Annotated in this window: 53 protein-coding genes and 2 tRNA genes (1 of these 55 running past the window's edge); 18 read left to right on the top strand and 37 right to left on the bottom strand. The window is 46.5% G+C overall.

What is annotated here, in order from left to right; all coding sequences use genetic code 11:
• From murB to AZ602_RS06940, 8 genes are all read left to right on the top strand, one after another.
• Positions 1-101, top strand: the end of a protein-coding gene (murB, locus tag AZ602_RS06975) for a UDP-N-acetylmuramate dehydrogenase (RefSeq protein ID WP_103034316.1). It extends 943 nt beyond the left edge of the window; only the last 101 of its 1,044 coding nucleotides appear in the window; its start codon lies off the left edge, out of view; its stop codon occupies positions 99-101.
• Positions 85-840, top strand: coding sequence for a YdcF family protein (locus AZ602_RS06970; RefSeq protein WP_103034315.1), 756 nt, complete (start codon positions 85-87; stop codon positions 838-840). Before murB ends, AZ602_RS06970 begins: the two co-directional genes overlap by 17 nt.
• Before the next feature lie 105 nt (positions 841-945).
• Positions 946-1,036 (top strand) — tRNA-Ser (locus AZ602_RS06965).
• Between the two features lie 40 nt (positions 1,037-1,076).
• Positions 1,077-1,167: transfer RNA gene (locus tag AZ602_RS06960), tRNA-Ser, on the top strand.
• 113 nt (positions 1,168-1,280) lie between these two features.
• Positions 1,281-1,925, top strand: a complete 645-nt coding sequence (locus tag AZ602_RS06955; protein WP_103034314.1) for a LysE/ArgO family amino acid transporter — start codon at positions 1,281-1,283, stop codon at positions 1,923-1,925.
• Positions 1,926-2,059: 134 nt separating this feature from the next.
• On the top strand, positions 2,060-3,787 hold the full coding sequence (argS, locus tag AZ602_RS06950) for an arginine--tRNA ligase (protein WP_103034313.1): 1,728 nt from the start codon (positions 2,060-2,062) through the stop codon (positions 3,785-3,787).
• A gap of 95 nt (positions 3,788-3,882) precedes the next feature.
• Positions 3,883-5,604, top strand: a complete 1,722-nt coding sequence (locus tag AZ602_RS06945; protein ID WP_103034312.1) for a DUF262 domain-containing protein — start codon at positions 3,883-3,885, stop codon at positions 5,602-5,604.
• Position 5,605: 1 nt separating this feature from the next.
• Positions 5,606-7,828: a DUF262 domain-containing protein gene (locus tag AZ602_RS06940; RefSeq protein ID WP_103034311.1), complete on the top strand. Its 2,223-nt coding sequence runs from the start codon at positions 5,606-5,608 to the stop codon at positions 7,826-7,828.
• A gap of 43 nt (positions 7,829-7,871) precedes the next feature.
• On the opposite strand, the gene AZ602_RS06935 is transcribed toward AZ602_RS06940, so the two are convergent.
• Complete coding sequence (locus AZ602_RS06935; RefSeq protein ID WP_103034310.1) at positions 7,872-8,765, bottom strand: hypothetical protein; 894 nt, start codon at positions 8,763-8,765, stop codon at positions 7,872-7,874.
• Between the two features lie 256 nt (positions 8,766-9,021).
• Between AZ602_RS06935 and AZ602_RS06930 the strand changes: the two genes are divergently transcribed.
• From AZ602_RS06930 to AZ602_RS06920, 3 genes are all read left to right on the top strand, one after another.
• On the top strand, positions 9,022-9,720 hold the full coding sequence (locus AZ602_RS06930; protein WP_103034309.1) for a VIT family protein: 699 nt from the start codon (positions 9,022-9,024) through the stop codon (positions 9,718-9,720).
• 179 nt (positions 9,721-9,899) lie between these two features.
• Positions 9,900-10,592, top strand: a complete 693-nt coding sequence (locus tag AZ602_RS06925; RefSeq protein WP_103034308.1) for an AzlC family ABC transporter permease — start codon at positions 9,900-9,902, stop codon at positions 10,590-10,592.
• Between the two features lie 9 nt (positions 10,593-10,601).
• A complete protein-coding gene (locus AZ602_RS06920) occupies positions 10,602-10,958 on the top strand; it encodes an AzlD domain-containing protein (RefSeq protein WP_103034307.1) in 357 nt (118 codons plus the stop codon).
• Between the two features lie 191 nt (positions 10,959-11,149).
• On the opposite strand, the gene AZ602_RS06915 is transcribed toward AZ602_RS06920, so the two are convergent.
• From AZ602_RS06915 to glmM, 21 genes are all read right to left on the bottom strand, one after another.
• Positions 11,150-11,782, bottom strand: coding sequence for a nicotinamidase (locus AZ602_RS06915; protein WP_103034306.1), 633 nt, complete (start codon positions 11,780-11,782; stop codon positions 11,150-11,152).
• An 11-nt stretch (positions 11,783-11,793) separates the two neighbouring features.
• Positions 11,794-12,597 carry a ferredoxin--NADP reductase gene (locus AZ602_RS06910; protein WP_103034305.1) on the bottom strand — a complete coding sequence of 268 codons (804 nt, stop codon included), beginning with the start codon at positions 12,595-12,597 and terminating at the stop codon, positions 11,794-11,796.
• 96 nt (positions 12,598-12,693) lie between these two features.
• Entirely contained in the window at positions 12,694-14,172 is a 1,479-nt protein-coding gene (locus tag AZ602_RS06905; protein ID WP_103034304.1) for an NADH-quinone oxidoreductase subunit N, read from the bottom strand.
• A gap of 2 nt (positions 14,173-14,174) precedes the next feature.
• Entirely contained in the window at positions 14,175-15,890 is a 1,716-nt protein-coding gene (gene nuoM / locus AZ602_RS06900) for an NADH-quinone oxidoreductase subunit M (RefSeq protein WP_103034303.1), read from the bottom strand.
• Position 15,891: 1 nt separating this feature from the next.
• The gene (gene nuoL / locus AZ602_RS06895) at positions 15,892-17,763 is read right to left on the bottom strand and encodes an NADH-quinone oxidoreductase subunit L (protein ID WP_078317632.1); all 1,872 of its coding nucleotides are present in this window, start codon (positions 17,761-17,763) and stop codon (positions 15,892-15,894) included.
• A 3-nt stretch (positions 17,764-17,766) separates the two neighbouring features.
• Positions 17,767-18,105: an NADH-quinone oxidoreductase subunit NuoK gene (gene nuoK, locus AZ602_RS06890; protein ID WP_369803883.1), complete on the bottom strand. Its 339-nt coding sequence runs from the start codon at positions 18,103-18,105 to the stop codon at positions 17,767-17,769.
• Between the two features lie 32 nt (positions 18,106-18,137).
• Positions 18,138-18,779 carry an NADH-quinone oxidoreductase subunit J gene (gene nuoJ / locus AZ602_RS06885; protein ID WP_103034301.1) on the bottom strand — a complete coding sequence of 214 codons (642 nt, stop codon included), beginning with the start codon at positions 18,777-18,779 and terminating at the stop codon, positions 18,138-18,140.
• The gene (nuoI, locus tag AZ602_RS06880) at positions 18,776-19,324 is read right to left on the bottom strand and encodes an NADH-quinone oxidoreductase subunit NuoI (RefSeq protein ID WP_103034300.1); all 549 of its coding nucleotides are present in this window, start codon (positions 19,322-19,324) and stop codon (positions 18,776-18,778) included. The genes nuoJ and nuoI overlap by 4 nt, the downstream gene beginning before the upstream one ends.
• Positions 19,325-19,337: 13 nt before the next feature.
• Entirely contained in the window at positions 19,338-20,369 is a 1,032-nt protein-coding gene (nuoH, locus tag AZ602_RS06875; protein WP_103034299.1) for an NADH-quinone oxidoreductase subunit NuoH, read from the bottom strand.
• A complete protein-coding gene (nuoG, locus tag AZ602_RS06870; RefSeq protein ID WP_103034298.1) occupies positions 20,369-23,422 on the bottom strand; it encodes an NADH-quinone oxidoreductase subunit NuoG in 3,054 nt (1,017 codons plus the stop codon). The genes nuoH and nuoG overlap by 1 nt, the downstream gene beginning before the upstream one ends.
• Complete coding sequence (locus AZ602_RS06865; RefSeq protein WP_103034297.1) at positions 23,422-24,846, bottom strand: NADH-quinone oxidoreductase subunit F; 1,425 nt, start codon at positions 24,844-24,846, stop codon at positions 23,422-23,424. Before AZ602_RS06865 ends, nuoG begins: the two co-directional genes overlap by 1 nt.
• Positions 24,843-25,352: an NADH-quinone oxidoreductase subunit NuoE gene (nuoE, locus tag AZ602_RS06860; RefSeq protein WP_103034296.1), complete on the bottom strand. Its 510-nt coding sequence runs from the start codon at positions 25,350-25,352 to the stop codon at positions 24,843-24,845. Before nuoE ends, AZ602_RS06865 begins: the two co-directional genes overlap by 4 nt.
• 144 nt (positions 25,353-25,496) lie before the next feature.
• Entirely contained in the window at positions 25,497-25,892 is a 396-nt protein-coding gene (locus AZ602_RS06855) for a GFA family protein (protein ID WP_103034295.1), read from the bottom strand.
• A gap of 10 nt (positions 25,893-25,902) precedes the next feature.
• Positions 25,903-27,657: an NADH-quinone oxidoreductase subunit C/D gene (gene nuoC, locus AZ602_RS06850; protein WP_103034294.1), complete on the bottom strand. Its 1,755-nt coding sequence runs from the start codon at positions 27,655-27,657 to the stop codon at positions 25,903-25,905.
• 81 nt (positions 27,658-27,738) lie between these two features.
• On the bottom strand, positions 27,739-28,410 hold the full coding sequence (locus AZ602_RS06845; protein ID WP_078317622.1) for an NADH-quinone oxidoreductase subunit B family protein: 672 nt from the start codon (positions 28,408-28,410) through the stop codon (positions 27,739-27,741).
• A gap of 143 nt (positions 28,411-28,553) precedes the next feature.
• The gene (gene ndhC, locus AZ602_RS06840; protein WP_078317621.1) at positions 28,554-29,153 is read right to left on the bottom strand and encodes an NADH-quinone oxidoreductase subunit A; all 600 of its coding nucleotides are present in this window, start codon (positions 29,151-29,153) and stop codon (positions 28,554-28,556) included.
• Between the two features lie 174 nt (positions 29,154-29,327).
• The gene (locus tag AZ602_RS06835) at positions 29,328-29,546 is read right to left on the bottom strand and encodes a heavy-metal-associated domain-containing protein (protein ID WP_078317620.1); all 219 of its coding nucleotides are present in this window, start codon (positions 29,544-29,546) and stop codon (positions 29,328-29,330) included.
• Between the two features lie 239 nt (positions 29,547-29,785).
• Positions 29,786-30,562: a DUF305 domain-containing protein gene (locus AZ602_RS06830; RefSeq protein WP_103034293.1), complete on the bottom strand. Its 777-nt coding sequence runs from the start codon at positions 30,560-30,562 to the stop codon at positions 29,786-29,788.
• Between the two features lie 80 nt (positions 30,563-30,642).
• Complete coding sequence (lolA, locus tag AZ602_RS06825; protein WP_078317618.1) at positions 30,643-31,311, bottom strand: outer membrane lipoprotein chaperone LolA; 669 nt, start codon at positions 31,309-31,311, stop codon at positions 30,643-30,645.
• Between the two features lie 350 nt (positions 31,312-31,661).
• A complete protein-coding gene (gene pdxH / locus AZ602_RS06820) occupies positions 31,662-32,297 on the bottom strand; it encodes a pyridoxamine 5'-phosphate oxidase (protein WP_103034292.1) in 636 nt (211 codons plus the stop codon).
• A 162-nt stretch (positions 32,298-32,459) separates the two neighbouring features.
• A complete protein-coding gene (glmM, locus tag AZ602_RS06815; RefSeq protein ID WP_103034291.1) occupies positions 32,460-33,818 on the bottom strand; it encodes a phosphoglucosamine mutase in 1,359 nt (452 codons plus the stop codon).
• Positions 33,819-34,115: 297 nt separating this feature from the next.
• On the opposite strand from glmM, the gene AZ602_RS06810 reads away from it, so the two are divergent.
• Both AZ602_RS06810 and AZ602_RS06805 read left to right on the top strand, forming a co-directional pair.
• Positions 34,116-35,030 (top strand): alpha/beta fold hydrolase, encoded by a 915-nt coding sequence (locus AZ602_RS06810; protein WP_103034330.1) that lies wholly within the window; start codon positions 34,116-34,118, stop codon positions 35,028-35,030.
• Complete coding sequence (locus AZ602_RS06805) at positions 35,030-35,791, top strand: CPBP family intramembrane glutamic endopeptidase (RefSeq protein WP_103034290.1); 762 nt, start codon at positions 35,030-35,032, stop codon at positions 35,789-35,791. Before AZ602_RS06810 ends, AZ602_RS06805 begins: the two co-directional genes overlap by 1 nt.
• Here the strand turns inward: AZ602_RS06805 and dusA are convergent.
• From dusA to AZ602_RS06790, 3 genes are read right to left on the bottom strand one after another with little or no spacing between them, the layout of a single operon-like run.
• Complete coding sequence (gene dusA / locus AZ602_RS06800; protein ID WP_199174104.1) at positions 35,768-36,733, bottom strand: tRNA dihydrouridine(20/20a) synthase DusA; 966 nt, start codon at positions 36,731-36,733, stop codon at positions 35,768-35,770. The genes AZ602_RS06805 and dusA overlap by 24 nt on opposite strands.
• Before the next feature lies 1 nt (position 36,734).
• Positions 36,735-37,541 (bottom strand): TatD family hydrolase, encoded by an 807-nt coding sequence (locus AZ602_RS06795; RefSeq protein ID WP_103034289.1) that lies wholly within the window; start codon positions 37,539-37,541, stop codon positions 36,735-36,737.
• Positions 37,542-37,575: 34 nt separating this feature from the next.
• Positions 37,576-39,210, bottom strand: a complete 1,635-nt coding sequence (locus AZ602_RS06790) for a mechanosensitive ion channel family protein (protein WP_103034328.1) — start codon at positions 39,208-39,210, stop codon at positions 37,576-37,578.
• A 281-nt stretch (positions 39,211-39,491) separates the two neighbouring features.
• Between AZ602_RS06790 and AZ602_RS06785 the strand changes: the two genes are divergently transcribed.
• Together AZ602_RS06785 and ahcY are read left to right on the top strand one after the other, a co-directional pair.
• Positions 39,492-41,450, top strand: a complete 1,959-nt coding sequence (locus AZ602_RS06785; protein WP_103034288.1) for a TonB-dependent siderophore receptor — start codon at positions 39,492-39,494, stop codon at positions 41,448-41,450.
• A gap of 255 nt (positions 41,451-41,705) precedes the next feature.
• The gene (ahcY, locus tag AZ602_RS06780) at positions 41,706-43,070 is read left to right on the top strand and encodes an adenosylhomocysteinase (protein WP_369803882.1); all 1,365 of its coding nucleotides are present in this window, start codon (positions 41,706-41,708) and stop codon (positions 43,068-43,070) included.
• Positions 43,071-43,254: 184 nt separating this feature from the next.
• On the opposite strand, the gene AZ602_RS06775 is transcribed toward ahcY, so the two are convergent.
• The 7 genes from AZ602_RS06775 to rsmG all read right to left on the bottom strand — a co-directional run bounded on the left by AZ602_RS06775 (position 43,255) and on the right by rsmG (position 49,407).
• Entirely contained in the window at positions 43,255-44,277 is a 1,023-nt protein-coding gene (locus AZ602_RS06775) for a DNA polymerase III subunit delta' (RefSeq protein WP_103034286.1), read from the bottom strand.
• Position 44,278: 1 nt separating this feature from the next.
• On the bottom strand, positions 44,279-45,049 hold the full coding sequence (gene kdsB / locus AZ602_RS06770) for a 3-deoxy-manno-octulosonate cytidylyltransferase (protein WP_078317610.1): 771 nt from the start codon (positions 45,047-45,049) through the stop codon (positions 44,279-44,281).
• A gap of 19 nt (positions 45,050-45,068) precedes the next feature.
• A complete protein-coding gene (gene lpxK / locus AZ602_RS06765) occupies positions 45,069-46,112 on the bottom strand; it encodes a tetraacyldisaccharide 4'-kinase (protein ID WP_103034285.1) in 1,044 nt (347 codons plus the stop codon).
• Between the two features lie 10 nt (positions 46,113-46,122).
• Positions 46,123-47,226: a ParB/RepB/Spo0J family partition protein gene (locus AZ602_RS06760; RefSeq protein WP_103034284.1), complete on the bottom strand. Its 1,104-nt coding sequence runs from the start codon at positions 47,224-47,226 to the stop codon at positions 46,123-46,125.
• 62 nt (positions 47,227-47,288) lie between these two features.
• A complete protein-coding gene (locus tag AZ602_RS06755) occupies positions 47,289-47,897 on the bottom strand; it encodes a hypothetical protein (protein WP_103034283.1) in 609 nt (202 codons plus the stop codon).
• A gap of 5 nt (positions 47,898-47,902) precedes the next feature.
• Positions 47,903-48,694: a ParA family protein gene (locus tag AZ602_RS06750; RefSeq protein ID WP_078317606.1), complete on the bottom strand. Its 792-nt coding sequence runs from the start codon at positions 48,692-48,694 to the stop codon at positions 47,903-47,905.
• Positions 48,695-48,720: 26 nt separating this feature from the next.
• Entirely contained in the window at positions 48,721-49,407 is a 687-nt protein-coding gene (gene rsmG / locus AZ602_RS06745) for a 16S rRNA (guanine(527)-N(7))-methyltransferase RsmG (protein WP_103034282.1), read from the bottom strand.
• Positions 49,408-49,723: 316 nt separating this feature from the next.
• On the opposite strand from rsmG, the gene AZ602_RS06740 reads away from it, so the two are divergent.
• Together AZ602_RS06740 and nth are read left to right on the top strand one after the other, a co-directional pair.
• The gene (locus tag AZ602_RS06740) at positions 49,724-52,102 is read left to right on the top strand and encodes a Lon protease family protein (RefSeq protein ID WP_103034281.1); all 2,379 of its coding nucleotides are present in this window, start codon (positions 49,724-49,726) and stop codon (positions 52,100-52,102) included.
• A 118-nt stretch (positions 52,103-52,220) separates the two neighbouring features.
• Positions 52,221-52,868, top strand: a complete 648-nt coding sequence (gene nth / locus AZ602_RS06735; RefSeq protein WP_103034327.1) for an endonuclease III — start codon at positions 52,221-52,223, stop codon at positions 52,866-52,868.
• A gap of 92 nt (positions 52,869-52,960) precedes the next feature.
• Here the strand turns inward: nth and AZ602_RS06730 are convergent, their stop codons facing one another.
• Positions 52,961-54,250 carry an adenylosuccinate synthase gene (locus tag AZ602_RS06730; protein WP_103034280.1) on the bottom strand — a complete coding sequence of 430 codons (1,290 nt, stop codon included), beginning with the start codon at positions 54,248-54,250 and terminating at the stop codon, positions 52,961-52,963.
• A 51-nt stretch (positions 54,251-54,301) separates the two neighbouring features.
• The gene (locus tag AZ602_RS06725; protein ID WP_227525194.1) at positions 54,302-55,588 is read right to left on the bottom strand and encodes an ATP phosphoribosyltransferase regulatory subunit; all 1,287 of its coding nucleotides are present in this window, start codon (positions 55,586-55,588) and stop codon (positions 54,302-54,304) included.
• 444 nt (positions 55,589-56,032) lie between these two features.
• Here AZ602_RS06725 and AZ602_RS06720 point away from each other — a divergent pair, with 444 nt between their 5' ends.
• The gene (locus AZ602_RS06720; RefSeq protein WP_103034279.1) at positions 56,033-56,443 is read left to right on the top strand and encodes a hypothetical protein; all 411 of its coding nucleotides are present in this window, start codon (positions 56,033-56,035) and stop codon (positions 56,441-56,443) included.
• A 129-nt stretch (positions 56,444-56,572) separates the two neighbouring features.
• Here AZ602_RS06720 and AZ602_RS06715 read toward each other — a convergent pair whose 3' ends face one another.
• The 3 genes from AZ602_RS06715 to AZ602_RS10400 form a co-directional block, all read right to left on the bottom strand.
• A complete protein-coding gene (locus AZ602_RS06715) occupies positions 56,573-56,947 on the bottom strand; it encodes a hypothetical protein (protein WP_103034278.1) in 375 nt (124 codons plus the stop codon).
• A gap of 9 nt (positions 56,948-56,956) precedes the next feature.
• On the bottom strand, positions 56,957-57,277 hold the full coding sequence (locus AZ602_RS06710) for a polymorphic toxin-type HINT domain-containing protein (protein ID WP_103034277.1): 321 nt from the start codon (positions 57,275-57,277) through the stop codon (positions 56,957-56,959).
• Between the two features lie 163 nt (positions 57,278-57,440).
• The gene (locus tag AZ602_RS10400; protein WP_227525193.1) at positions 57,441-57,536 is read right to left on the bottom strand and encodes an immunity 8 family protein; all 96 of its coding nucleotides are present in this window, start codon (positions 57,534-57,536) and stop codon (positions 57,441-57,443) included.
• Between the last annotated feature and the right edge of the window lie 135 nt (positions 57,537-57,671).

Below are 57,671 nucleotides of genomic sequence, written 5' to 3'. Positions count from 1 at the left end.
CCGCTACAGCCAAGCACATTATCGATGCTGTGGCGGCCAAATTTGGCATTCGCTTGGTGCGCGAACCTGTATGGATTGATTGCGATGGCAGCCATCACTGACGCATCTAAGCCATCTGTCATCAGTCGCATGCTACGAAGCACCATTAGGCTATTGATCGGCGTTGCATTGTTGACAGGCGTGGTCACTGCAAGCGTGTTCACCCCGTTATTTGCCGATGCTGGTGTGGCTTTGTTGTCTGCCTATTCTAAGCTAACACTGCCCAGTATTGATCAGCCTGCCAGCAGCATCGTGATCTTAGGCGGCGGACTGACGCGTGATCAACAAGGCGACATTGTTTTAAATCACTACAGCCAAAGCCGCGCCGATAAAGCCATCGCCCTGCACCGTGATTCACCGTTAAATATCATCACCAGTGGCGCTGAGTCGCCGTGGCTACGCGATTATCTGAATTTACATCTTGATCGCTCACGCGTTGTCATCATCAACGAAAATGCCAGCATGAATACTTGTGAAAATGCCGCATTCACCGCCAAGCTGCTTGCCCATCATGAGTTGCCGACCACTGCTTATCTGGTGACTGATCGCTATCACATGGCGCGCGCCCGTCGTCAATTTGCGCGTGCTGGCATTGATACCATCGCTGCGCCTGCTAGGCTGCACATCCGCCCCAGTTGGACACAGCCAAGCAATAATCTCGTTCACAGCCGTCGTACACTGTATGAGATTGCAGCTTTGGCGCGCGACATCATCGCACCGCAGCCAAATTGCCGCAGTAGTGATGAGATCAGCATCGAAGAGATCAGCACGCCAAGACGCAAGCCAAAGTTATTTTTATGATGTTATCAAGCTTGGCTCACCGTTTTCGCTGATTTGTCATAAAAATTCACCCATCTAAAAAAAATCCTTGCATTTATAAAAATTTAGGCTATAATACGACGCATTGGAAGCTTGGCAGAGCGGTTGAATGCACCGGTCTTGAAAACCGGCGTGGGTTTATAGCCCACCGAGAGTTCGAATCTCTCAGCTTCCGCCATTATTCTGATTTTATCATCCTTGTGATGAATACCGCTTACGGAAGCTTGGCAGAGCGGTTGAATGCACCGGTCTTGAAAACCGGCGTGGGTTTATAGCCCACCGAGAGTTCGAATCTCTCAGCTTCCGCCATTATTGATCGCCCAAGTCCGCATTGGATTTGGGCGATTTTATATCTGTTTGTGCAGCATCTGTGACTGGCGCACGGTAATTTGGCTTAGATTGTTTTTTGATTTGGTGGCATCATGTCCTACAGCGTATTAAACCCAGTGTTTGTGCAAGGCTTTTTGGTCTCTGGCGGCTTGATCGTAGCCATCGGCGCCCAAAATGCTTATGTACTAAAACAAGGCTTGCTAAAGAACCATGTGTTTTGGGTGGTGCTCACCTGCTTTTTGTGCGATTTCATACTCATCAGCATCGGCGTACTCGGCATGGGATCTTTGATCGCGCAAAGTGTGATGGCCACCATCGCCTTGGCATTGGTTGGCGCGCTGTTTTTGACCGTATATGGCTTTCGTGCTTTGATGAGTGCCTTTCGTGGCGATAGCGCACTGTCTATCGACGCCAGCCCAAAAGCCACCACCCTAGCCTCCACCATCGGCACCACGCTGGCATTGACGCTATTAAATCCGCATGTCTATCTTGACACTGTGGTCATCATCGGCGGGGTTGCCAGCACACTGAGCCAAGATGGGCGCTGGCTATTTTTGGCAGGCGCGCTGCTGGCTTCTGCCAGTTGGTTTTTTGGCTTGGGTTATGGCGCACGCCTACTCATTCCATTATTCAAAAAGCCCATCACTTGGCGGATCTTGGATGCCTTGATCGCATCAGTCATGTGGCTCATCGCCGCCAATCTGGCGATTTATGCTCATCGACTGTATTTTGGTTAATACAGCTAATTTATCCCAAATCATGCTCAATCGCCTAAGATTTTTTGTGGAAAATTTGCTAAAATACTGCGGTTTAAATTTCACCAATTGTCATCCAATATCGTCCAATTTTCTTTATGGATAAGCATAAAATTATGAATATTCAACAACTTTTAAATGACAAAATCACACAAGCCATGATCAGTGCAGGTGCAGACAGCGATGCCCAAGCACTCGTGCGTCAGTCTGGCAAGCCACAGTTTGGCGATTATCAAGCCAATGGCATCATGGGTGCCGCCAAAAAACTGGGCAAAAATCCTCGTGAGTTCGCCCAAAGCGTCATCGATGTGCTAGATATCAGCGATATCGCCACAAAAGTTGAAATCGCTGGTGCAGGTTTTATCAATATTTTCTTAAATAATCAATGGATAGAAAATAGCACTACGGCCGCCAATAGTGATGCTAAACTGGGTGTAAATGCCAACCAACATCAGCGCGTGGTCGTGGACTATTCATCACCAAATGTCGCCAAAGAAATGCACGTCGGTCATCTACGCTCCACCATCATCGGTGATAGCGTCGTGCGTACGCTTGAATTTCTAGGCAATACCGTAATTCGTGCCAACCATGTCGGTGACTGGGGTACGCAGTTTGGTATGTTGATTGCTTATCTTGAAAAGATGCAAAACGAAAACGCCACCGATATGGATTTGTCCGATATCGAAGAGTTTTATCGTCAAGCTAAGCTAAATTATGATAATGATGAATCCTTTGCCGAGAAATCTCGTAACTATGTCGTCAAACTCCAAAGCGGTGATGAGTACTGCCTAAGTATGTGGCGTAAGCTTGTCGATATCACCATGACGCAGTGCCAAGCCACTTATGAGCGTATGAATGTCACTTTGACACCTGATGATGTCATGGGTGAAAGCCTATACAATCCGATGCTGCCTGTCGTGGTGCAAGCACTCAAAGACAAAGGCCTTGCGGTCGAAGATGATGGTGCTGTCGTGGTATTTTTGGATGAATTTAAAAACAAAGACGGTGAGCCAATGGGCGTCATCATCCAGAAAAAAGACGGCGGCTATCTATATACCACCACCGACATCGCCGCTGCCAAATACCGTTATGAGACCCTACAGGGTGATCGTGCGTTGGTCTTCACCGATGCGCGTCAAGCACAGCACATGGCACAGGCATGGCTCATCACTCGCAAGGCAGGCTTTGTGCCTGAGTCATTCAGCCTTGAGCATTTTACCTTTGGGATGATGCTTGGCAAAGATGGTAAGCCGTTCAAAACTCGTACCGGTGGCACGGTCAAATTAAACGATCTACTAGATGAAGCCATCGAGCGTGCCACCGTCTTGATCAATGACAAAAACACCGAACTTACTGATACCGAAAAGCAAGCGGTCATCGATGCTGTCGCCATCGGTGCGGTCAAATATGCCGATTTGTCAAAAAATCGCAATACCGACTATGTGTTTGATTGGGATAATATGCTGTCGTTCGAGGGTAACACCGCGCCGTATATGCAGTACGCTTATACTCGTATTCGCTCGATTTTTGCCAAAGCGGGTGTGGATGGCGATACCCTAACAGGTCAAATCAGCATCTCTAATGATAAAGAGCGTGCTTTGGCGGTGAAATTACTGCAGTTCGAAGAAGTGCTGCTCGCCGTCGCCAAAGATGGACTACCACATCTGCTCTGCCAATATCTGTTTGAGCTGGCAGGTGCGTTCTCAGGCTTTTATGAAGCGTGTCCAATCCTAACAGCCGATGAGCCAACCAAAACCAGCCGCCTACTGCTTGCCAATCTCACCGCCAAGACGCTTAAGCAAGGCCTTGATTTACTTGGTATCAAGACCGTTGAGAAGATGTAAATCAGTTAAATTCAGATGATTATCCCCAGTTTAAGCTGGGGATAGTTTTGCCCCACCTATCTCACGCTCTAAGATCGCTATCAAGGAAGACGCTTATGACAATACCAGACAATATCATCAGCTTTAAAACCATCGAATCTCTGAATGAATACAGCTTTCACATTCCATCATATCAGCGTGGCTATCGATGGACAAAGCAGGAGGTTGAGGATTTACTAAATGATATCAACAGCTTTCAAGGCTCATGGTATTGCCTGCAACCGCTCATTATCAAACAAATCAAATGTGCAGATAATAGCTATGAAGTCATAGACGGACAGCAACGACTGACGACCATTTATCTTATTCTTAAATGTTTGGAATGGAGTAAATCATTTCAATTAAGCTACGAACATAAAGATTTAAAAGATGTCTTTGAGAAGCTACACCCAAATTTAGACAAATCCTTTGATGATGACATTGATGCATACTTTATTAGTAATGCTTATCTGACTATCAAACAATGGTTTGATGCAAACAAAAATAGCCCTAATTTTACAGATAATCTACTAAATAAAACCAAAGTCATCTGGTATGAAGTCAGGGATACTGACGATCCCAGAGAGATTTTTACACGGATTAATAGCGGCAAAATTACACTGACTGATGCTGAATTGATTAAAGCTCTATTTCTAAAACAATCCAATTTTCAAAAAACGACTCAGCCCAGCCAATTGACCATTGCGAGTCAATGGGATACCATTCAACATAAACTGCATGATGATCGGTTTTGGTATTTTTTGACCAATGATGATAAAAATCCAGATGCTTCACGCATGGCACTGATATTAAGCTTGGCACTGAATAAGGACGAATCAGAGCCAAAGAATCACAATTTTGATTTATTTGATCGCTACTACAAGAACGCCGATCCAATCAAGCAGTGGCAAGCCGTGCAAGACACCTTTGATATCCTAACAGAATGGTATGATGACACCAAACTATATCATCGGGTCGGCTATTTAACGACTAACTCAAGCGAAAAACTCAGTGCTTTACTTAATAAATATAAGATATGCAAGACAAAAAGCGAATTTCAAAACTATCTCGACAATGAAATAAAAAATGATCTCAGGCTCTCGAAAGAAGACTTGGATACGTTGGAATACCATGTGAATGATACCAAGATTCGCAAAGTCTTATTGTTACACAATGTAGAAACTTTGGCGCAATCGGGCGATCCGACTATACGCTTTGCTTTTGATCGCTATAAAAAAGAGCGTTGGGACATTGAGCACATTCATGCCATCGCCGATGTTGGCGAGCGCAGTATCAAAAAATCTGATCGCAAGCGATGGTATGATGATAATAAGTCGTTTGCACCAGCTGAATATACAGACGAATTCATAGCGTTTTGCAATAAATTAGGCCAGCAATTTGATGGGCAATTACTTGATCCAACCAATGAGCAGTTTCTCAATCTAAGCGATAAGCAGTTTGCCGAACTGAAAGATGAGCAGTTTGCCGAATTAATGTCGTTCGTGCTGGGCAAAACTGACAATCATCTTAGAAATCTTTGTCTATTAGATCAAGGCACTAACCGATCTTACAAAAATGACAGTTTCGGTGCCAAACGCCAAAAACTAATTGAGCGAGAATCAGGCAATGATCAAGTAGCGAACGGCAACAATCGCCAATTTATCTTGTATGCGACACGCAATATTTTTATGAAATATTATTCAAAGACCGCCACAAACCTGTCACAATGGGAATCACAGGACCGTGCCGATTATTTAGAAGAAATCAAGCAAAGAATTAAACTTTATTTAGAGAACTAGAATGGATAATGACGGTAAACTGATTAGTTTTTGGGATCTGATTAATAAAAACCAAGTGGTAGTTCCAATCATTCAGCGTGACTACGCTCAAGGCCGTACCGATCCCAAAAGCACGGCAATTCGTGAATTATTTTTAGAAAAAATAAAAGATACGCTCACCAATAATAGGTCTGAACTTAAGCTTGATTTTATTTATGGTCAAGTCACCGATGGCGTATTTGAACCGCTTGATGGGCAACAACGCCTAACGACACTGTTTTTATTACATTGGTATTTGGCAGTCAAAGATGGCCTAACTGATGAGCGTCAAAAGCTGTCAAATTTTAGTTATCATACGCGTGAAAGCGCCCGCTTATTTTGTGAGCGATTGGTTAGGTCTTATAACCCATCGGATGATCGCCATGTGCCATCAGAACAAATCATAAATCAAACTTGGTTTGTCCATGCTTGGCTACAAGATCCGACCGTCTGCGGCATGCTCATCATGATTGATGCCATCCACGAGACCTTTAAAGGCACCAACGCCGCATTTAAAGATCTACATCGTATCAAGTTTTATAAGCTTGATATGCGAAACTACGGCGCAACTGATGATCTGTATATCAAAATGAATGCGCGCGGCAAGCCATTGACCAACTTTGAAAATCTCAAAGCAAGTCTTAGTCAGTTTTTGTACAGTAATAATGAATTTAAATTGGCTGAAGAGTTAATGGAAAACATCGATAACAAGTGGTCAAAAGAGCTGTTTTGGAAGTATAAACATGATGATATGACCTTCGATGATTTTGCCTACAATTTATTTCGTCTGATTTTTATCTGTGAAGCCCTACTAAAATTATATTCAAAAAATGACGATACTGCCAAAACTGCCAAAACAATCATTGATGCTTATCTATATACAGATATGCTTAAGCAAAAGATGATTACAGTGGACGCCATCAGAGTATTACAAAATGCCATCAATGGGTTGTCAAACACATCCATATTGCAGATTTTGGCTAATGATGTCATCCGTCATTTTTATGGTCATTCAAGTGATTTTAAAGATTTAGTGAATCAAACTAAAATCAGTTATGCCCAGCTACTGAGATTTTTTGCCATTTATAAAATAGCGACACACAATGACGACCAAGAATTAATGCATCAAAAACTGCGTATCACCCGCAATCTCATCAACGATATCGCAGAATACAATTTAAACGATGCTAGCGATCTGATTAAAGCATTGTGCAGTTTAAATAAATTTATTAATGAATGTAATTCGCTGAATTCTGATAATACGTTATCAATGTTCGATCAAAGCCCTTTTCAAGACATTGTATTAGATAAAGAAAAGCTAAAATTATCACTGATATTGAAGGATAAAAACTGGAAAAACCCGATCTACGAAGCAGAAAACCACCCTTATTTTAAAGGGCAAATTGGGATGATTTTAGAATTGGCACACAATGACAATACTGATGAGATCAAAGCATTTGAACACTATTATAAAATTTTGGCTATGATGTTTAATGAAGATGGTCTCAACCAAAAGATCACAGGTCAAGAATTTTTGATCGAAAGAGCATTGCTCGCCTTTGGCAAGAATGGCGATATTGATGAACAATATTTATTGCCAGAAGGCCATAATCACAGCTTCTTAGAAGCCAACGGCCGTGATAACAGCTGGAAGCGATTGATGCGGGGTGATAGAAAAAAACAGTATCAACTGTTCATCGACTTTATTAACTGTAATTTTGGTTATGGTAAGTTTAAGCCAAGTATTGACAATCCAAAAAAAGAGCTTAATAAGCAGATCGATGAGTTCTTAGCAGATCAGCATAATCTGCAGGATTGGCGATATTATATGATCAAATTTCCAGACATAATCGCAAGATGCAAAAAACGATACATTCGCTGGATCGATTCACATCATATCCTGCTACTTGGTGCACGCCAAACCAATGGTTATCACGATGAATATTATTCTTACGCACAATATCTGACATGGAAAGAAAGCGATCCAACATACCATCCATCATACCATTGTAGCAACTCTATCGATGACTGGAAATATATCGAGATCAATGGGTATAACATTGCCTATGACCATGACATTGGCAAATTTGTAAAAATTCCCGACCCAGAGAAGAAAAAAATTGAACAATTTGACTGCAACGAATACAAAACCTTTCTATCACATGGCTTTATTCGGACACCACCTAAGCCTAAAGCCGAACCTTAACACTGTCTGTGCAGTCAATCCCCAGTTTAAGCTGGGGATAATTTTATTCAAACAATGATGTCAGTATAGAAGGCTCAAAACTCATCGCAATGGCGATTTGATTATCCGGCAAAGCAAGCTGATATTCATAACTTGGTGCAAAATCATGCCAAAATGACTTGTGCGGATGATGAATAATCAAACCCACGCTGGTATCAAACATCAACGCATCTTTTTTGGCGATCGCTGATGGCTTGAGTGTCGCCACGAGCATATAGACATCCGACCCGATACCATAAATATCGCCTTGATTGATGATGGCAAGCTGTTTGATGTCGTCTTGATTGATTCCCCAATCTGCAACATAGACTGGGTGCTGTATGGATTCAGGTGGCGGGATGCGAGTGATGCTTTTGAGCGTATAGCCGTCTGTTGGGACATACTCAGACAGCACGAACTGTAAGTTTTGATGCGTGGATAATAGCAGTGGATCAGGCAAGCTAAGCACAAACTCATCACCATCGATTGGCACATACAAGCTCAATGTACCATATACTTTCGAAAAAGATTCATCCACGATAGAAAGATGTGCACTGCCTCGATCTGATTTTAGTGCTTGCTGGGTGGCTTTTTCTTGGCGTATGGCTGCTTGAGGGGTGACTTTGATGAATGCTGACAAAAATCCCAATTCATTCACACCCAACTCAGAGCTGATAATATCCTGCTGAGTAAATACTGGCTCTTTGGCAAAATAATGCTCATCTACCATCACCTGACCGCCCCCTGTTTGCCAAGTAAGCATCCGCTTTTGGTAGTGCGATCGATCTACCTGTGCCACATCCTCCATCTGCCACGCTACAGGTGCCAAATCAAATATTGCCTTTGATAGCAAAATGTCATTGGCTGATGCACATAAGGGCAAGATGGTCAGCATCCATGCCATGAATTTTTTAAACATATCAAACTTCCACCAATCCAATTATCATAATTAAAGACTGTATTATTTCATAAAAAATAATACTTTGGCAACATCTGCCACCATGGCTTGATATACGCTACATATTTACTAAGCAACGCCAAGCAACCGATTTGAGCCACCTATACACACAGACCTGTTGCCTCATGACTTTTTGATGCAGATAAACTGCTTTATATGCACTTAACACAGTGATATGCTATACTAAGATAATATAAAATCAAACACGGATCATCACATGAGAAGCATCCATCCCGAACCTCATTTTAGCAATCGCAACAACTGGCTGCGCGCCACAGTGTTGGGCGCCAATGATGGGCTGATCAGCACCGCAAGCCTACTGATGGGTGTTGCCGCTGCAGGCAGCAGTGAACAGACGCTGATCTTGACTGGTGTGGCATCACTCATCGCTGGTGCCATCAGTATGGCAGCTGGTGAATATGTCTCCGTGTCATCGCAGGCAGACACCGAAAAGGCCGATCTTGCCAAAGAAGCATATGAGCTGATGCACAACCCTGACAATGAGCTAAAAGAACTGACCCAAATTTATCAGTCCAGAGGTCTGGATGCCGATCTTGCCGCCAAAGTCGCTGAAGCCCTGACCAAACACGATGCACTACAAGCGCATGCACGCGATGAGATCGGACTAAATGAGGATCTGTCTGCCAATCCCCTTCAAGCCGCACTGGCATCAGCTGCATCATTTGTGATGGGTGCGATCTTGCCACTGTTGTGCGTTTATGTGACACCTCAGCCGATGCGCATCACGGCCTTATGGATCGCGACATTGGTAGGACTGGCGCTGCTAGGCATGCTCTCAGCTCATCTGGGCGGTGCCAATAAGATGCTTGCGATGGCTCGCGTGGTGATTTGGGGTGTTGTTGCTCTGGCTGCGACCAGTTTGATTGGGCATTTTTTTGGCATTCAGACTGCTTAGTCAAAGGCAGCAGCTTGAGACTGGGCGCCTATTTATCATGATAACACCAAACCGCCCAGCGTAATTTCTTCATACTTTCAGCTAATGTCGATGGCCATCCCACAACCGCCATCACCTTTGATAAATATTGCTAATTTATTAAACTTGGTTATAATAGTGATTTTTATCGATTTACCATTATGAGCCAGTCCAATCAACAAGCACTACGCCAAGGCTGTCAAGCCGCCCTACCCATCGCGCTAGGCTATATCCCTGTGGCGATCGCTTTTGGTATGGCGACGACGGCGGCAGGATTTCCCACTTGGGTGATTGTGGCGATGAGTTTGTTTATTTATGCAGGGGCTAGTCAGTTTTTGTTATTCGCCTCCATCATGAGCGGTGCGAGCGTGACGGCAGTGGTCGGACTGTGCGCCCTGCTCGACTCTCGGCATCTGTTATATGCCCCACTGATGAAACGCCATCTCAAATCCAGTGATGGCATGATTTGGATTGCGCCACTGATTACCGATGAGGTCTTTGCCACAGCGATGGCAAAGCTCAAAGACATCGACAACCAAAAGCCATGGCTGATCGGGCTTGCCCTCGTCTCATGGGTCTCATGGTGGGGCGGGACAATTGCTGGGATTTATGGCGGCAAACTGCTGGCTGATTATCCGACGATGAGTGCGGTGATGAATTTTGCGTTTGTGGCGTTATTCGTCTCGCTCTCGACGCACGCTTTTATCAGTGAGCCGCGCTTTCGTATTGCATTGATTGTCTCAGCGGTGATTACCATCCTCTACACACAGTATGGTCATGGTGAAATTGCGCTACTGGTGGCGGGCTTTTCAGGTGTGCTTGTGCAATTAGCCATCAATCGCATCAGACGATAAGAGGTAGCCATGTTTAGCCAAGCTAATTTTTCGACTTTGGTAATTGCTGTGGTGGCGATGGCGTTTTTGACCGCCTTGTCTCGTGCGTTGCCGTTTTTATTACCTGATAATTCGCCCATCATTCGTTTTTTTACCGCCGAAAATTCGCCCTTAGCACCTCTTGGCGGTGCGATCATCGTTGCGATGACGATGGTACTGATGTTGCCGTTTTTTGAGGCGCCGACTGAGTATAGCCCGATGATTGCCACCATCTGCGGTATCATCGCCACCATCCTTGCCACCGCTCGCGGCATCAACACTGGCATGAGTGTGATTATCGGAATGATGGGGTTTTTGGTTGGTGGGATGATTCACGGTTTGCTGTAGGCTATTTGCCATAAGATTAATCAGCCGATGACCAATGCTTAAGCTATAGTACAGACGATCAAAGAGCCATCAACATCAATCCATCACAAAAAACAACCGACAGCTTGCTTGATTTTATTTTTTTCATTTTTATTAATATCTAATTAATCAAATATCGATTAAGCCTTCTATTTGATCGCCTTATAGAGCGCTTAATCTTGTGCAAATTTACTAAAATCCAGCACCACATCCATCGCTTGCATATCATCGATGGCAGCTTGTAGTGAGCCATCTTGGTCAATGGCAGCGGTCGCATCCATCAGTACCGTGCAGTGATAGCCAAGATTGGCGGCATCCATCGCTGTCCACGCCACACAAAAATCGGTGGCAATCCCCACCACATAGACCGTATCGATGCCACGCTGTTTTAGATAGCCATCCAGCCCTGTCATGGTGCCATCAGCTTCCATAAAACCCGAATAGCTATCCACTTGCCAATGATGACCCTTACGGATGATCAACTGTGCGTGTGGAATGTCCAAATCGGGATGAAAATTGGCATCATCCGTACCTTGAATACAGTGGTCAGGCCACAGAATCTGCTCGCCATACTTGAGCACGATGGTGTCAAATGGCTGCTTATCAGCATGATTAGAAGCAAATGAGATATGATTGGCAGGGTGATAATCTTGAGTCATCACCACGTGCTCAAATTGTTTGGCAAGCTGATTAATGATCGGCACGACGCGTTCGGCATTGTTTACCGCAAGATTGCCTGTGATAAAGCCATTTTGGACATCGACCACAATCAGTGCTGTGGTGGCTTGATTAATATTTTTCATCATTTTTCATCCATTTACCAATAATTCTCAACAGCGATATTGCCCACGCCGCGTCGATTCATCGTCAAGCCCTTGGCTTTGAGTGCTTCTTTGGTGTCATCAACCATTGCAGGATTGCCGCAAAGCATCACATGGCTATCAGCGTCCAATGCTATGCCTGCCGCTCGTTCAAGCCCCCCTTGTTCAATCAGCGTCGGAATACGAGCCTGCAAACAGCCATCAACCGCTTCACGAGTCACAATGGGAATATACCTAAAATTCACCGTCTGCTCGCTCATCGCACCGAAAGTCTCACCAAGTTCTCGGATTTTATCTTGGTAAGCCAATTCATGGCTTGTGCGAGCACTATACACCAAGATGATGTTTTGGTAATTTTCCCAAGTATATAAATCCTGCAACATAGATAGAAACGGAGCAAGCCCCGTCCCAGTGGATAATAGCCACAGTGTCTTGGGTGCTGGTTCTTGATAGCGAGATAAAGTCAAAAAGCCAAACGGCGTGGGATTGAGCCATAGCGTGTCATTGGCTTGTAGATGCTGAAGCTGTGAAGTAAACGCCCCGTCTGGCACGACCACCGAGAAAAATTCAAGCACCTCATCATACGGCGATGATGCGACCGAATATGCCCGAAAAATCCGCTCATCAGGCACACTTTTGCCTTGATTGGCACTAAGCTCGCTTGGATTTATGCCCAGTCGCACAAACTGCCCTGCCTCAAAGCGAAAACCCTCAGGGCGTGTCGTGGTAAAGCTAAATAAAGTATCCGACCAAACGGTCTTTGAAAGCACGGTCAGTGCGATGGCTTTTTCGTCGCTCATAGGCTGTCATTCATTATTTAAAAAAATACAATATACCAAAGCCATCCAAACAAAACAAGCACCAATCACGGTGCTTGTTTCAAATCAGATTGGCGATTAGCGAATCACCGCAAGTCCTGCCAATTGCATCATGCCCTCTGGCAAGACACCAAAGATCAAGACCAAAGCAGTCACAATCATCACCATCACACCACCTGCTTTGACACCCCAATGCTGGTGTGCATCAAATTCAAGGTTGGTTTTTGGTTTTTGGTATAGATTGACCAATACTCGCAGATAGTAGTACAAGCCGATGGCACTGCCAAGGATGATCATCCCAGCCGCCCAAAAACGCATTCCCTGCACAGCAGCAAAGAAGATGGTGAATTTGGTGATAAAGCCTGCGGTCAATGGGATACCCGCCAATGACAATAGCATCACGGTCAAGACTGCAGTCAAGACAGGACGACGCCAGAACAGACCTTGATAAAATCTCAGCTCGTCCGCCTCGCCACTGATTGATGTATGACCACGCTCACGATATGGACTAGACATCAAAGCAATTACACCAAAGGCGCCAATCGATGTCAGTGCGTACACTGCCATGTACAGACTCACCAAACCTGTGCCACCACCTTGCACCGCAAGCAATGCAATCAGTGCATAGCCGATATGGGCAATCGATGAATATGCCAACATGCGCTTAAGATTGTCTTGACGAATGGCAAGTAAGTTACCAATCACGATGGATGCTACGATGATCACTGTTAAGATCATCTCGGATAATGGCGTAATGACCACATGGCTGCCGATTAAGAATCTGAGCGCCAATGCCATCATGGCAACTTTACTAACACTTGCCAAGAATGCCGCCACTGGTGATGGTGCGCCCTCATAGACATCAGACACCCACGCATGAAACGGTGCTGCCGACAGCTTAAAGGCAATCGATACCACCATCATCACCGCACCAACAGCGAATAAGCTGCTCACTTCACTGCTAAGCATTGCTCTTGCCAAGTCATCAAAATACAGCGTACCAGTATCAGCAAAAATCAGTGCCATACCCATCAATAGCGTCGCTGATGCTGCTGCCGATAGTACCAGGTATTTTAGACCAGCTTCAAGCGAACGAGCACGCAAGAACGTATAGGCAAGCATCCCATACATCGGCACAGACAACAGCTCAAGACTCATAAAGAATGCCGCCAAATGCTCGGCACCTGTCATCAACATCGCACCCAAAGTTGAAATCAGCATCAACAGATACAGCTCATCTTTATTATCTTTGAGTGTCTCAAAATAACCATAAGACAGCGTACAGCACGCCAATGACGCAATCAAAATCACGCCCATATTAAATTTGGCAAAGCCATCAAACATGAACAACTCACCCAGTGTACCGCCTGATGGTATCAGACCCATCGCCTGTGCCAATAAAGCAAGTAAAGCAATGTTCAGACCAACGACACTGATGGTCGCCGTCCAAAAATGTGAGCGTTTCATAGCGATGGCGAACATTACCACCAAGGCTGTCAGCGCCACCACAACCATCGGCAGTAATGACGAAACAGATGCGAAAATCATATGATCCATAATTACTCTCCGTGTGTGTGGTTGTGACCATGATGACCATGGTGTCCGTGTTCATGCTTGGCATCATGTCCGACACCATGCAGATGATTGGCGTGCTCTTGCATAAAGTCACCCATATTACCATCAATCAGGCGTACACCATGCTCGGTATCACCCGCTTTGACATCATAGGTATAAGCTTGTGAGATCCACTGCATTGAGCTTTGTGATTTATCCAGTACTGGCTGTGGATATAGACCAAGCCATACTAGACCAGCACCCAAAGTCACGAGCAGTAGCAGTTCTCGCTTGCCAAGGTCTTTGAGCTTACCGCCATTTTGTTTGACCAGTGCAGCGGTGGTATTTTTGCCAAAGAACGCTTGATAAATCATAATCAGCGAGTACAGACCTGCTAGCACAAGGCTCACAGTCGCCAAGATGGTGGCAATCGGATGCAATTCAAATGCACCAAGCAAAATCAAAATCTCACCGATAAAGTTACCCGTACCCGGAATACCCAGCAAGGCTGCACTAAAGAACATCAATAGTGGTGCAAAGTAGCGGAACTGACCCCACATACCGCCCATCAAGGTCAAATCACGCGTATGCAGACGCTCATACAGCTGACCTGCCATGATAAATAGTGCTGCACTTGACAGACCATGTGCGATCATCTGCACCATCAAGCCTTGTAGTGATACCAAAGTACCAGCATAGATCGCCAGCACCACAAAGCCCATGTGTGAGATACTGGTATAGGCAAGCAGTCGTTTGACATCGCTTTGGGCAAATGCCAAGAACGCACCATAGAATACGCCAATCATACCAAGTACAATCGCAATCGGTGCAAATTCAGCAGATGCCGTTGGGAATAATGGCAAGACAAAGCGTAATAAACCAAATGCCGCTGTCTTAATCAAGATACCTGCCAAGTCCACAGAACCTGCGGTCGGTGCTTGGGCGTGTGCTTCAGGTAGCCAGCCGTGCAGTGGGAAAATTGGCAACTTCACCGCAAAGCCGATAAAGAAGCACAGCATGATGATGTATTCCCAACCGCCAAGATTTAGACCCAAAAGATCGTGATAATCAAAGCTTAGCACCCCAGTTTGGCTAAAATGAATGATGACCAGTAGCAAGATACCAATCAGCATAATCAGGCCAGATGCTTGGGTATAAATAAAGAACTTGGTGGCAGCGTATTCTTTGGTGCGACCGCCTGTGGCATTATGACCCCACAACGCAATCAAAAAATAAATTGGCAATAGCATCAATTCCCAAAAGAAGAAGAATAAGAATAAGTCAATTGCCAAAAAGACACCAATGACGCCACCCAAGCTCCATAGTAGATTTAGGTGGAAAAAGCCCACACGGCGCTGAATTTCGCCCCATGAACAACCAACTGCCATGATGCCCAAAAATGCCGTCAAAGCAATCATCAATAGCGATAGGCCATCCATCGCCAAGTGGAATTTGATGCCAAAGGTTGGAATCCACGGTAGGATAAACTGCGCTGCCCAAGGTAGGTTATTTTTATCGACCGCCCCTTCGGTTGCAAGCAAGGTATTCATACCGCCTTGCTGCCATAGCACCAAAGTCAGGCCAAAGGTAATCACCATGCCAATCAGTGCAATCCACCGTGGCAAGCGATCATCCACTTTCTCAATCAGCCAGCACAATAAACCTGCAATAAACGGAATTGCAATCAATGCTGGCAGTATCCAATTTTGTTCTAATGCCATCTTACACCACCATCATCATTGCCAAGATTAGAAGAATGACCAAGCCAAAACCAAAGCTAATCGCGTGTGTACGCAATAGACCAGTTTGGGTTTTTGCGGTCAATTTGTTGCCCACTGATGCCAATGCAGGGAAAACATTGATCAGCTTATCCACTGGGTCATTGCGTAGTGCTTTGGCGATTGCCAAGAATGGCTTGACAAAGACGATGTCATACAACGCATCAAAGCCCAAGCCATGATAGCACCAATGATACATCGCACCACCGATGGCAGTCTTTTTAAAGCATTCAAGCAGGCGACCTTTGTTAAATACATACAAAATCACAGCCAGTAGCAATCCTGCCGCCATAAAACCAACAGCGATATATTCAGCCGTATGCTTGGCATGAGCATCACCTGCTTGCTCAAGTAGTGCACCAGGGCCAAGTGGTAGTACGCCTGTCAATGGTGGTACAAGCAGTGCGCCCACACCCGTTGATAGCACAAGTAGTACCGTCAAAGGCAGCCAGTATGAGATGCCTGATAGCTTATGTGCATGGGTTTTTTCTTCACCAAAGAAGGTAATCCAAATCAAGCGGAAAGTATAAACCGATGTCAAGAATGCACCGACGACACCTGCCCAGAAAAGGGTTTGATAACCGCCTGCATACGCTTCCCAAAGAATCGCTTCTTTTGAGTAGAAACCGACAGTCACCCAAGGCAACGCCACCAAGGCACCACCACCGACGACAAAGCAAGCAAAGACCAGTGGGATTTTCTTATACAAACCACCCATCTTAAAGATGTTTTGTTCGTGATGCACTGACAAAATCACCGCACCTGATGCCAAGAATAGCAATGCCTTAAAGAATGCGTGCGTCATCAAGTGGAAAATCGCCGCTTGCCATGCGCCCACACCGAGCGCGATGAACATATAGCCAAGCTGACTCATGGTTGAGTATGCTAAGATACGCTTGATGTCTGTCTGCGCCAAGGCACAAAAACCTGCAACCAGCATTGAGATTGCACCAACGCCACCTACCCAGTATAGTAGCACTTCAGGCGTTAGGACAAATAGTGGATGCATACGAGCGATCAGATACACGCCAGCCGTCACCATTGTCGCCGCGTGAATCAACGCTGAGACAGGCGTCGGGCCTGCCATCGCATCAGCAAGCCATGTGTGTAGTGGAATCTGTGCTGACTTACCCCAAGCACCGCCCACCAGCATCATGGTCGTCAAAATCATCGTAGGATTATTGACACTAAATACTTCAGGCGCTTTGGTGATGATCTCAGAGATGGTCAAGGTGCCAAACTCACGGAACAATAGGAATAAACCAATCGCCAAAAACACATCGCCCACACGGGTCACGGTGAATGCCTTGATCGCCGCACGGCCATTGGCACGCTCAGAATAATAAAAACCAATCAATAGGTATGAGCAGATACCAACACCTTCCCAGCCTAGGTATAGTAACAAAAGGTTATCGCCCTGCACTAGTAGTAGCATACTGGCGACGAATAGGTTTAGGTAGCTAAAAAAGCGTGCAAAACCATCTTCACCCTTCATATACCATGAAGCAAATAGGTGAATCAAAAAGCCCACGCCAGTAATGATGGCGGTCATGGTCAAAGTCAGACCATCAAACTGCAAGCCAAAAGCTGGGGCAAACTCGCCCACTTTTAGCCAAGTCCATAGCGGTACATTCACCGCTTGTCCATTATAATTTTGGAAATAATCCAGTGATGTCATCAAGGCAAAGATTGCCGATAATGCCATACTACCCACACCAACAATGGTAGCCATTGTTTCAGATAGGCGATCACGCAAGCTTGCTAAGATCAAAAAACCAATCAGTGGGCAAATAAAAGTCCACGCTAGCATACTCATGTCTTACCCCTTTAATCGACTGGCTTGATTCACATCAAGATTGCGGAATCGATGGTAGAACTGAAGCAAAATCGCCAAACCAATCGCCGCTTCTGCTGCTGCCAATGTCAGCACAAAAATAAACATGATTTGACCATCTGGGCTGCCCCACATATTGCCTGCAACCACAAATGCCAATGCAGTCGAGTTCATCATAATCTCAAGGCTCATCAGCATAAAAAGCACATTGCGGCGTGCCATCACACCCACCAAACCAATGGCAAATAAAATCGCTGCCAAAATCAGTGCGTGTGATGATGGGATGCCCAAATTTGCCACTTGTTGCCCCGCTTGCACTGCCATGTCAGTGACCGCTGTCTGCAAATTTGTCGCCATTACAGACCTCCTTGGCGTTTGTTATGATCAGTAAAGACCGGGCCATCAGGCTGATGGTTTGGTGCATTTGCTGCATCTTCTGTATCTTGGTAATGGCTAAAGTTCTCATCGTCAAGTGCTTTTTTGCCCAGATGATAAGCCGCTACCAAAGTACCCAATAGCAAAAATGCCGCCACTTCGACCAGTAGCACATATTGGGTAAATAAGCTTGTGCCGACCGCTTTGGCGTCGATGGTTTGGTCATTAAGCATTTGATTGGTATCAGATGATGCTAGAATCAGACCCACAAGCACAGTTGCGATAATCAGCATCAAGCACACAGGCGTCGCCCAAGCACTTGAAGTCAGCCATGATTTTTCTTCACTGACATCCGTGCCTAGATTTAGCATCATGATCACAAAGACAAATAACACCAAAATTGCACCAGCGTAGACAATCACCTCAAGCACACCTGCAAATGGCGCACCCAAGATAAAGAAAATCCCTGCTACTGCCAACAATGATACAATCATCGATAAAATGGCGTGCACTGGATTGGCGTGCGTCACCACTCGAAAACTAGCAAACACTGCCACAGCTGCCAAGGCATAAAAGCCGACCAAATTGGCATTACTTAAAATATCGGATAAAATCGTCATCATGGTAATAAACTCCGCACATCAATCGGTGCAGCTTCGTTTTGGTGCGAACCTTTTGGTTGATTTTCGGTCGCCATGCCAGTCACACGATAGTAGTTATAATCAGGATATTTACCTGGCCCTGAGATGAGCAGATGCTCTTTTTCATAGACTAGGTTTTGGCGGTTGTATTCACCGATTTCAAAATCTGGTGTCAGCTGAATGGCTGTCGTCGGACACGCTTCTTCACACATACCGCAGAACACACAGCGAGAGAAGTTGATACGGAAAAATTCAGGATACCAACGACCATCATCTCGTTCAGCTTTTTGTAGACTAATACAGCCCACAGGACACGCCACCGCACAAAGGTTACACGCCACACAACGCTCATCGCCATCAGGGTCACGGGTCAGGACAATGCGACCACGAAAACGTGGTGGCACTGGCACAGGCTGCTCTGGGTACAAAATGGTGTCACGGGGACGCAAGGCATGGCTATTGACCATCCACATTGAGCGGACGATACTTGCGATACCAACTGCTGTATTTTTTAGAGTTGTTAGCATAATTTCATCATCCTTATTGTGCCAGTAGAATGACTGCAGCAGTCACCAATAAGTTAATCAAGGTCACCGGCAGGCAGACTTTCCAACCAAAGTTCATCACCTGATCATAACGCGGACGCATCAGCGAGCCACGCGCTAGGACAAACAAGGTCATAAAGAACAAAGTCTTTAGCATAAACCACACCACAGGTGGAATGAATGGAATGTCGATGCCAAACGGTGGCAACCAGCCGCCAAAGAACAAGCAGGTCATGAGCGCTGAAATCAGCACGACATTGACATATTCACCGATGAAGAACATACCAAATTTCATGCCCGAATATTCCACATGATAACCTTCGGCAAGTTCTTGTTCGGCTTCTGGTTGGTCAAATGGATGGCGGTGCGTCACAGCCACGCCTGCCACAACAAAGGTCAAAAAGCCAAAGAACTGTGGTACGACATTCCATACAGTCGTTTGGGCTTCGACGATGTCACGCAGATTAAAAGAACCTGCCATTGCCACCACACCCATCAATGATAGACCTAGGAATACTTCATAGCTAATGGTTTGAGCTGATGAACGCAGACCACCCAAGAGCGAGAATTTGTTCGCCGATGCCCAGCCACCAAACATCACCGCATACACAGCAAGGCCTGCCATCGCAAAGAAGAATAATAAGCCAATGTTCCAATCTGCCGCACCCAAAGTTGGGCTAAGTGGAATGATGGCAAAGCTTGCCAATGCAGTAAACATTGCAATCGCAGGTGCTAGTGTGAAGATTTTTTTGTCGGCAAATTCTGGCGTCCAGTCTTCTTTGAAGAAGATTTTTAGCATATCTGCCACAAGCTGTAGCGAGCCTTGCCAACCCACACGGTTCGGGCCGTAGCGGTCTTGCCATAGTGCCAGCATACGGCGTTCATAAACAATCATCAAGGCAGCAACAATCACAAGCCCTAAGAAAATTACCAAAGCTTGCACCACCAAGAATAGCACCGACCAAGCATCAAAGCTCATCATATTTGCCAAAAATGTCGGCATTTGGGGAATAATACGCGTACTCATTACACAGCCTCCACAGATGGTGCGACTTTGATTGGTGTATCACTCACCTTAAACAGCGGATTACGATGATGGCTTGGCAAATGATCCAAACTCACCGCATAAGCAGGACGATAAACTGGATCGACCGTATCAGCACGCTTGATGGTGGTTGGGACTTTTGGCGACAGTGGTACTTGACCTGCTGCATAGCCGATGCAGCCATCAGGGATAAATTCGGCAAATTTTACCGGTAGGACAATCTCACCTTGGACGCTTTGAATGGATAGCAAATCCCCTTCACGCACTTGCCAATGATCAGCATCTTCTTGGGTCATGTACCAGCCGATGTCTTGGTTTTGGCTTGCCACCACTGGACTTCTTGATGCCATTGGGCTTGAGCCAAACAAGTTATGCACAGGCACTAAGCGTACCACACCATTGAATACGCTGGTACTGGCAGGGTCTTGTACCATGCTGCGATTTGACGCATAAACCACATCCAATCGTGGTAGGCTGTCAAATAGACGCACACCGACATCACCACCTTTGAGCTTGCCACCAACTTTGTCTTGGTATTTGTTCCAAGCTTGTGGTGAGTTCCAACCTGCCGCCCAGGCAAATGGAATGCTGGCAGGATTGGTTTGGTTACCGACATAGCCTTCCATTGAGAAAGTCAGTGCCGTATCTACATCTTTTGGCTGCATTGGTTCATGGATAGACAGCGGTGCACGCATCGCAGTACGACCTGAATAACGGCGTGGTTCACGAGCGATTTTTAGGCCAGTGATACGATAGTCCGCTTCAGGGGCAGCATCTTTGATACCAGTCAGCTGTGGATAATCCGCCACGATATCAGCAATCACTTCATCTAGGTGTGCTGCAGATGCCACTTGTCCTGCATCATGAGCTAATGCATATAGCCAACGCCATGCATCTTTGATGTCACTGGTTGGGTCGTAGTATTTTTTGTCATAAGCTTGGAAGAAACGCTGTGCACGACCTTCTGACGACACAAGCGTACCATCGCTTTCAGCAAAGCTTGATGCTGACAGCACCAAATCCGCCTTATCATGCCAAGCATAGTACTGATGATCGATAACAATCACAGTTTTGCCATTAATCTTATCCAGCACATTGATACTGCTTAGCTGGCTTAGGTCGTTTTCTAGCACCACTACCGCATCAAAGTCGTTTGCCAAGATTTCTTCGATTGACTGACCGCCCAATAGGCTTAGGCCAGCACTGTTCGCCGATGGTAGGCATAGATAGATACCTGCCATGGTGGCAAATTTAGCATCGAGTGCTTTTGGCTTGGGTGTACGCACAAGCTGAGCTTGCACTTCTTTATCCGTACCTGTGCCGTCATGTTCAGGCTTAGCAGCCAACTGTGGATCATGCTCAGGCACTGTTTGCGCCGCTTCTTCGAGCGCTTGATAAGCAGCGACTTCAGCATCATTGACAGACTTGATGGCACGGCGTTTATTGCTCAATGCTTGAGCGATATAGCCTGCCGCTTCGATGATTTGAGCAGATGCCAGTGATGTGCCTGATACCACAAGTGGCTGATTGGCACTGACCAAATCCACAGCGATTTGATAGGCCAAATCCAGCATATCAGCATCGGCATTGAGTGCAGGCTTAGCCAGATTCTCAAGATGTGTATCAAAACTTTCGATCACTTCACCGACCAGATAACCAAGTCGGGCGATCTCTTCGATGCTTGCCACCGCTGAGACTTTGGCGATGTCATCAAGCTTGGTATCGACCACATCCACCACATAAATTGGGCTATAAGCTGATTGGCCGATACGCTTGACAGGCTCAGCCAACCAATGATCGGTGCGTAATGCAGTCGCCATTTTTTTGGCTTCATTTTTGGCAGCTTGGCGGACTGACAGTGCGACACGAGCTGCTGTCTGAGTGATATCCTCACCTAGGACGAACACCGCATCAGCTTGTTCAATTTGTGCCAATGAGACATTATATACGCTGTCATTACGCAGGATTTCAACCGATTTATCCACCAAGGCTTTGGTTGCCATCGATTGACCTGTACTATAATTATCCGCACCGACCAGTTTTTTGAGCGCATAGTTGTTTTCTAGGCTGGTCGCATCAGTACCGATACCGATGGTTTTTTTGCCTTTTAAAAGCGCAATTGCACTATCTAATGCCTGGTTGGCATCCATCATCTCTTTGCCTGATACGCCATTGGCATACGGACGTACTGGACGGTCGGCACGATTGACATAGCCATAACCAAAGCGACCGCGGTCACATAGGAAATAGCCATTGACATCATGGTTGTAGCGGTTTTCGATACGGCGGATTTCACCATAACGCTCGCCTGCTGAGATGTTACAGCCACTTGAACAGCCATGACAGATGCTCGGTGCGTATTGCATATCCCACTTACGGTTGTAGCGGTCTGAGTGGGTCGCATCAGTAAATACACCCGTTGGGCAGACTTCGGTTAGGTTGCCACTAAATTCGCTCTCAAACTGACCATCTGCTTCACGACCGAAATACACACGGTTATTTGACGCATAAACGCCCATATCTTCGCCACCAGCATAATCTTTATAAAAACGCACACAGCGGTAGCAAGCGATACAGCGGTTCATCTCATGATTGATGAACGGGCCCAAATCTTGGTTGTGGTGCGTACGCTTGGTGAAGCGATAGCGTCTTTGGCGATGCCCTGACATATAAGTCATGTCTTGTAGATGGCAATGACCACCTTCTTCACAGGTTGGGCAATCGTGCGGATGGTTGGTCATGATATACTCAACGATACGCTTACGAAAGCCCTTCGCTTCTTCGTCATCGACCGAGATATACATATCATTGGTCGGTGCGACCATGCAGCTCATCACTAGGCGACCACGACCTGCTTCATAGTCTTCGGCATTGTTGTACTGCTTGACCGCACACTGACGGCATGAACCCACTGAGCCAAGCGCAGGATGATAACAAAAATACGGAATATCAATACCAAGCGACAAGCAGGCTTGCAATAGGTTATCGGCGCTATCGACTTCTACCGTCTTGCCATCAATATGAATGACTGCCATCACGCACCCCCTTGTTGAGTGGCATCGCTTGCAGCGGTGTCGCTGTTTTGGATTTTATTGTCAAATTCATGGCGGAAATACTTGAGTGCACTCATCAGCGGCTCCATCGCCCCCGGTGCGTGCGCACAAAATGTCTTACCAATCCATAAATCACGGGTTAATTCAGACAGTTTTTCGATGTCTTCAGGCTTACCTTGTCCATTGTCAATCGCATCAAGCATCTTGACACCCCAAGGTAGACCATCACGGCATGGCGTACACCAGCCACAGCTTTCTCGTTGGAAAAATTGTTGTAAGTTCTTGGATAGACTCACTATATCTTGGGTTTCATCCACGACCATCATCAAGCAAGTCCCCAGACGGCTACCTGCTTTCATAATCGGGTCAAAGTCCATCACCAAATCCAGATGCTCATCGCTTGCGGTCAAAAAGTCGGTACTTGCACCACCTGGCAGCCAAGCTTTTAGCTTAAGTCCGTCCTGCATACCACCAGCCAGCTCAATCAGCTCACGAGCGGTATAACCAAATGGCACTTCCCACAGACCTGCATCCTTGACACGACCTGAGCAGCCCATGATTTTGGTACCAGGCGTTTCTGATTTGCCTTTTTTCTTAGGTAAATCTAGATACCACTCAACGCCATTTAGCATAATGGCTGACATATTGTTCAATGTCTCAACATTGTTCACCACAGTCGGACGACCCCATGCGCCTGAGACTTGTGGGAATGGTGGCTTGGTGCGTGGATTGGCACGGCGACCTTCTAGACAGTTAATTAATGCCGTCTCTTCACCACAGATATAGCGACCTGCACCAGTATGTACGTGCAAATCAAAGTTGAACGCCGTACCCAAGATGCCATCACCCATCAGCCCTGCTTCGTGCAGCTCTTTGATGGCAGCTTCTAGACGCTCGGCAGCCAAAATGTATTCACCACGAATAAAGATATAACCGACACTTGCACCGATGGCATAAGCAGTAATCAGCATCCCTTCAATCAACTGGAATGGCAGGCGCTCCATCAATAGGCGGTCTTTGAATGTACCCGGTTCCATCTCGTCGGCATTACAAATCAGGTAACGCACGCCCCCATCCGGTGGTGTCATAAAGGTCCATTTTAGACCTGCGTTAAAGCCTGCGCCCCCACGACCACGCACATTGGCGGTCTTAATCATCTCGCCGACTTCTTTTGGAGTTTTTGATAAAGCAATTTTTAGCCCTTCAAAGCCTTTGAGTGCCAAATAATCAGCAAGCTTTAGTACAGCATCTTGGTGAAACAGTCGCCAAGTCAAAGGATGAGTAAGGCTTGTTGGCGCTTCGCCTTCTGCCAAGCCAACACCATAAATCGGCACACGCTGATTATTGAGCTGGCTTGGTGCTAGTCCATTTTGGCGAGCTTGTATTTGTTCTGCTACGGTTTTCATGCGTATTGCTCCAGCAACATCGATACTTCACTTGGCAGCACAGGGCCATAAGTATCTTCATCGATTAGCACGCTTGGGCCTTTGTCACAGTTACCCAAACAGCAAATTGGCAATAGTGTAAAGCGACCATCCGCTGTCGTCTGACCAAATTCAATGCCAAGCTCACGCTTGAATGCGTCCGCCAAAGCTTCATAACCTGTCAAATAACACGCAATCGAATCACAAATCAAAATCACATGGCGACCCACAGGACTGCGATAAATGCGGTTAAAAAATGTCGCCACACCTTCCACATCCGTGGTGGCAATGTCTAGCATATTGGCAATGGCAGCGACTTGGGCATCATTAACCCAGCCGTTTCGCTTTTGAACCAATTTTAGGGCATCAAGCACCGCAGCACGAGCTTGTGGGTAGTGATGAATATATTCATCAATGCCTGCAATCTCTTCACTGGTCAAAATGGATGCCACATCCACTTTGGGGGTTTTATCAGTTACAATTTTCATAGAAACCCTTGTTGTTATTATCAATCAATCTATCGTCCACAGTCATTCATGTCAATTGCTTGAAACTACTGATATTAGACATCGTGAACAATAATGATACTTCATTCATGCCAACCCTTTTAAAGAATTTGGCAATTAACCAAATTAACTATTTGCCACCATCTCCAAGAATTCGGCTTCAGTCAATTTGGGTGTGTCATTAGCAAGTTCGTAATAACACGCTTTTTTATCAATAAAAATTTGTGAAGTCAGTTTAAAATTCACATCATCAAACAGCCCTGCTGACAAATAATAATTATCCGTGCCTAGCTGATGAAAATACAAATGCGTACCACAGATTTTACAAAAATTGCGAGTACCCCAATCTGATGATTGATAAGTACCAATTTCTTGGGCATTATCGGTGGTTATACCTTGTGCTTGCACAGTAAATCCTGCCGAACCACCCCATTTACGGCAGTGATTGCAATGACAAGCATGAAGCTCATCATTGCTTGCCACTTCTATAGTTACCGCCTGACACAAACATTGACCTTTCATTCTCAGCTCCTTAGCGATCACAGTCAGCCATGACGATGTCAATACTTGCCAAATAAATAATCGCATCCGATACCAACGAGCCATTAATCACGCTTGGCATCTGCTGCAAGTGTGCAAAAGTCGGTGTACGGATACGCGTGCGATAGCTCATGGTTGAGTTATCTGATGTCACATAGTAGCTGTTTAGACCCTTGACACCTTCGACCATCGCACAGCTTTCGCCTGCTGGCATCACAGGACCCCATGACACAGAGACGAAGTGGTTAATCAAGGTTTCGATGTCTTGGAGCGTGCGGTCTTTTGGTGGCGGTACAGCCAATGGATGTTCGGCCTTGTAAGCACCGCTTGGCATATTGTTCAAGCACTGCTCGATGATGCGTAGTGATTGGCGGATTTCTTCGATTTTCACCAAGCATCTGTCATAAGCATCGCCGTTGTAGAATACCGGCACTTCAAAGTCGAAATTCTCATAGCCCATATACGGACGAGCCTTACGCAGGTCAAAGTCGATACCTGTTGCACGCAGACCTGCACCTGTCACACCCCACGCCAATGCCTGCTTGGCATCATATTGGGCGACAGCTTGGGTACGGCCTTTGAGTACGGTGTTGGTCATCGTGGCTTTGACATATTCATCGATACGCTTTGGCATCCAGTCAAGAAAATCTCGCACCAGTTTTTGCCAACCATTTGGCAAATCGTGCGCCGTACCACCGATACGGAACCATGCAGGGTGCATACGGTAACCTGTCACCGCTTCGATGACATCGTAGGCTTTTTGACGGTCGGCAAACATATAAAATACTGGTGTCATACCGCCTGCGTCTTGGATGAATGTACCCCAATATAGTAGGTTATTGGTGATACGGAAAAATTCGCTCATCATCACACGGATGGTCTGCGCGCGCTCAGGCACGGTGATGCCTGCCAATTTTTCGACTGCCATGATATACGGCAACTCATTCATCACACCGCCCAGATAGTCGATACGGTCGGTATAAGGAATGAATGAATGCCAAGTCTGACGCTCTGCCATCTTCTCCGCACCACGATGGTGATAGCCGATGTCAGGGATACAGTCCACAATCTCTTCACCATCCAGCTGTAGCACTAGGCGGAATGCACCGTGTGCTGATGGATGGTTCGGGCCGATGTTTAGGAACATAAAGTCTTCATCACGGCCACTACGCTTCATACCCCACTCTTCAGGCACAAAACGCAAGTTTTCTTGCTCAAATTGTTGCTTAGCGGTGTTTAGAAAATAAGGCGTAAACTCGGTCGCGCGAGCGTGATATTCTTTACGCAGCGGATGACCTTCCCAGTATTTTGGTAGTAGGATACGAGTCAAGTGCGGATGACCATCAAAGATGATGCCAAACATATCATAGACTTCACGCTCATACCAGTTGGCATTTGGGTAAATCTTGGTGGCGCTTGGGGTGCTTTGACCTTCTTTTAGAGCGACCTTGACGCGAATATCACTATTACGCTCAAGACTCATCAGATGATAAAACACCGTAAAATCACTGGCAGGCAAGCCATGGCGATGTGTACGCAAACGCTCATCAATGGCAGATAAATCCACCAGCATCACATAGGGCTTTGGCAAAGTACGTAGGGTCAATAGCACATCCAGCACATTCTCGGTGCTAACCCAAATCGTTGGGATGCCATCAGCGGTGGTCTGTACCGTGTATTGACCTTGATGCTTGGCATTTAATTCATCAAAAACCGCATGGGTTGATGCGTTGTCAATGATGCTCATTGTTATTTTCCTTATTCGCTCATATCATTATGCGATATGATTCAAATTTAATTTTAAAAATTCTAATATTTTTAAATAAGATTACCAAGCATCATCTTGGCTACGCAAATTGACCGTCGCAATACGATCAGCATTTTTGCGGTCACGCTCTGGTGTCATTACAGGCTGGATAATACCCTGCTCATCCAAGTGAATACCAAGCGGACGGCGTTCATGCGTGATGGAGTTTTGAAGTAGCATCAACGCTTGGATGACCGCTTCTGGGCGTGGTGGACAGCCTGGGATATAGACATCGACAGGTAGGATTTTATCCACACCTTGTACGACTGAATAGATATCATACATACCGCCTGAGTTGGCACAAGCCCCCATGGAGATGACCCATTTTGGTTCTAGCATCTGCTCATACAGACGCAAGATCACTGGCGCCATCTTGACAAAACAAGTCCCTGCCACGATCATCACATCCGCCTGACGAGGTGATGCACGGATGACTTCAGCACCAAAGCGTGATAAGTCATGCACACCTGTCAAAGTGGTGGCATATTCGACATAGCAGCAGCTGGTACCAAAGTTGAACGGCCAAAGTGAGTTTTTGCGACCCCAGTTGGCAGCAGCGTGCGTCAGATCTGATAATTTTGCCATAAAGACATTCTTATCAATCTCAGCTTGAGTGATGTCATCAATCAACTCTCGTGATTGTTTTGGGTATTGATCTGCCGATTGATTGGCACGGGTTAGTGTGTATTTCATAGCGGTACACTTATTTTGTTCGTTTGGAATTTACGAATTGCTGGATTAAATCTGGCTTAAGCGTTTTGCATTCCTTTGCAGTGCGATGATGCTTTTGCATAAGGTAAAAAAACGCCACAGCCTAAGCCGTAACGTTTTTGTATTTAGTCATCTTGACGAAAATCGCGTGTGGTGACTCGTCCTGTCGTGTTGATATGGTCAATGTTCGCCATATGTGCACGGTTTTTTTCGATGTCGTTAGAGACATTGATTCGACCAGATGACTGTGCTGGCACCTTGCCTGTTGGGTCAGTGTGCAGCTCATCAATGCCATTAAATGCCGTGATGGCAGCCAAGTCAAAGTTCTCAGGGCGAGATAGAATGCGAGGCTTTTTCTTGCGTTTATCCGCTGGTGCCCAGTTCATCGCACCCAGACGCATTTCATAGACCAGACCAACAAATAAAATAGCAATGAAGATGGCAGCTGCGGTAAAACCAAGCCAGTTGACTTCACGCACGCTCACTGCATATGCGTATAAGAATAATGCTTCTAAATCGAAAATAACAAAGAAAATTGCAACCAAATAGAACTTGGCAGATAGACGGATGCGCGCTGAACCTGCTGACACCACGCCTGCTTCGAATATTTCTTGTTTTTGAGAACCTGAAGATCGACCGCCTAATAGTCGTGGCACGACCAACATAAACACCACAAGCCCTGCGGCGGCTAGCAAAAATGCAATCGCTGACCAATTGGCTAACATAATCACCTCTTGTGATTGGTATAATCTTATAAAATGGCGGTATTATAGCATACTTTACAAAAATACATCATTTTGGCAAAGAATTTCTGCCCACAAATTATTTCAAATTGTTATGGCATCATTTTTATAAATGCTGTAAAGCCATCAAGCATCAGCTAAAGCGGCGCAAACAGCTTAAAGTGATGTCAGCGTCGCATCAAAGCCTGCCGCTTCAATGGCATCCAATAACTGCTGCTGATTCACCAATGCCTCATCATAGCCGACGCTGGCCACGCCATCTTCTAGACTTATCGAGATGCTGCTGACACCTGTTTGTGCTTGTAGGGCTTTTTGGACGCTGGCTGTGCAGCCTGTGCAAGTCATGCCATCGATTTGAATGTGAGCGTTTTGCATATCTTATTCCTTGAACTTATTTTAGATCATGGCGATGGGAGTCTTAACCAAGAATCGCCATCGCATCAAATTACTATATAGTTGATATCGCTATTTGATATCATCATCAGCTCTCATTATAGCACGCCATCATCACCAGTTTTAATAAAATAAAAACCCGAGCGTCACTTTTTGCTCAGGTTTGGTTATCTATTATCAGCCATTGCCCAGACGATGGTTGATTGGCGATGCTTAATTGGTTAATGTTGATGCTTATTTAACCAAGCCTCCATCTGCTGAATCTGCGCGCTTTGGGTATCATAAATATCCTCTGCCAAAGCCTGAACCTCAGCATCCAATGCCAACACATCAGCCTGCTTGATCATCGCCAGCATTTGGCTTTGATGCAGCTGCATGAGCAGTATGAACGCTTGATCAGGCGAGCTTTGTTGGGCGGCTTTGGTCATACTTTGAAAATGCTGGCTGCTTGGTTTGGATAGTACAAATTGATCGGCGCTCTGCACGCTGTCTTTGGGCACATAAAAGGACAGCCATTGATCCATCCAGCTCATCTGTGCCTGTTGAATATCAATACTGCGCTGGGCAATGCTCCGCGCATCGGCATCTTTGCCGTGTTTTAACTCAATATAAGCCATCATCACCGCTGCCTGCTGATGGCTGCGCATCACCTGAATAAACTGCTGATTAATATCCATATCGCCATCGACTTGGGCGGAGGATTTTTTTAGATCCGTGATAATATCCAGATATTTTTGGCTATGGCCATTGGCTGCACCCACCTCAGATTGCGCAGCTTTTAGATGGGTGCTTTCTTCTTTTTGGGTACAAGCCGTCAAAAGCAGCATCGATAATAAGCCAACCACCAGCACACCAAGTAGCTTAATTGAGGCGGTTTTTTTGGCGGCTGTGTTGACAGCCAAGGCAGTATCACAGCTGTTAGCGCTACGATGCTTTTGGCATCCAGCGACTCTTAGCTGCTTGCGATTATCATAGGCATGAGTGTGATGGTTTTGCATATGTGTCTATCCCACCTTGATTAGCTGCCAGTGTCTGCGGTCATCAAGGCAATGATAAAAGCATTGCCTTGATGGTGCTGTTATTGGCTAATCACATCCACACCGCGTGGCGGCGTAAATTCAAATTGTGCATTGCTCAATCGTTTATTCAACGAAATGTTGGTAAAGCGAATGCTGGTGGTTTGGCCGATGGCATCATTAAGCACCACCATCACAGGACGACCACCATTAAAGCTGATTGAGACATTTTTAAAATTAGCATTGGCTGATTTTGGTGTCAATACAAAGTAATTGCGACCAGCATTTGGTTGAGCGACATTAAAGTTACGGCTGATTTGGCTTGGATCGCCAGATAACAACAGGGCAGGCGTCTCGCCGACTTGGTTGCTCACCGATTGCTTGGTGGCTTGTTGCAAGTCTTTATCATAAACCCACATGGTGTTGCCATTGGCGACAATCAGCTGCTCAGATGGCGACTTGGTTTCCCAGCGAAATTGATTTTGGCGCTGTACACTCATCGTACCGCTAAAGTTGGTTTTTTTGTTACCTGCGTATGTGGTTTGGGTAAAATTTGCCGTCATTGAGCGGATGTTGCTTAGATGGCGATTTAGGTTATTCACCGCAGTTTGCTGTGAGGCTGCTGCTGCGTGCGCGGTCGTAGCAAGCATCATCGGTGCTGCCGCCGCCGTGATCGTGGCCGCGCCAATCATCGCTTTTAGCGTCAGTGCTTTGATGGTTGAAGTTGTCATATCGTTCTCCAAAAAAATATCATTCAAGTTTTGATGTGTGCATTGTGCCAAAATACTGTGTTGCAATCTACATAAAAAATGCAACCAAGCCCACCTGATTGTTACTGCATCCATGAAAAAGCACTAATTTTAGCATAAAAGTTGCCAAAAGCCGCAGCATTTGCCAATTTTGTAACAAAATATGACGAATTTTTAGGTATTGATCTGCTGTTGTTTGGCGTTTAAAGATTTGTCAGCGTGTTTTGTTAGACTGTCTTACTGCTTATTTTGCCAGTGATGGATATGGCATTGTTATCTGACTTTGTGGCAATAAAAACCGCCAACCTCATCGGTGGCGGCTTTTAAGATCATCAAGGCAAGAGTCGCTGTATACGCCACACATCGCCATCAGCGGTATATCGCATACGATCATGCATCCGACCGATACGCCCCTGCCAAAACTCCGCACAGTCCACGATCAGCTCATAGCCACCCCAAAAGCTTGGGTACGGCACAGCGTCGCTGTAGGTGGCATCCAAAGTGGCGAATTTATCTTCGATGATGGCACGGTTTGCCACGACACCGCTTTGGGGCTCGCTCACCCATGCACCCAGCTGGCTTTCACGCGGACGCTTGGCGAAATAGGCGGCAGATTTGTCCGCACTCACCTTCTCGATGCGACCCGATAGTCGCACCTGACGCTCTAGCCCCTGCCAGAAGAATAGCACTTCGGCATTAGGATTGTCAGCGATATCTTGACCTTTGGCACTGTCATAGTTGGTGTAGAACACCACACCACGCTCAGTCAGCTCACGCATCAGCACGATACGCACGCTCGCGCGACCATCCGCACCACAGGTGGCAAGGCTCATCGCATAAGGCTCGGGCAAGGCTTCTGCCACCGCTTCATCAAACCATGTGCGAAATAGCTCAAACGGTGTCGTTGGCAGACCTGTATCAGGCAGGGTGTGTTTTTCGTATGATTGTCTGTGGTCGGTAAGATCCATGAGATTCCCCCTAATTGACTGTGATGTGGGTAAAAAAAGATGATTTATTATACACCGATTTCCTTATAAATGGTGTGGAATTTATGCACTTACCAATACAAACTCAAATCCAAAAAAACCGCTCATACTCAGCGTATCAGCGGTTAAAATCAGTACAGCAAATTATGATGCCAACACTCGCTTGACATGATCCGCTAGGCTCTGTGCCATCGCTTGACAGGTGTCCGCATCTTGATGCTCGACCATCACACGGATGACAGGCTCAGTACCTGATTTGCGGATGAGTAGGCGGCCTTTGCCAACAAGCTCGCTCTCTGCCTTGGCAAAGATGGCAGACAGCTCTTCATTGGCATACGGATCGCTCATCTGCGATAAGCGTACATTGATCAAGGTCTGTGGGAATGGCGTATAGCCCTGGGTGAGCTCGGAGAGATTTTTGCCTGTTTCTGCCATGCAAGATAGCACCTGCAAGCCTGCAACGATGGCATCACCTGTACGGCTCTTATCTAGACATAGGATATGTCCTGATGGCTCACCGCCAATCGTCCAGCCACGAGTCTCAAGGTCCTGCATCACATAGCGATCACCAACCTTGGCACGATGAAACTCGATACCATGCTCCGCCAACGCCAACTCAAGTGCCACATTACTCATCAAAGTACCGACCACGCCTGCAGGCTGTAGATGCTTAGCAAGTACATATAAGATGCCATCACCATCGACGATATTGCCATGCTCATCGGTCATGATGATGCGGTCGCCATCACCATCCAGCGCAATACCGACATCAGCACCATGCGCGCGTACGGCAGCTTGTAGCACTTCAGGATGGGTCGAACCACAGTTGTCATTGATATTGATACCATCTGGCGTATTGTGAATGGCGATGACTTTGGCACCGAGTTCCTTGAGTACTCGTGGGGCGACACTATGCCCTGCACCATTGGCACAGTCCACGACGATCGTCAGATTTGACAGGCTGTGGTGATAAGGGAAACTGCCTTTACAGTATTCGATATAGCGGCCTTTGGCATCATCAACACGGTGGTTTTTGCCGATGCTGTCTGCCTTGATACCCGCTAGGCGAGCTAGGCGTGCATCAGTATCACCGACCAAGGCATCTAGCTCGACATTGATGGCGTCTTGCATATCATCTGAGATTTTTTTGCCTTCGTGTGAGAAGAATTTGACACCGTTATCTTGGTATGGGTTGTGACTGGCTGAGATGACCACGCCCATGTCTGCATGGAAGCTCTTGACCAGATGCGCAATCGCAGGCGTTGGCAATGGGCCAAGCATATAGACATCGACACCTGCTGCGTTAAATCCTGCTTGCAGTGCCGCTTCAATCACATAGCCCGACAGACGAGTATCCTTACCGATAAGTACGCTTGGGCGCTTATTAGGATTTTGGGCGACCAGTACACGACCCGCACCGAAGCCCAAACGCAGCAGAAAATCAGGGGTAATCGGAAAAGTCCCAAACTGCCCACGAATCCCATCCGTACCAAAATAGCTCATTTTTTATCCTTACACTCATGCTTAAGTGATCAATCAATGATGAAATATTTTTACAATGCCATTGATCGGCTGACAAGCCAAAGCTGTGCTGATCATGATTTGTACAATTATAAAAAGATGGCAAATTATAGCACACGGCGTAAGCTTTGTAGCGTTTGCTCTGTGTTAATTTGGTATAAATTTTGCATAGGATCAGAGACTTAATCGTCAATTATTTTACTGGTAAAATCTTAAATAATTGGTTATGCTAATGCGTTTAACTCATAATTATCTTAGCATGCACCGATGGATCCGATCATGACTGATTTTAATACCGAACAATTAGCATTACTTGACAGCTTACCCAAATCCAAACTGACAGGCAAGCCAGTGCTACATTTCGTCCATGCCAATGGCATGCCATCACCGACTTATCTGCCGATACTTGAGCGATTGGCAAATCACTTCGCCATTGAGCGGATTGATCGTCTTGGTACGCATCCCAATTATCCTGTGGATAATCACTGGCAGAGTCTGACTCGCCAAGTCGCTGACAGCATCGATGATGCGTGCTATAAGCATGGGGTAGCCACCGTGGTGGCGGTTGGACATTCGGTCGGAGCAATGACCACGATGCAGAGCCTACTTGCCAATCCTAAGCCAATCAGCCAAGCGGTGCTGCTTGATCCATCCTTATTGACAGGCAAAAATAGCCTGACTTGGCATCTGGCAAAGTCAGTTGATAACAAGCTAAATCGGGTGCCCTCATTAGCTCATCGCTTGATTGATAAGCTCTCCCCTGCTGGCAAATCCAAATACCGCAAAGATACCTTTGATAGCTATGATGCTGCTTATCAAGCACTGCGGGACAAGGCGTTGTTTCGCCCATTTGATGAACGCTGCTTTGAGTTGTACATCCAGCACGGCTTTGTACCGACAGCTGATGGCAAAGTGACGCTCGCCATCCCAAAATCTGTGGAAGTCGCCATCTTTCGCACCATTCCGTCATTGTATTGGCTTAAGTCCATCAACCCAAAGCGACCAATGACCATCATCGCAGGCAAGGATAGCCACTTTACTCGCATCGGCTCATATCGTGATGCATCTGATAAATTTGGATTGACCGTGCAGTATGTCGATGGCGAGCATATGTTCCCACTGGAGCGACCTGATGCCATCAGCGATGAGATTTTGGCGACCATCCTACGCCAAATCCACTCATCACAAGCCTGATGCGATCACCCTTGCCACGCTATCGCCCGATGACTGCCACCGCCTTGATGGCGATGGTGGTGGCGACCATGTTCGCCCTACAAAATGGCTGGCTGATTATCCTAAGAGCCATCGCCAATGCCACACCCTATCATCAGGTGACGGATAATACCCTGCTTGTGATGTCGGTAGTGCTGACGGCGGTGTGCTTGGTGTGGCTGATGGTGTTTTGGCAGTATTTTCGAATGCAAAAGTATGCCAATGACACCAAGACAGCACGGCAACTATGGCAACAATATCTAGCATTGATGCCGATGGACGGACGGCAGTTTTGGCACTGTCTATGGGTGTTCTTGTCAGTGGTGCTTGGTGCCAGTCTCATCGCCAATCTACTCACCACCGCCCTATCACCAACACCATCGGCAGATAGCACTGCCTTGATGGGTCATGATACGCCGATGTGGCTATTTGCCCTAATGGTGATGGTGTGTGCACCAGTTTATGAAGAGCTGATTTGTCGTGGACTGTTTTGGCGACTGGGGCAGGATATTTTTTCATCATTTAGCAATAACACACGCCATATCACCATACTGACCAGCCTGATCAGCAGTTTGATATTTGCTCTGCTACATTTTCAGTATAATCTGATCGATACTGGCATGATGTTCGCCATCGCTCTAGGGCTGTGCTATGCTCGTGTGCGGACAGGCTCGGTATTTGCGCCGATGATTTTACACAGTATTAATAATAGTTTGGTGCTACTGCTGTTGATTTTGGAGTAGCACCTGCTCGCCTGCACTGCGGATGTCATCTAGGGTCAATGATGGTTTACCGCTCAATGCCTGTCGCCATGCGCGCGCACCTGTCAGCCCTTGGAACAAGCCCAAATAATGCCGTGTCAAGGTCGCAAGATTCGCCCCTTCATCGGCTCGCTTGGCAAGATAACTCATCAATCCTTCAAAAATCTCACGACGGCTCGGCATGGGCAATCCCCAAAGCTCATTGCACTCTGCCATCAGATAAGGGTTATGATAAAACGCACGCCCAATCATCACACCATCAACATACTGCAGATGCTCACGGATGGCACCCATCTGATCAATACCACCATTAATCTCGATGGTGAGCATGGGGAAGTCTTGCTTGAGTCGATAAATGTCATCATAACGCAGTGGCGGAATTTCACGGTTTTGCTTGGGTGATAGACCTTGTAGCCAAGCAATGCGAGCATGAGCGATAAAATGCGTACAGCCAGCTTCTGCCACCGTCTCCACAAAGCCTTTCATAAACTCATAGCTGTCATGATGGTCGATGCCAATACGATGCTTGACCGTGACAGGCTTATCCGTGACCGCTTGCATCGCTGTCACCATCTTGGCGACTATCAAAGGCTCTGCCATCAGGCACGCACCGATTTTATTGTGCTGGACACGATCGGATGGACAGCCGACATTGATGTTAAATTCATCATAACCCTTAGCATCGGCAATCTGCACCGCCTGCGCCATCTCATCAGCATCCGAACCACCCAACTGTAGCACCACAGGATGTTCAGTACCATCAAAGCGTAGCACACGATCGGTATCACCCTTTAGGATGGCACTGGTGCTGATCATCTCAGTGTATAGATGGATGTTTGGATTGAACAATCGGGCAAATGCACGAAAATCAGACGTCGTCCAATCGATCATGGGGGCAAGGCTGATGCGTTTAGTTTTCATGATATCAGTCACCAATAACCACCTTGTACTGATTCACCAAATTGACAAAATTCTGACTGGTTATCTGTCCAATCTCGGTGATGTCCATGCCATAAACCTTGGCAAGCACCTGTGCCACATATGGCACATAGGTCGGTTCATTATCACGACCACGCTTGGGCACAGGTGCTAGATACGGGCTATCAGTCTCAATCAATAAGCGGTCTAGGGGCAGCTGTTTGGCAACTTCTCGCAGCGCTTCAGATTTATTAAAGCTAACAATCCCTGATAGCGAAATGTACAGCCCCATATCCAGCGCGCGCTTGGCAAAGGCATAATCCTCAGTAAAACAGTGGATGATACCATGCTCACAGCGCTCGCTTTGTAGCACATCCAACGTATCATGATAAGCACTACGGGTATGCACAATGATGGGTTTTTTGGCGATTTTGCTGGCACTGATATGGGTGGCAAAGCTATGCTTTTGGGCGGATTTTTTATTGTCATCCCAATAATAATCCAGCCCTGTTTCGCCAAATGCCCACACCTTATCCGTATCCAAAGCCAGTAAATTCTCAACTTGCACGCTCTGTAGCATCGCTTCATCTTGACAAGGGTGAATCCCCACACTCATGCCGATATCAGGTAGGCTATCATCACTCATCGCCAAATCCACCCACGCACGGATGGCATCATTTTCCTCAAACTTGCACATAATCGCCATCGCTCGACTGACATCAGCATCACGCATGGCGGTCAGTAGATGGCGTGGCGACTGCTCACAATTGTCAAGCTTTAGATAAGTTAGGTGGCAATGCGAATCGGTGTACATAGTCGTTCTCAATCAATACAAACGCCGTATTTTATCACGAATCTGACTGATTTAGGCGGTTTTTGTCATCCAGCACCACCGTCTGACTCGGCAAGGCGTGCTCAACCTGATAATTTTCTAAGAATTTTAGCACCTGTAAAATCAACTGGCTTTGTTTGTCATAAAACTCCTGCGCCCCTGACGCTGGAATATACGCACGCATCTCGATGACATAGCAGTCTTGGCGCAGCTCTTTGATCCACACCTGATTCCACTCATCATTGGTCAGGCTATGCGATGCCAAAAAGCCCTGCAAATCAGCAATCATCCGCTCTACTTCTGCCAAATCTGCGGTGCGCTTAATGAATAAATTATGCAAAAACCAAAACATATCTCTTGCGGTAAAGTTCTCAATCTGCAAAGCAGAAAACTCACCATTAGGCACGGTGACAATGGTGCGATTGAGCGTGCGGATACGCGTTGAGCGGATGCCGATGTCAATGACCGTGCCTTCATAAGTGCCAAATTTACAATAATCCCCCACATGCACTGGACGGTCAGCGACGACGACCACTGAGCCGATGAGATTTTCGATGGTTTTTTGGGCACCAAAAGCCAGTGCCAAACCACCCACACCCAGTGCAGCGATCCCCGTGGTCAAATCAAAGCCTAAGTTGCCAAAGATGATGATAATTGCCAAAATGACCATAAACACCTTGGCGATTTTGCGAAGCAGATTTAGGATCGAGACCTGCTCAGGGCGGCCGCGCTTGAGCGAATTGGCTTCAGCGCGGCGAAACACACTATCCAGCAATCGCAGCACCAGCCAAGCAGTCGCACCCCACGCCACGATGTCTTTGATGCGACCAAATGAGCTGCGCAAGGTCAGTGGCACGCCGACGCGCACCATCACCTCAGGCAGCAGCATCGCCACAAAAATCAGCGCCAAAGGCATGATGACACTGGGCGTTACCCGATATGGTTTTTTGCGGATATTTGTGTATAAAAACTTTGAGATGGTATAGAGCAGCCACACCGCGACATAAAAGATCAAACACATCGCCACGACGAGCAGTATCACAGCCAGCACTTCCAGCCACTGCTTTTGGTGATTGTCCATATCATCGCGAACCAGATTTAGCTGTTCGGCCAAAGTCTTGGTCTGAGCGACCTTGCTGGGCAGCTGTTCAAGGGTTTGACCTGAAATTTGCCAAAACACCACGCCTTCATCACTTTCGCGACGCGTCACCAAAATATCGAACCGCTCATTCATCAGCTGAATTTCACCGACTTTATCAACTTCTCTGGGCAGATTATCCGATAAATTCCCCTCAGGCGTATCACTCAGCTGCAAATCAGGAAACAGCCTACCACCAGAATCCAGCGTCTGCACCAAATGCTCAACCACATCACGATTGGCCATTTGGGTTTCTGCCAGATATCGACCATCCAGATAGTTTGCCGCCAGATCATAATCATCGCTTGTTATGGCACGCATAAATCCTTGGACAGTGCCTCGCGGCGTCTCACGACCGAAACTGTCTGTCGCTTTGACAGATTCTTCGGCGCTGGCAGATTCTTTGCTTAAAATTTTGGCTGTGGTGGCAAAGCTTGGTGTGATGCCAAGCATCAGCACCAATATTAAGCCCATCGACATGAGCGTACTTTTGATAATCGGTAAATGTCTCATAATGACTGCAACTGGTTGAATGGGATTAAAGCAAAAATGCCATAAAGACAATGCATCGCCTGCCAAATCTGATCATTGTATAAATAAATAAACCGCTTGGCAACCGATGCCATATGTCTGATGATCATCAGATGCTGAACTGGCAAGCTGATTGAATGATTTTCAACTTAAGATAAGAAATTTTCAGCAAAATATCACTAAGTGAAATTATATTCATGTTATAATACCCGCAATGAATGTTACAAATTTTAAATCAACAGCAACATAGTTTTAGGTGAGATATGTCATCCCTTACTTTACGCCGTGCCATTATCTTGGCATTAGCCCCAGCCACTTTGATTTCACAGAACGCGACAGCTGCCACAGGCGATGATTTGCCTGTTGTGGAGCTGGATCCTGTTGTGGTGACAGTGAGTCGCATCGCCACACCACTAAGCGATACCCCTGCCTCAGTCACTGTCATCAGCGCAGGCGAGATCGAGAAAAACCCAGCTCGCAACCTATCAGATGTCATCCAGTCAGATGCAGGTATCTATGTCAAGCAATCAGGTGGCATCGGTCAAATTCCTGAAGTCTCCATCCGTGGCTCTTATCCTGTGCATACTTTAGTACTAAAAGATGGTGCACGCCTTAATAATCAAAATCATCTTGGTTCTGTTTATACTGGCTTTATCGATACCACAAATCTGAGCCGTGTTGAAATCGCCAAAGGCCCTGCTTCAGTACAGTATGGTTCTGATGCCATTGGTGGTGTCATTCAAATGGTCAGCAAAACGCCAACACGCACAGGTGCTGAAATCACTGGTGTGGTTGGTGAAAACAACACCTACAAAGCCATCGTTAAAGGCGATGTCGTGCATAATGACTTTTATGCCAGCCTATCAGGACAGCGTTTAGAAACTGATGGCACTCGCATTTTTAATAACCAAAGCCGTGATAATCAAGCGGGCTACGAACAAAAAGGCTATACCGCCAAGCTTGGCTTTGACAACAAACAAAATCTTGATGCCAGCATCAGCTTTGATCACAGCGAAGGTATTAATGAATTTAATAACTTTGGCAGCAGCACATCACCAAATACTTCATTGCGTGAATTTGAAAACCAAATTATTAATGCCAAAATTTCTTATAAACCAATTGACAATCTTAGCTTAAATGCCCGTTATAGCAATGTCAAAAATAAACAAGATGTCATAGACTACGCCTCATTTTATCACACCCAAGTGGATGAGGCTGATGTCAACGCCAAGTGGTCATTTGCAAACAATCAAAATATCCTAGTCGGCGTCACAGGCAATCAGTCTGAATACACCAGTAACGCTGTCAAAGATGGTGTTCAGAGTATCGATACGATTGGCTATTATGCACAGCATCAGTACAATAGCGACAAAGTTAATACCCAAGTCGGTGTGCGCTTAGAAGACAATGAACGCTTTGGTAATCATACCGTGGGTCAAGGCGCAATTCGTTATCGTATCACACCTGCAACGAGTGTTTATGCCAATGTTGGTTCAGCGTTCCGCGCACCTGCATTGTCTGAATTGTATTACGAAAGTATTGATGGGCCATATCCAAACTGGGTGAATCCAGATATACTTGAAACATATGCCACAATTGGCAATGAAAACCTAGAACCTGAGAAAAGTATTAGCTATGAGCTAGGAGCTTCACATCAATTTAGTGATAACTTGACTCTGGATGTTACTGCATTTCACACCCATGTTAAAAACCTAATCGATATTCAAAACTCAACCACTGATATTCTAGATACAACCAATCCAGGCATAATTCAGAGATTCAATACTGGCACTTATTCAAATATTTATAAGGCCTCATTTATTGGTGGTGAAATCAACGCTACATATGTTCGTGATAATTACTACGCAAAAGCTGGTTATGCATACGTAGAAACCGAAAATAAAGACAACAATCGTGAAATTGCCTATCGCCCAAAACATACAGGCACATTAACTTTAGGCTATGATGATGGCGTCGTTGGTGTCAGCACCTCAATCATCGCGCGCTCAGATGCTTATGCTAATAGAGCCAACACCATCAAAGTACCTGGTTATGCCACTGTGGATGTGGATGCTTATTGGAACATCAATCCGAATGTCAAAGTATTTACCAACATTCAAAATATCGGCAATGTAGAATACAAAACTGCCAACTACTCTGGCAACCAATGGTATGTCAATGGCGGCCGCCAAGCCAATCTTGGTCTGACTTTTAAATACTAATCCATCATTGGAATTTAAAACGGTTGATGCTATCAGCCGTTTTTTATTGCCTAATGGCTGTAATCATCCCAATAATTTGTTATAATAATCAGTTTGCAAGAGATGTTGCAACCGCCTTTGGCTTTAAATCCAACAGCGGTCAGGCTTGCTTTTTAGATTTGCGACAGCGATTTAAAATAATCAACGACATCTGCGTTTTCTTTTTATGATGATTATCCATCATCTCATCGTTAATTTTTAAAAGGAGTGGACGCAGTGTCTACATTTACAGATTATAAAGTAGCTGACATCAGCCTTGCCGACTTCGGTCGTAAAGAAATCCGCCTCGCCGAAACCGAAATGCCTGCTCTAATGGGTCTGCGTAAGCGTTATGCTGCCGCTCAGCCACTGGCTGGTGCCAAAATCGTCGGCTGTATCCATATGACCATTCAGACAGCCGTTTTGATTGAGACTTTGGTGGCGTTGGGCGCTGAAGTTCGCTGGACTTCTTGCAACATTTTCTCCACCCAAGACCACGCTGCTGCTGCCATCGCTGCTGCTGGTATTCCTGTATTTGCTTGGAAAGGCGAAACCGAAGAAGAATACGAGTGGTGTCTAGAACAACAAATCCACCAAGACGGCAAACTGTGGGATGCCAATATCATCCTAGATGACGGTGGTGATTTGACCGCGTTGATTCACGACAAATACCCACAAATGCTCGATAAAATCCATGGTATCAGTGAAGAGACCACCACAGGCGTACACCGCCTAATCGAGATGCTGGGCAATGGCACACTCAAAGTCCCTGCCATCAATGTCAATGATGCTGTCACCAAATCAAAAAATGACAACAAATACGGCTGCCGCCACTCACTAAACGACGCCATCAAGCGTGGTACAGATATGCTGCTATCAGGTCGCCGTGCATTGGTCATCGGCTACGGTGATGTGGGCAAAGGCTCAGCACAGTCTCTGCGCCAAGAAGGTATGATCGTGCGGGTGTCTGAGATTGACCCAATCTGTGCGATGCAAGCGTGCATGGACGGCTATGAAGTCGTCTCACCATTTGTCGGTGGCGACCAAGCCCAAGGCGTGAACACCGCCCTACTCCAAGACACCGATTTGATCGTGACCACCACAGGTAACTATCATGTGTGCAATAGCGAGATGCTAAAAGCCCTAAAATCAACCGCTGTCGTGTGTAACATCGGTCACTTTGACACCGAGATTGACACTCAGTTCATGCGTGACAACTGGAAATGGGTAGAAGTCAAGCCACAAGTGCACCAAGTCTATCGCTCAGACAGTGATGATGACTATCTCATCCTACTGTCTGAAGGTCGCCTAGTGAACCTTGGCAATGCCACAGGTCACCCATCACGCATCATGGACGGCTCATTTGCCAACCAAGTGCTGGCGCAGATTCACCTATATCAAGAAAAATTTGCTGATTTGCCTGCTGCTGACAAGCCAAACAAAGTCTATGTCAAGGTACTACCAAAGAAACTTGACGAAGAAGTGGCTGCTGCGATGGTTGCAGGCTTCAATGGTATCATCACCAAACTTACCCAAAAACAAGCCGACTATATCGGCGTGTCGGTCGATGGCCCATTTAAGTCAGATGAATATAAGTACTGATTCATAGCCAAAAAAAGCGATTGGGATTATCCGATCGCTTTTTATTTTGGGCGTTATTTATGATGGTTGATGAACTTAGGATGGGTTTATCATTATCCCAGCTTTTATTTTAGTTATAATATTAAGCAGGCATTTACGATGGATCAAACTTAGCTGGCATAGAATTTTAGCATCAGCTCATCGATCATGATACGGATGACTGACCTGCCATCGTAAGCATCAGCTGATCATAGGCCAGTTTTTCTTGTACATTTTGAATGATCGATACCTCAACATCATCCAGACTGGCCAATAGCCGCTCCAGTGCATGATGATCCAGATCCAGTCCTCCAAGCAATGATTCGATATCCAAATCACGATGCAGATTTGGCAAAGCCAAGCGATGCCGCCAAAGTGCTACTAACATCATCCGCGACAACAGGATAAACTGCTGCAAGGACAGCGTTTTTTGCCAATATTCACTGGCCGCCATCGGTTGACGGGTACCGCGATTTAGCGCCGCGAAAGTCTTTAGCCACAGTGCGCGCTGGTGAAACCAGTCCTCATGCCATAGACGCTGGGCTTGCAATACCGCGCCATCACTGAGTTCAAGTAGCATCTGGGCAGTATCAACATCCATCTGCTCGCTCAGATAACTCAATGCAAGTGTCTGGTCAATCTGCGACAGCGGTATGGTCTGCACACGGCTTTTGATGGTCGGTAATAATCTTGAAGGATGATCACTGATTAAAATCAAAAACACCCCATCTCGCGGCTCTTCAAGGGTCTTAAGCAGCGCATTGGCCGCGCCCAAAGTCAAGGTGTCAGCGCTATCAAGCACCATCACCTTTACGCCATGGCCTTTGGTTTGGCTGTATTCTTGTAGGCGTCTGATGTCATCAATCTTGATGCTATCACGCACAGACTCGCCCTCGTCAGGCTCAGGTAGCACCATCAGGTCTGGATGCGTGCCTGCTTTTAGCCATTTGCAGCTATCGCAAACTCCGCATGCGCCTGACTCTGTAGGCTCAATACATAACAAATACGCCACAAAGCGCCAAACAAACGCATGCTTGCCGATGCCCTTAGCCCCTGCTGCCAACAAGCCATGTGGTAGCTGCTGATGAGAAAATTGCTCGGTCAGCTGTCGCCATGCCTTATCTTGCCAAGGCAGTGCTTGAGCAAAATAACGCTGCGCTGACACATTCGCACTCACCACATCCTGCATGTTAATAAGCCAACAAATCTGCCATCGGCATGGCATTCAATCTCGCTAAATCCTCAGGCGTATCCACACCAGCAGGCAGTGCGACCTTCGCGATGTCAATGGCGATGCGCTCGCCATTTTCAAGTACACGCAGCTGCTCTAGACTTTCAAGTGCTTCAAGCGTCCCTTGAGGCCAGCTGGTAAAGGCTTTTAGCATCCGCACGCGATAAGCATACAGTCCCAAATGTCGATACGCCTGCGCAGGCAGCTGATTTTGGGTGGTCATGCCATCGCGATCATGTGGAATGGGCGCGCGGCTAAAATACAGCGCATGCTTGGCTTGATCCATCACAACTTTGACCACCGATGGGCGAAGAAATTCATCCATATCCTGAATCGGCTCGCACAAAGTAGCCATCGCACAGTCTGGATTCTCAACCAGCAGCTGCACCACTTGCATGAGCAAAACCGGCGGCACCAACGGCTCATCACCTTGCATGTTCACTACGATGTCATCATCACCCATCCCCAGATCTGCCGCCACTTGTGCCAAACGATCAGTACCAGACGGATGATCGGCATCAGTCATCACCACCTTGATGCCTGCCTCTTGGCAGACCGCTTGGATGCGCGCATCATCAGTCGCCACGCAGACGGTATCGGCAAAAGTCGCCTGCATGGCTTTTTTGGCAGTCCACAAAATCATCGGCTGGCCATGGATCGGTAGTAATGGCTTACCAGGCAAGCGGGTGGATTTATAACGGGCTGGGATCACCAAGTGCACTTTTTGCATAATTCATCCTATAATAAAATCAAATCTGATAACGCAGCTTTAGCGCCTCGATGGCTGCCAATAATGCCTCGCTAAATCTCGCCTCCACAGGCAGCACCCAAATCCGCTCAAATAAAGCGCTGTACTCAGGATGCTGCACGGCCAAAGATCTTATCTTAACAGCATCTTTGGCAGTGATGATTATCGGCAATTCATCAAGAGCCATCAAATCTGCCAGCTTAAACTCATGATGATCACCAAATGGCTGCGGTAATACCTCAAAGCCCAATGATCCTAAGGTATCAAAAAATCTTTGGGGATGGCCGATGCCACTGACTGCATAAACGCGGCTGCCTGATTGAGGAGGCATCTGATGACAATCAGACATCAAAGGCTCAAGCGCACTAGGCTGCAAAGTCATCACCAAAGCATCATCAGAATAAGCCGCCTCGGCCTTATCATGATAAATCACCGTCGCCCCCTCAAGGCGACTGATCGGCTCGCGCAAAAAACCTTGTGGCAGCAGCTTTTGATTGCCAAAACCTCTGGCGGCATCGACCACGATCCATTCCAGATCGCGATGCAATGCATAATGCTGCAAGCCATCGTCACTGATGATGAGACGAATCTTAGGATGGTGATGCAATAACAGCTCGATGGCAGCCTTGCGGTCAGCGCCGACGGCCATCGGCACTTGTTTGCCTGTAGAGGCATACACAGACTGGACGATCAAACAAGGCTCATCACCCACTTGATCTGGCATGCTGTCTGGCAGTACAAGCCTTGGCATGCTGCTGGCATCACCGCCATAACCGCGACTGATAACGCCGACCTGTGCATCCTGTTGCATCAAAATCTTAAGTAGCGCGATGATCAGTGGCGTTTTGCCACTGCCTCCGACGGTGATGTTACCGATGATGAGTACTGACACAGGTGCTTGATAGGTGGAAATGACGCCTGATTGATATAAGGCTTTGCGCGCGCGGCTGATCGCGCCATAAGCTGCCGATAAAGGCGCCAATGCCATCAAAGCCTTAGACTCGTTTTGCCAAGCTTGGGTCAGTGCCAGCTCTGCTTTTTTCATCATAGCCTCTTTATCTAAGCTTATCAATCAGCTCGTTTAATTCATCATGGCTATAAAAGAAAATCTCCACGCTGCCCTTGCCGTCTTTGCCTTGCTTTAATTTGACTGTCGCGCCCAGTGCATCAGAGATCTGCTGACTTAGCGCGAGAATTTCATGATCGGGTTGGCTGCTCTGCTTCGGCTCAGGATCCAAGATGGATTTCACCAAGCGCTCAGCATCGCGCACCGTCATCTGGCCATCGACGATTTTTTTGGCGATGATTGGCTGCTGCTCAAGCGATAATGACAGCAGTGCACGCGCATGCCCCATGTCCATATGGCCATCGATCATATGCTGTTTGACTTCATCATGCAGATGGTTTAGGCGCATCAGATTAGACACCGTCGTGCGTGCCTTGCCGACCACCGAAGCGATCATCGCATGACTCATGCCAAATTCGGTATGAAAGCGCTGCAAGGCGGCTGCTTGTTCAAGGACATTCAGATCCTCGCGCTGAATATTTTCAATCAAAGCCAGTGCGATGGCGATCTCATCAGACAGCACGCGTTCGATGGCAGGAATGCTATCGAGGCCAGCAAGCTTCGCCGCACGCCATCGACGCTCACCAGCGATGATCTCATGCGTGACCGTATCACTGCTTTTGATCTCATCACCCAATAGCGGTCTGATGACGATGGGCTGCATCACGCCATGCTGCTTGATCGACAGCGCCAATTCATTGAGCGCCTCTTCGTTCATGTCTCGGCGCGGCTGGTATTTGCCCGACTGTAGGCGATTGGTTTTGATTTGGATCAGTGCCACTTTCTCGCCGCCCGTTGCAGCTTTGTCCAGATCGCCTTTGTCAGCCTCTGTGGCTTTTTTATTTTTTTTCTTTTTGTCCGCCTTGTTGGATTTTTTGTTCAGCTCGCTTTTGGCATCAGCTTTAGCATCCGTCTTATCTGCCTGATCGGATTCATTTGACTCACTTGACACAGCGGTTTGTAAAGTTTGGGTAGGTGACTGCTGGTCAGCCACCGCCTCTTGGGCATCGGCGATGATTTTTTTCTCGATGGCGATGTTGCCTAACAGCGCATCCAATCCACGGTTGGTACCCAATCCACGCTTTTTAATCATGACTATATCCAGCTTGATTTTCAGTAAATTTTAGTTAATATAATAAATGGATGACAGACCATCTAGCCATCATCACGCATCGACAGTCCATACTGCCAAAACAGCAAAATCTCTCTCTGCTGATACTCAGCCAATTCAGACAGCGCGTCGGTAAGCTCTGCGTCATCAGCCTCAGATACGATGCTGGCAGCAGTCTGATTTGGCGAATCATCCATTGACTCAATCAGGCTCAAAGCATCTAAGGCCTGTTCACCCAAAACCTGACCACTGACACCCTCATCGGATGCACCCTTGTCGATACCCTCGTCACTCACAGTGCCATCATCACAAGCATGCATCGCCAGTTGTGGCGCATCTTCTAATGCATCAGCTTGATGATCAAGCACAGATGGCTCAATATGATGAGCCGCAGATTGCTGATCAGCCGTATGCTTAGCTGGCGCTTGCATCTGTGGTGCTATCTTGGTGCTGATTTGGTCGTTGGAGGGCGTGTCTGTGATGGCTGGGTCATCAGCTGGCAGCTGATCGTGCGCCATGACAGAGCCATCACTGGGCTTAGGCATGATCGCCTTGGCATCATCGATCACACCCACCACTTGCCGCCCGACTTTACTGCTATTTAGCAGTGTGTCCAGTCCACGCTTCGCGCCCAATCCGCGTTTTTTTGACATCTGAATTACCCACGCGCCTGATCTTTGGTGGTGGTTTGCGCCACTACCTCATTCATCAGCATGTGATAAGCGATGGCACCTTTTGAGGATTTTTCATAGCCAAAAATCGACTGCCCAAAACTTGGTGCCTCAGCCAGTCGCACATTGCGAGGGATGCTGGTCTGATAAACCAATTCCCCAAAATGCCGCTCAAGCTCAGCTGAGACATCCTGCGCCAAGGTATTGCGATAATCGAACAAGGTGCGCACCACACCACGGATGTGCAGCTTAGGGTTGATGCTGGTGAGTTTTTCGATGGTCGCGATCAGATCTGCCACACCCTCCAATGCATAATATTCGCACTGCATCGGGATGATGACGCCATCGGTGGCTGCAAAGGCATTGACCGTGATCATACTAAGGCTAGGCGCGCAGTCCATCAGGATATAGTCATAATCCAAATGCCCTGCAGCTTTGGCATCTGCCATCGCTTGCTTTAATAAAAACGGCGCATCAGACACCCCAGCCAATGACACATCAATGCCTGCCAAATCACGATTGGCACCAATCACATCAAGCCCTATGTCTGTCTGTAGCACCGCCTCGTGCAGCGCCACACCATCGAGCAAAATATCTGCCATGGTATAACGGAGCGCATTTTTATCAAGGCCGACGCTTGTGGTGGCATTGCCTTGCGAATCCAGATCGATCATCAGCACTTTTTTCTTGGCGATCACTGCCAACGCGGCTGCCAGATTCACAGTGGTGGTGGTTTTGCCGACGCCGCCTTTTTGGTTGGCGATTGCGATAATTTCCATGATAACCCTTGAATATAATGATAATTTTAATTAAGCGCTGATTTGGTTAAATACACCACGCAGCGATCTTCGTTGAGCTTAGGCACATTGAGCACCCGAACCTCAGTCTGCCACGCTTGTAGCGTCTCGATCTCATCAGCAGTCGGTGTCTTACCCTTCATCGCGTACAGCACGCCATCACTTGCCAGACAAGGCGCGGCCAATCCCACAAAGTCATTCAGCGATGCAAAAGCACGCGAGGTGATGACCTGATATGCCTGCGCAGCTTCGGTCTGATGATGTTCGATTCGTGCGGCGATGGGTGTGATGTTGCCAAGTTTTAGGTCGCTTGCGATTTGGCGGATAAAGCGGATTTTCTTTTGGTTGCTATCAAGCGCATCGATGTGCCAATCTGGACGCAAAATCGCCAAAATCACCGAGGGTAGTCCAGCACCTGTGCCAATATCCAGCAGACGAATATCCGAACGCTCTACAAATGGCAGATGCGGCACGATGGCCATACAATCAAAAATATGTTTGATGAGCGCCTCATTCGGGTCGGTGATGGCGGTCAGATTATAAGCTTTGCCCCACAACAAAAGCCCATCTAAATAGCCTAAAATCTGCTCAATCTGATCCTTGCTAATATCAAGCCCAAGCGATGCAGCAGCAGTCTCGATGGCACCAAAAAACGCCTCCGCCTGATGAGAAATCTTTGAAAATTTGACAGTCATATTATAAATTCTAAATAAATTTTAAATTATTTCAATCGATTATCAAGCCAAAATAGCCAAAACATGCTGAGTTTTAGCCATCAATCCATCCGCCCTGCCCAAGATGACTTGGACGGATAAAGATGTCTGCAAAAACCTAGGCTGATGGCAGCTAAAATCAAACTTTGTGGCCATCCGTCTATTTTATCATGCTTTAATCTGCTAAAATACCCTTTTTTGAGCCAACTGACTGCGTTTTTTGAGCATTTTTGCCAAAATATCTCATTTGCTTTTTATTGCACACCACAGCACACAGCCTTTAGCCTACAGCCATTTTATGAAAACCGATCATTCCACATTAAAAACCACCCATCGTCTAAAGGCAGCCGATCTTAAGCGCCATACCGATCCTGCCACCCTGCCCAAATCCAGCCGCAGCCGCCTGCCACAGCCTGAGATTAGCTTTGGTCAGGTGCGCGCCATCAAAGCCATCAATACCGCGCTGGATATTCGCGCCAGTGGCTATCATGTGTTCGCCGTCGGTGAAAATGGTCTGGGCAAGCGTACGCTGATCACTCGCCTGCTCACCGAACGCGCCAAAACCATGCCGACGCCAGATGACTGGGTGTATGTGCATCATTTTGATGATTCGCGCCGCCCGATTGCCATCAATTTCCCTGCTGGCATGGCAGTCGTTTTTCAGCAAAAAGTACACAAATTATGGCAGCTTGCCAAGAAAAAACTGGCTGCCAAATTGCTCGGCGATACTCATCAAAATCACATTGAGCTGATCAAATCCACTGCCAGCCAAACCCAGCAAGCGCGCTTGGTAGATATGGAGGCACAGGCCAAGCAGCACCATCTTACCCTAAAAACCTTAAGCGATGGCCGCATGCAGCTGATCGCGATCGATGATCAAAAACCCATCGATCCTGCCAAATTCAAACAACTCCAAAAACAGCTATCAGCCATGCAACTGGCGATGGGCGATCTTGAAGACAGCATCCATGATCAGCTCGATGAGCTGCATCAGCAGACCGCCAAAAAAGTGCTTGAGCCATTGTTCGCATCTTTGATGGCAAATTTTGATGATCATCCAAAAGCGCGGCAGCACTTAAGCGCCATGCAAGCAGATATGATCAAGAATGTCGCGCGCATCATCAATGAAGATGATGAAGATTTCATGCCGGCTGTGCTATCAGAGGTGCCAAGTCGCTATTCGGTGAATGTGGTGGTCAGTCATAAGGCTGGCTCTGGCGCACCGATTGTGTTCGAGGATTTGCCGACGCATTTGAATCTTTTGGGTCACATCGAATACACCACCGAACTTGGCACAGTACTCACCGATGTCAGCATGATCCGTGCTGGGGCATTGCATAAAGCCAATGGCGGTTTTTTGATTTTGGAGGCGCAAAGCTTGCTTGAGCATCCTTATGCTTGGCAAGGGCTAAAGCGCGCTTTGCAGTCCAAACAAATCAAAATCTCAAGCCTAGAGCAGATGCTGACCTTAACTGGCAGTCTGTCGCTTGAGCCTGACAGCATGACACTGGATGTCAAAGTCATTTTGCTTGGCGAGGCGGATTTGTACTATGAGCTATTAGAATTTGAGCCTGAATTTAACGCTGTGTTTAAAATACGCGCCGATTTTCATGAGACCATTGTGCGCGATGCTGTCAGTGAATACGGCATGGTGCTAAAAATGGCCGACATCATCAAAGCCGAGTCACTGCCTGCTTTTGATAACACCGCCTTTGCTGTGATCATTGATAAGCTGTCTGAGCTGGCCGATGATAAAAATAAACTTGATCTGCACACCGATCGACTCTCAGGTTTGCTCGTTGAGTCAGCGCGCATCGCTGTTATCGATGATGCCAAGACCGTCACTGGCCATCATGTGCGCCGTGCGCTGGATGACATCACCGAGCGCACAGGCTATCTCAAAGATCTGTATTGGCAAGAAATTCTAAACGGTCAGCAGCTGATATGCACCACAGGTACCGCCATCGGTCAGATCAATGCCCTCACCGTCATCAGCTATGCTGACAGTGAATTTGGTCTGCCTGCGCGTTTGACAGCCGTGATTGCACCGAATTTCGGGCATGGCGAGATCCTAGACATCGAGCGCGATGTCGAATTGGGCGGCAGCTTACATGCCAAGGGCATGTTGATCATGTCGAGTTTTTTGCGTTCATTATTTAGCGAATTTCATGAATTAAATTTCAGTGCTTCATTGGCATTTGAACAAAGCTATGGACAAATCGATGGTGACAGCGCCACGCTGGCTGAGGCTTGTGCGCTGTTATCCGCGCTTGCCAATGTGCCGATTGCGCAGAATCTGGCCATCACAGGCTCGATGAATCAACTGGGTGAAGTCCAAGCCGTCGGTGGCGTGAATGCCAAAATCTCAGGTTTTTTTGATGCTTGTCGGGATAAGGGGCTTGATGGCACACAAGGTGTCATCTTGCCACGCGCCAACATTGATCAGCTGATGCTATCAGATGACATCATCGATGCGGTGTCAAAAGGTCAATTTCACATTTATACCGTCACTCACATCACCGAAGCTTTGGCGCTGCTATCTGGTATGGCCATCGATGAAAAAACCAAATCAGGCGAATACAAGAAGACCGCTTTATTTGGCAAAATCGCCAAACGACTGGAGAGTTGGCAAAGTGATGATGAAGACAAACCTCACAAATCCGATAAGAAAAAATAACCATCAATGCATTGATTAAGATAAAATGAGCATAGCATCCAAAGCAATTCGCGCAAGTCAGACCAAATCAACCAAGCCATCGGTGGCAAAAACCGCCGATACGCCACCCTCGCGCCCGATGAACGCCGAAAAGCGCCAACTATTTTTTCAAAAATTGGCCGATCACATCACCGAGCCTGTGACAGAGCTGAACTACTCGAGCGATTTTGAATTATTGATCGCTGTGATGCTCTCGGCTCAGGCGACCGACAAAAGCGTGAATATCGCCACCGACAAGCTATTTGCCGTCGCCAATACGCCTGAGGCGATTTTGGCATTGGGGCTTGATGGCCTAAAATCATACATCAGCTCAATCGGCCTTTATAACTCCAAAGCTGCCAATGTCATGAAGACTTGTCAGGATCTGATCGATCGTCATGCAGGACAGGTGCCTCGTACGCGCAGTGAGCTTGAGGCTTTGGCAGGTGTGGGTCGAAAGACCGCCAATGTGGTTTTAAACACCGCCTTTGGTCAGCCAGTCATGGCCGTCGATACGCACATTTTTCGGGTGGGGAATCGTACAGGGCTTGCCACTGGCAAAACGGTACTCGCCGTCGAAAAGGCTCTGATGAAGCGCATTCCCCGTGAGTACCTCGTGGATGCGCATCATTATCTGATTTTGCATGGTCGATATACTTGCACTGCACGCAGTCCAAAGTGCGGCGCGTGCGTGGTCTATGAAGAATGCATGTTCAAAGATAAACACAAATGGGCGCAGATGGCGTAGCTTGACATAAGATTTATCATATCTAAAAGACAGATCGCCCAAATAAAAAGCTCTGCCACATCGACAGAGCTTTTGAGGATTGATCACAAAAATCAGGCATCATACGGATCGCGTAGGACGATGGTCTCATCACGGTCAGGACCTGTTGAGATGATGTCCACAGGACAGCCAACCAAGGCTTCGATACGCTTGATATACGCCTGAGCATTGGCAGGCAGATCTTCAAACTTGGTCACGCCGATGGTTGACTCGCTCCAGCCTGGTAGCGTTTCAAATTTTGGCGTGACTTTTTCGTAGTATTCAGCATCATAAGCACCTGCGATTTCGCCCATTGGCACTTCATACTCAGTACAGATACGGATTTCTTCTAGACCGTCTAGTACATCAAGCTTAGTTAGGCAGATGCCTGACATAGAGTTTAGCACCACCGCACGGCGTAGGCTGACCGCATCAAACCAACCACAGCGACGCGCACGGCCAGTGGTCGCACCAAATTCATGACCGACTTTGGCAAGGTGCGCACCCACATCGTCAAATAGCTCTGTTGGGAATGGGCCTGAGCCGACACGAGTGGTATAAGCTTTGGTGATACCAAGTACATAATCTAGGTACAATGGGCCAAGACCTGTGCCTGTTGAGACGCCACCTGCCGTGGTGTTTGAGCTTGTCACAAATGGATAAGTACCATGATCGATGTCAAGTAGCGTACCTTGCGCACCTTCAAACATCAAGTTTTCGCCATTTTGACGGCGAGTTTCGAGTGCTTCGGTCACATCCACGACCAAATCTTTGATCTCAGCTGCCCATGCTTTGCACAGTGCCAAGGTCGCATCATAGTCGATGGCATCGACTTTATAATACTGGGTCAATGCAAAGTTATGATATTCAAGCAAGCTTTCAAGCTTTTGTGGCAAGTCTTCACGGAACAAATCAGCGACTTTTAGACCACGGCGAGCCACTTTGTCTTCATAAGCAGGGCCGATGCCACGACCTGTGGTGCCGATTTTGGCGTTGCCACGCTTGATTTCGCGTGCTTGGTCTAGTGCCACATGATAAGGCATGATCAAAGGACAAGCTGCTGACACACGCAGGCGTTCACGCACAGGCACGCCTTTTTCGATCAAGCCATTCATTTCTTTTAAAAGTGCATCAGGGGCAAGCACCACGCCATTGCCGATAAAGCAAGTCACACCTTCACGCAAGATACCCGATGGAATCAAATGCAACACGGTTTTTTCGCCACCAACAACCAGTGTATGACCAGCATTATGACCACCCTGAAAACGCGCAACCGCCGTTGCTTTTTCGGTGAGTAGATCCACGATTTTGCCTTTGCCTTCGTCGCCCCATTGGCTACCAAGTACTACGACATTCTTACCCATGATAATTCCTTAAGTTGATCAACAAAATTAAAATAAATGAATATAAAATACTTAAAACTCATCACCGACCAGTTGCACTGCCCATACGCCCTGCTCACGATCAAAATGCAGTACGCCATCGACAGTCTGTGGCTTATCATCTGCTGACAGTGGCTTGATGACGATACAGCCTTCGGTCTGTAGGGTTTTGATTTGTTCGGATAGATCGGCTTTTTGTTCAGCAGTTGCACCCTGTAAATCGGTATAATCCACCCAAATCACGGTGTCTTCTTGAAGCTCAACAAACTCAAGCAAACGGTTGATATCCATACTAAAGCCTGTCGCCACTCGTGGCTTGCCATCGATTGATAAACCTTCAAAGCGACCACCACGCACCAGTGCTTGCGTTTGGGCTGTCTGAGAGTGTGCCAAATAGGCATTAAATACGATGCCAGTATGATAATGATAGCCTGACAACTCAGTCACATCTAGGCTGACACCCATGCCAAGCGTACGAATGTGTGCAATCAAAGCGACAATCTCATCAGTCGCCTTAATAATACTCGCATCATTGCGTGCTTTGGCAGACAGCTTGGATAACAGATTGGCAGCATTTGGCACGCCATCTTGGGCGAGCGTGTGTTTGCCCAGCACCAAAAAATCATTAGCACCATCAGCATCACCAAGTGTCTCACCCAGCGTTTGACAAAATGCTTGTAGCTCAGGCAAGGCTTTTTTGTGATAAATTGCCATCAATGCATCGACATCAGCCGCTGCTACTTGATGTAGCTCACACAGTCGCTCAAAAATCGCCACATGACCGACATCCATATGCAGACGATCGCGAGCAAGCCCAATTTCATCCATCAGTGCTGCCAACAAATCAATCAATGAAATCTCAGCATCGATGCTATCAACGCCAAAAATCTCTGCACCCATCTGAAGTGGCGTACGCAGACCAAACAAACCAGTCGGCAAGGTCTTGACCACTTGACCGACATAGCAATAACGGCTAATGCCCTGCCCATATTTACTATCGATACGCAGAATCTGTGGCGTAATGTCGGCTCGCAAACCCATCAAACGACCATTTAGCTGATCAATGAATTTGAAAGTTTGACGCTTTAGGTCTTCATCAGCCGTGCCAAGCAAGCTTTCAGTGTATTCGATCAAGGGTGGCGATACCAAGCGATAGCCATGTGCTGTCAGGACAAATAATAACGCATCACGTAGACTTTCTTGTTTTTGGGCGTCTGTAAATAGCACATCCGCCACCCCATCAGGCAGCAGCCAGTTTTGTTGTAGCTTTTTGGCGATCGTTTGATCACATTGATTGGTATTGGTGCAAGACTGTAGCACAAAAAACCCCTGTAGGCAGACAAAACACACAAAGCAATCCAATCACATCCGACCTACGCCTTATGCTAATTGCTTTATGAGTTGGCAATATCAAGCCAATGAATTAATAAAAATTAATCAAATCGTTAAATAAATTTGGTGAAAAAATTTGACATCCCATCAATGCTTGATAAGATAAAAAGATGCGTCTATAGACAATCAGAATTTTTTCCTATCTAGTGTATCATACTAACACGCCCATGCAAGGCATATTTGCAAAATTTTTTTAAATTTTGGGATTTTGCTTGAGACACACCCAATGAAAGTCATATTTAATACTCAAAATCCATCCCAATCAAGGTATAATGGTGCTGTCTGTGAACTATCATCAAGTAGGATTAATGATGCGTGGTATGCACCCTACCTCTCAAAAAAAAGAAGAATAGCATAACCGGGAGTTAAAAGATGAGTTATGACTTTGCTCCATATGTTTGCGTTGGGGAATTTTACTTTAATACACTTATGGGAAGTTATCTAGAGAAATTAAAAGATTACACCAAAAGAATTGATGAGTATAATTACACTCATTTTACCGCAAAAGATGATAGTTGCATGGTGGGTTTTGATGAAGATGATTTGTTGTATGCTGTGTATTGCTACAAGGTCTTAACCTATAATAATACCAATCTTATTGGCTTAACTTTTGATGAACTTCAGCTGATTACAGGGTGGGATTTTATTGGCGAACCCGAAGAATTTGACATAGACGATGATAATACCCCACAGTATGTTTATGATTTTGAAAATTTTGGTTCTTTGGTTTGGACTAAAAATGGAGTAGTTGTTTCGATGACACTATATAGATATGTTGATTAGTACAGTACGGTAGATACCACGCATCATCAAATACCATTCAATCAACGGTGCATGGTATGCACCCTACGCACTGGTACACAGCAATAATAACAGTACTTCAAAGATCTAGATAAACATTACCTTACAACCTTAGAACTCAAATCTTATATTCTCTAAAATATCTAATGTACCCAAGGGACTGGCCAGTGGATTAAAATCAGATGTCCAACTATCCAGTTGGTATAAATAACCGTAATTATCCAAAGATAATTCAAGCATTATCTTTCTACCGTCTGTATCATAAGTTTCTGCTTGTATCAGTGGCTTCCCAAATTCTCTTGTGTCATTACCATCATAAAAAAACTCAAAAGAGCCCATACCCGCATCGTCAGTGAGATCAAAAACCAATATTTGCCTAAGTGGTGATTGAGTTTTATATGGTTCTTTGCATAAATCCAACAATTTGGAAATCAAAAGAAATTCACTTTCGTGTAAAAAACGAAGCTTAATATTATCTCTTAACATGAGACCTGCCTATATCATACTGGTTAACGCCAACTCCATGGATGTAATACTGAACTTTCTGACCATTGATTGCACCCACACACCCAATCTACCCACATGATAGGTGTGGAAGTCATCAACTTCGATATTATAGACGGTGTCGGTGTGGTTTGAAATTAGATATTGGCTTAGCACTTCTACTTCTTGATTGTTTCCATCAAGCAGTATCATGCCTTGTTCTAGTAAGGAAGCTTTTAGCCAGCCACTGTCTTTAATCCAAAATGGGTGTTCTGATGTGGTTTCTAGGGTGTCTATTTCTCCTTGGTTGTTTTTAACCGTTACTTGGAAAATGGGTTGTTGATAGCATCAACTGTACCGGTGCAGTATTAACATCCACTTGATTAAGACTTATGCCAATATTATATGCTACATTACCCAGTTTGCCCATTCTTGTGGCAGAAGTTTCGCCTTGATGATTGTGATGGAATATTTCGTGGTTTGGGGTTTCTGTAAGCTAAACATCTCGATAGCCCTCAAACTCCCAATCGGCATACCTAGAAAACTCCACAACAAACTCTTCCCAATCATTTGAACTTAAATGATTGATCAATTTACTAATACGGTTTGAACCGTCCCGAGTTTATCGGAGACAAGATTGCTTGAGTCAAGCAGCATAGCCTGACGGTTTTAATGAACAATAGTAAATATTCTCCGCATCAATAGGCGACAAATATCCATTTCTAGA

The sequence above is a fragment of the Moraxella sp. RCAD0137 genome, from assembly GCF_002894025.1.
Lineage (GTDB): Bacteria > Pseudomonadota > Gammaproteobacteria > Pseudomonadales > Moraxellaceae > Moraxella > Moraxella porci.
Note: the sequence above shows the minus strand (reverse complement) of the source record. Positions and strands in the feature narration are given on the sequence as shown.

Excerpts from the sequence above, each read along its gene's own strand:
- AZ602_RS06970 (WP_103034315.1), top strand. The coding sequence starts at position 85 with ATGGCAGCCATCACTGACGCATCTAAGCCATCTGTCATCAGTCGCATG.
- AZ602_RS06955 (WP_103034314.1), top strand. The coding sequence starts at position 1,281 with ATGTCCTACAGCGTATTAAACCCAGTGTTTGTGCAAGGCTTTTTGGTC.
- argS (WP_103034313.1), top strand. The coding sequence starts at position 2,060 with ATGAATATTCAACAACTTTTAAATGACAAAATCACACAAGCCATGATC.
- AZ602_RS06945 (WP_103034312.1), top strand. The coding sequence starts at position 3,883 with ATGACAATACCAGACAATATCATCAGCTTTAAAACCATCGAATCTCTG.
- AZ602_RS06940 (WP_103034311.1), top strand. The coding sequence starts at position 5,606 with ATGGATAATGACGGTAAACTGATTAGTTTTTGGGATCTGATTAATAAA.
- AZ602_RS06935 (WP_103034310.1), bottom strand. The coding sequence starts at position 8,765 with ATGTTTAAAAAATTCATGGCATGGATGCTGACCATCTTGCCCTTATGT.
- AZ602_RS06930 (WP_103034309.1), top strand. The coding sequence starts at position 9,022 with ATGAGAAGCATCCATCCCGAACCTCATTTTAGCAATCGCAACAACTGG.
- AZ602_RS06925 (WP_103034308.1), top strand. The coding sequence starts at position 9,900 with ATGAGCCAGTCCAATCAACAAGCACTACGCCAAGGCTGTCAAGCCGCC.
- AZ602_RS06920 (WP_103034307.1), top strand. The coding sequence starts at position 10,602 with ATGTTTAGCCAAGCTAATTTTTCGACTTTGGTAATTGCTGTGGTGGCG.
- AZ602_RS06915 (WP_103034306.1), bottom strand. The coding sequence starts at position 11,782 with ATGATGAAAAATATTAATCAAGCCACCACAGCACTGATTGTGGTCGAT.
- AZ602_RS06910 (WP_103034305.1), bottom strand. The coding sequence starts at position 12,597 with ATGAGCGACGAAAAAGCCATCGCACTGACCGTGCTTTCAAAGACCGTT.
- AZ602_RS06905 (WP_103034304.1), bottom strand. The coding sequence starts at position 14,172 with ATGGATCATATGATTTTCGCATCTGTTTCGTCATTACTGCCGATGGTT.
- nuoM (WP_103034303.1), bottom strand. The coding sequence starts at position 15,890 with ATGGCATTAGAACAAAATTGGATACTGCCAGCATTGATTGCAATTCCG.
- nuoL (WP_078317632.1), bottom strand. The coding sequence starts at position 17,763 with ATGAGTATGCTAGCGTGGACTTTTATTTGCCCACTGATTGGTTTTTTG.
- nuoK (WP_369803883.1), bottom strand. The coding sequence starts at position 18,105 with ATGGCAGTGCAAGCGGGGCAACAAGTGGCAAATTTGGGCATCCCATCA.
- nuoJ (WP_103034301.1), bottom strand. The coding sequence starts at position 18,779 with ATGATGACGATTTTATCCGATATTTTAAGTAATGCCAATTTGGTCGGC.
- nuoI (WP_103034300.1), bottom strand. The coding sequence starts at position 19,324 with ATGCTAACAACTCTAAAAAATACAGCAGTTGGTATCGCAAGTATCGTC.
- nuoH (WP_103034299.1), bottom strand. The coding sequence starts at position 20,369 with ATGAGTACGCGTATTATTCCCCAAATGCCGACATTTTTGGCAAATATG.
- nuoG (WP_103034298.1), bottom strand. The coding sequence starts at position 23,422 with ATGGCAGTCATTCATATTGATGGCAAGACGGTAGAAGTCGATAGCGCC.
- AZ602_RS06865 (WP_103034297.1), bottom strand. The coding sequence starts at position 24,846 with ATGAAAACCGTAGCAGAACAAATACAAGCTCGCCAAAATGGACTAGCA.
- nuoE (WP_103034296.1), bottom strand. The coding sequence starts at position 25,352 with ATGAAAATTGTAACTGATAAAACCCCCAAAGTGGATGTGGCATCCATT.
- AZ602_RS06855 (WP_103034295.1), bottom strand. The coding sequence starts at position 25,892 with ATGAAAGGTCAATGTTTGTGTCAGGCGGTAACTATAGAAGTGGCAAGC.
- nuoC (WP_103034294.1), bottom strand. The coding sequence starts at position 27,657 with ATGAGCATCATTGACAACGCATCAACCCATGCGGTTTTTGATGAATTA.
- AZ602_RS06845 (WP_078317622.1), bottom strand. The coding sequence starts at position 28,410 with ATGAAATACACACTAACCCGTGCCAATCAATCGGCAGATCAATACCCA.
- ndhC (WP_078317621.1), bottom strand. The coding sequence starts at position 29,153 with ATGTTAGCCAATTGGTCAGCGATTGCATTTTTGCTAGCCGCCGCAGGG.
- AZ602_RS06835 (WP_078317620.1), bottom strand. The coding sequence starts at position 29,546 with ATGCAAAACGCTCACATTCAAATCGATGGCATGACTTGCACAGGCTGC.
- AZ602_RS06830 (WP_103034293.1), bottom strand. The coding sequence starts at position 30,562 with ATGCAAAACCATCACACTCATGCCTATGATAATCGCAAGCAGCTAAGA.
- lolA (WP_078317618.1), bottom strand. The coding sequence starts at position 31,311 with ATGACAACTTCAACCATCAAAGCACTGACGCTAAAAGCGATGATTGGC.
- pdxH (WP_103034292.1), bottom strand. The coding sequence starts at position 32,297 with ATGGATCTTACCGACCACAGACAATCATACGAAAAACACACCCTGCCT.
- glmM (WP_103034291.1), bottom strand. The coding sequence starts at position 33,818 with ATGAGCTATTTTGGTACGGATGGGATTCGTGGGCAGTTTGGGACTTTT.
- AZ602_RS06810 (WP_103034330.1), top strand. The coding sequence starts at position 34,116 with ATGACTGATTTTAATACCGAACAATTAGCATTACTTGACAGCTTACCC.
- AZ602_RS06805 (WP_103034290.1), top strand. The coding sequence starts at position 35,030 with ATGCGATCACCCTTGCCACGCTATCGCCCGATGACTGCCACCGCCTTG.
- AZ602_RS06795 (WP_103034289.1), bottom strand. The coding sequence starts at position 37,541 with ATGTACACCGATTCGCATTGCCACCTAACTTATCTAAAGCTTGACAAT.
- AZ602_RS06790 (WP_103034328.1), bottom strand. The coding sequence starts at position 39,210 with ATGAGACATTTACCGATTATCAAAAGTACGCTCATGTCGATGGGCTTA.
- AZ602_RS06785 (WP_103034288.1), top strand. The coding sequence starts at position 39,492 with ATGTCATCCCTTACTTTACGCCGTGCCATTATCTTGGCATTAGCCCCA.
- AZ602_RS06775 (WP_103034286.1), bottom strand. The coding sequence starts at position 44,277 with ATGCAGGATGTGGTGAGTGCGAATGTGTCAGCGCAGCGTTATTTTGCT.
- kdsB (WP_078317610.1), bottom strand. The coding sequence starts at position 45,049 with ATGCAAAAAGTGCACTTGGTGATCCCAGCCCGTTATAAATCCACCCGC.
- lpxK (WP_103034285.1), bottom strand. The coding sequence starts at position 46,112 with ATGAAAAAAGCAGAGCTGGCACTGACCCAAGCTTGGCAAAACGAGTCT.
- AZ602_RS06760 (WP_103034284.1), bottom strand. The coding sequence starts at position 47,226 with ATGATTAAAAAGCGTGGATTGGGTACCAACCGTGGATTGGATGCGCTG.
- AZ602_RS06755 (WP_103034283.1), bottom strand. The coding sequence starts at position 47,897 with ATGTCAAAAAAACGCGGATTGGGCGCGAAGCGTGGACTGGACACACTG.
- AZ602_RS06750 (WP_078317606.1), bottom strand. The coding sequence starts at position 48,694 with ATGGAAATTATCGCAATCGCCAACCAAAAAGGCGGCGTCGGCAAAACC.
- rsmG (WP_103034282.1), bottom strand. The coding sequence starts at position 49,407 with ATGACTGTCAAATTTTCAAAGATTTCTCATCAGGCGGAGGCGTTTTTT.
- AZ602_RS06740 (WP_103034281.1), top strand. The coding sequence starts at position 49,724 with ATGAAAACCGATCATTCCACATTAAAAACCACCCATCGTCTAAAGGCA.
- nth (WP_103034327.1), top strand. The coding sequence starts at position 52,221 with ATGAACGCCGAAAAGCGCCAACTATTTTTTCAAAAATTGGCCGATCAC.
- AZ602_RS06730 (WP_103034280.1), bottom strand. The coding sequence starts at position 54,250 with ATGGGTAAGAATGTCGTAGTACTTGGTAGCCAATGGGGCGACGAAGGC.
- AZ602_RS06720 (WP_103034279.1), top strand. The coding sequence starts at position 56,033 with ATGAGTTATGACTTTGCTCCATATGTTTGCGTTGGGGAATTTTACTTT.
- AZ602_RS06715 (WP_103034278.1), bottom strand. The coding sequence starts at position 56,947 with ATGTTAAGAGATAATATTAAGCTTCGTTTTTTACACGAAAGTGAATTT.